Here is a 57342-nt window from a genome sequence, read left to right as displayed (position 1 = left end):
TTTGACGCGGCTGACCTTGCGAAAGCCAAATGAACCGGCTGATGGGCGCTGAACTTCAACAGAGGCAACCAGACCTGAGGGGCGTTCGCGGTCCCTGAGCACATCGTCTATGGGTCGTGCTGAACCACTTGATGCGCCTGCCATCGTCACTTGTGCGCCGAGCGCTAAAAGAGCGACGGCAAAATCGCCATAAGGGTGTGGAGCAAACAGATTGCCTCCAACGGTGCCCATGTTGCGGACTTGCGGGCCACCAATTAGGCGGGCAACAGGATGAAGGAAATCGAGGTCGCGGTGAGCCAAAATCTGCGCCATCGTAACACCTGCCCCGATAACCACGCGATCACCCAACGCCCGTATCTCGCCGAGCGCCGGATCGGTGGTGCGCACCAAGCGCGAGGGGGCAGTGCCTGCGTTGACATCGCGCATCAGAACGGTTCCACCGCCCAGATAGGCGCTGTCTGCACCCATTTGACGGGCGGCATCAGCAAGGGTTGCAACGGTTTGCACATCGCTCATGTGGCAAGTCCCATCTGTTCGCGGATCGCATCAAAGCCACCCTGGTAAACGCCTTCGGACACCAGTGTTTTCAGCTCGTCCTGCCGTCCTTTGGGTGTGTCGAACCGGCTTTCCCAGTTCCAAAATGTCCAATCACCATCCGTCACCGGGGTCAGCCGCACGTGAGCCACATAGTTCAGCAGCGGAATGGGCGTGTCCTCCAGGCAGTAACTAAACGCCATGTCGATGTCCGACAGCGTCAAAAGCCGCTCTCGCAGTTCCGAGCCATCAGTAAGACGGAACTTGCGCACGCATCCCACCATGTCTGATGGGTTGCCGCGCTCGATGCCGCTTTGCGCAATCGCTGGATGCCATTGGTCGTGACCGTTGAAGTCGCGCAGGATTGCCCACACGTCCTCAACCGGCGCTTCAATGATCGTGCTTTTGACAACCTTGACCATGACTGAACCCGCGCGCGCCTACGTCGCCAATTGCCGTTTGAGGGCTGAGAACCCGGCTTGGAAAACATTGTCGCCAATGCCGCTCACCAATCCCTCTTCCTCGGACTCATCGCACTCAAACTCAGCGCTCCATTCCGCAAAACAACGGTCACCATCGGTGATCGGCGTTAGCCTTAGGGTGGCGACATAGTCGGTCAGCGGCATTGGGCTTTCCAAGATCGAGTAGGTGCAGAACATATCGTAGTCCGACAGGCCAAGCAGCTGCTCGCGAATGCGATCGCCATTTTGCAGGTAGAAGTCTCGGATACAGCCGACCTTGTCTGCAGGCTCGCCATTTTCGATACGGCTATCGCGAATGCTTGGGTGCCAGCGCGGCAGTCCGTTGAAGTCGCGCACCCGTTCCCAAACCTGTGTGGCAGGCACGTCGATTACCGATGAAATGTAAACGCGGGCCATCTACTTTTTGCTCCCATCTTTGGGTGCAGCCTTGCCGTCTGACTTCGGCGCCTTGGCGACTTCATTGGCCACCCGCTGCATGTCGGATGCTTCGCGGATGAGGCCACCTTGTTTGGAAAGGTTGGCTCCATCAATGCCAATGTCCGACAACAGTCCGTCAATCAACGGCGCCTGCACCCGGTAGCGAAGTGCGGAGTTGATCACCTCATCTGTCGGCGAACCTTCGCTGGCTCCACCGCCGCCACCAACGCCGCCATCGAGCTGCATGATGCGAATGTCTTGTATCTTCTCAAGCGGCTTGACGCTGGCTGAGACGATACCCTCCACATGCTCCAGCATCTTGCGGCGGAACAGCGAGGCACGGGCCGGATCGGTAAGCACATTTTCGGCTTCGTTGATGAGCCGTTGAGCTTCTGCTTCCACAACAGCCCGCATTTTTTCCGCCTCTGCAATGTGCTTGGCTTCGGCAGCAGCCTTTTCGGCCATCAACACATCGACAGACTTCTTGCGGTTGGCCGCCTCCGTTTCGCGAACGGTTTGCACCTTCTCTTCAGCCTCGGCTGCACGGGCGCGCGCGGCATCAGCTTCGGCACGGGCGGCACTTTCTTCCAGAGACTTCTGGTAGAGCACGATGGCTTTTTCCATCTGCACAGTCTCAACTTCGCGCTCTCGTTCGACCTCAAGGCGGCGACGTTCAGTCTCGTGACCGATGCGGATTTCATCCAGCCCACGCTCAGAGGCAACGCGGGCGCGTTCCACCTCTTCCTGGCTGGCGATCTCGGCCTCGCGCAGCATCTGGACGCGCGCGATCTCCAACTGTTCCAGTGTGCGTCGGCGTTCGACCTGAGCGGCTTCCACTTCCTTCTCGCGGTCAATCTCAGCCGTTTCAACGGCTTGGTTGGCCTCGATTTCGGCTTTCTTTACACTCGCTTTGGCAGCCGCGCGCTCAGCATCCACCGTTTTGGATTGCGCAATGCGTGCTTGCTCAATCGCCTCGTCAGCGGCGATACGCGCGGCATCAATGGCTTTGTTGCGTTCGATTTGCAGGCTTTGTGTTTCTTCATCCGCTGCAATACGCGTCGCAGCGATTTGTTTTTCCCGGGCGATGCGGGCAGCTTCAACCGCCTCGGAGGCAGCAATTTCAGCGGCCTCAACAGCCTTCTGCCGGTCGATCTCCAGCTCTCGCACCCGCTGGTCTTCGGCAATGCGTGCCTGCGACACCTCAGCGGCCTGAAGAATGCGCAGCCGCTCCGTGGTTTCACGAGATGTGATCTCTGCTTCATCCAGCGCTTGTTGACGGGCGATCTCGCGTTGCTTGATGTCTTCCTCGCCTTTGATGCGCGTTTGAGCCAGCAGAAGATCCTGCGCCATACGGCGCTTTTCGTTGGCCTCGTTGGCTTCGATCTCTGCCTGACGGACAGCTTTCTGACGCTGGATCTCCAGCTCCTGGGTTTCGCGATCCTTGGCGATACGTGCTTCAGCGACGGCCTTCTCTTGCGCGATCCGTGCGCGCTCTGTCTCTTCGCGAGCGCTGATCTCTTCGCTCTCAATTTCTTTTTGACGGGCGATTTCTAGCGCTTGGGTTTCTTTCTCATTGGCGATGCGCGCCTCGGTGATAGCGCGCTCCTGAAGAATGCGGGCCGTCTCGGTGGTCTCGCGCGCTGCAATCTCTTCGGAATCGATTTCTTTCTGACGGGCGATCTCCCGCGCCTTGATTTCACGTTCTGAAGCGATGCGAGCCTCGGCTATGCCGCGCTCATTAGCGATGCGGGCTTTTTCGATGGCTTCGCGTGCAGAGATTTCCGCGCTTTCAGCTTCGGTTTCACGTTCGGCACGCTCTCTGGCCAATTCAGCGCGTTGCTGAGCACGGTGGAACTCCACCTCACGCTCTTGTGCAAGGCGAGCTGATTCACTTTCGCGCTCAATTTCCAGGGCCTGCTTTTCGGCCTCTAGGTTGCGGGCGCGGATTTTGATCATCGAGTCCTGCTCGATGTCGTTGCGCAGCTTGCGACGCTCTTCAATATCTTGGATCAGGGAGGTGAGACCCTCGGCATCAAAGCGGTTGGATGGATTGAAGTACTCCAGTGCGGTTTGATCGATGTCGATGATGGCCACCGACTCCAGTTCCAGCCCGTTCTTTTCCAAATCGTCCTGAGCCAGCGCGCGCACACGTTCCACATAGGTGTGGCGGTTCTCGTGCATGCTGGCCATGTCCATTTCAGCAGCGACAGCACGCATGGCACTTTCAAATTTGCCGGAAAGAAGCCCGTGCAGGTTTTCTGCTTCCAAGGTGCGACGGCCAAGAGTCGCGGCGGCCATGGCGACCGATTGCTTGTCCTGACGAACACGGATGTAGAACTCTGCCTCAACATCAACGCGCATGCGGTCTTTGGTGATCAGCCCATTATCATTGGTACGGCTGACCGCCAGCGGCAGGGTGTTCATGTTGACCGGGGTGATGTCGTGGATGATTGGCCAGACAAAGGCACCACCATCTATGACGACCTTTTCGCCCAGAAAACCGGTGCGCACGAACGCCACTTCTTTGGTTGAGCGCTTATACAGCCATTGCATGACCCAGTAGATGATCGCGATGACGATAACCGCCACGATCAGCCACAAAATCAGCTCTCCGATAAGTTGTCCGGACATGAGATCCTCCCATTCCGCTGACGTGGTGTCAGCGACCCTTGATGCGCTTGAACGCGCTTGTTTGTTCCGTCAAAGCCACTTCGGTCGGCAGGCGTTCCATAGAGGATGCGCCATAAAAGCCGTGGCAGGTTTGCGAGTTCTTGAGCACGTAGTCGGCATCATCGGGCATGGCGACCGGGCCGCCATGCACCAGGATGATCGCATCCTTATTCACTTTGAGCGCGCCTTCGGCCCACTCATCAACAAGGCCGGGGCACTGCTCGAGCGTGACGGCTGTGTCAGCGCCAATGGCACCGCCGGTGGTGAGGCCCAGATGAACCACGATCACATCCGCGCCTGCCTTGGCCATGGCTTCAGCAGTTTCGGGACTGAACACATAGGGCGTCGTCAGCATGTCGCGTTCGGCTGCCAGCTTGACCATGTCGACCTCGTGGCCGAAGCCCATGCCAGTCTCTTCCAGGTTGACCCGGAAGGTGCCATCGATCAGTCCAACAGTTGGAAAGTTCTGGACGCCGGAGAAGCCAACGCGCTTCAACTCATCAAGAAAAACCGGCATCAAGCGAAAGGGATCGGTAGCACATACACCTGCAAGAACGGGCGTGTTCTTGACCACTGGTAGCACTTCACCAGCCATCTCCATAACAACCGCATTGGCATCGCCATAAGGCATGAGGCCTGCCAGGCTACCACGACCGGCCATGCGGTAGCGCCCGGAGTTGTAGATCACGATGAGGTCGATACCGCCTGCTTCTTCGCATTTGGCGGACAGACCAGTGCCTGCACCGCCACCAATGATAGGCTCGCCAGCGGCGATCATGGCGCGGAATCTCTCTAAAATTTGATGTCGGGGGATCATCGGCTTGCTTGCTTTCCTCGTACGGGCCGACCGCCATGCAGCGCCCGATAGGCGCTAACAAGTGTGTCGGCGAAGGCTGGGTCATTGATGTGGTGAGGCACGGTAATTAGCTGACGATTGTTGGTAGCGCGCACCGTGCTTTTGAGGGCGTTGAACAACGCCGCTGTAGCGGCAGGATTATGGAAAGGTTGGCCTGGAGCATCGAGTGCCGAAACGCCGCCTTCGGTCAGGAAGAAGCGCACCGGCCCCTCCATCTCGTTGAGGCGACCGCCGATCCATTGGCCGATCTGCGTGCACTCTTCCGGCGTTGTGCGCATGAGCGTCACCTGCGGATTGTGCTCGTAAAAAGTCCGTCCTTTGAACTGATCTGGCACAGTGTCAGGCGCGCCGAAGTTGACCATATCGGTTGCACCAACTGAACCAATGTAAGGCAAGCGTGTGCGGATAACGGCGCCGAAGCGATCTTCCGTCGCCGGGAAGACGCCACCAACTAACATGTCGCAAATCTCGGTGGTCGTGGTGTCGATCACGCCAGTGATCTTGGCGGAATCGATGAGTTTCTCCATCGACCGACCGCCAATGCCCGTGGCGTGAAAAACCAGGCAATCCACGTCATCGCCCATACGCGCCACCACTTGCTGCACGCATGGCGTTGTGACGCCGAACATGGTGAGGCCAACCGCGGGTTTTGCAACAGCTTTCTGTATTCGGTTTGCTGCAGCTTGGCGGCGGGCCTTCACCATGCCAACCATGGCGTTGGCAGCGTTGCCGAGCACTTCCTCGGTGAGAACGTTGAGTCCCTGAACATCAGCCACCGCATGCATCATGGTGATGTCCGACGGACCAATGTATTGAGACACCTGCCCTGACGCGACCGTCGACACGATCAGCTTGGGCACGCCCACCGGTAGCGCTCGCATGGCCGGAGACACCATAGCTGTGCCGCCAGACCCGCCTGCAGACAGGATACCTGCAATGCCTGACTGACGCTCAATCCAGCGCTCAAAGGCCTGCACCATGCCTGCCACTGACGTACCGCGATCACCGGTGAACACTCCAGAAGCACCACGTGGATGGAAGGCTGCAATCTGATGGGCTGGAACCTCGGCGCCCGAATGCCCACCGGATGTCGACAGGTCGGCCATGCGCACCGGTACACCAGCAGCGCGGATGATATCGCGCATGTAGCGCAGTTCATCGCCTTTTGTGTCCAGAGTGCCAGCCACTAGCACTACGCTTTCACCTGGCGATGTGAGCGGTCTGATCTCAACTTGCGCAACGCTTGTACTGGTTGGCGTCGAGGCTGTGACAACGCGGGCTAAACGCTCCAGTTGATCAACGGGAACGGGTTTTGACCAGCGGTTGGGAATGGTCGGATTGGAATTGTAAATCTTGGTCGCATGCGGCGCAGGTGCATGTCCGGTATCGCTTGCCGACGCACCACTCACGGGGGCATCAGGCTCAGGCGTGTCATCATGCGCGTGACGGCCAACTCCCAGCAATCTCTGCTGCAGATCACGGTCGGCGGCCAACGCTGCGGCAGGCGCCATGCGTGCCACGCGGCCATTGACCATGATGGCCACTTCGTCGGCCACTGCGCAGGCGACGCCGATGTTTTGCTCAATTACGAGCACTTCCATGTCGCCTTCTTCGCCGAGACGCAGAAGCATCTCCTCAACCTGATCGACGATAACCGGTGCCAGCCCCTCGGTTGGCTCATCCATCACCAGAAGCTGGGGGTTCAGCAGAAGTGCGCGTGAGATCGCGAGCATCTGTTGCTCGCCACCGGACAGCTGACCACCGCCATTGCTTTTGCGTTCGGCAAGGCGAGGGAAGGTGGCGTAAACCCGCTCCACGGTCCAATTCCCGCCTTTTGTGGCAACCATTTTTAGGTGCTCATCCACCGAAAGGGTGGGCCACAGGCGACGGCCCTGCGGCACATAACCAATACCCATGCGAGAGATGTCGGTTGGGTCTTTGCCAACAAGTGATTGACCACCAAAACTGATGGAGCCGCTGGCGACCGGCACCAGGCCCATGATCGCCTTGCACAACGTCGTTTTGCCCATGCCGTTGCGGCCAACGACTGAGAGCACACCAGAGTCCAGTTTCAGGTCCACGCCCTGCAGCGCGTGCGAGGCGCCGTAGTAGACATTGAGCCCCTTAATTTCGAGGGCTGCTGGGCCGCGGCGGTTATCCATCGCCATCACGCGTGACCCCCATCTTCCCCATGCCCAAGATAGAGAGCCTGAACCTCAGGATCGTTTTCGATTTCCTCCGGCGTTCCTTCCTTGAAGACCCTGCCATTGTGCATCATGGTGACGCTTTCAGCCACGCGCAGCGCAACGTCCATGTCATGCTCAATGATCACATAGCCAATGTGGCTGGGCAGGGATGTGAGGATGTTGATGAGTTCGGCGCGCTCTGTCGGTGAAAGGCCAGCGGCAGGTTCATCAAACAGAATAAGGCGCGGCGCACCGGCAAGTGCCAGCGCGATCTCTAGTTGGCGCTGCTGACCATAACTCAACTCTGATACAAGCGCATCGCTGACCTCGGTGAGGTTCACCGCCTCAATCAGTTCAGCGACGCGAACCCGCAGCGCATCATTGTGACGGGTGCGTACCAAAGAGAAGCGACCACGCGATGCGCCACGACAGGCGAGATAAACATTGTCGTTGACGCTTAGACCGCCGAACAGGAGGCTGATCTGATAGGTGCGGCGCAAACCGCGACGGATCCGCTCATAGGCGGGGAAGTTGGAAACATCCTCGCCAAACAGGCGAATTGTGCCGCTGGTTGGAAAGAAGTCACCGGTAACGCAGTTGAAAAGCGTTGTTTTCCCTGCACCGTTCGACCCGAGAACAGCACGGCGTTCGCCTGATCCAACGGTCAAGGTGATATCGGAAATGGCTGCGAGCGCGCCAAACATCTTCGTAACGCCACGCAACTCCAATGCATTGCCCGAACTGACCGAGCTCATGCGTTCGGCACTATCTGGAACCGCAAGCACGTTCATGACTCATCGCTCCCGGTGAGCGGATCACGGCGCTTGCGGCGACGTTCTTGCCAGCGGTCCCAAAGGCCGAGAACACCGTCCGGCGAAAAGAACACAATAGCAAGGAAGCCAAGGCCGATAAGCAGATTAAACCGCTCAGCTGATAGCCCGACAGAGAATAAGAAGTCTGGCGCAAAGGTGCTGAGCACCACGTAGATGATCGCCCCAATAAAGGCCCCGATAGGGCGGCCAATGCCACCGATCACGGCAATGACAAGAATGTCGATGACAGCGGGAATGCCTGCCGTTCCTGGCGCGACCTGCGCGTTCTGCCAAACCAGCAAGATACCACCCACAGCGGCAATAATGCTGGCAAAGGTGTACGCCGCAATGCGGTGGGCAACGACATTGTATCCCAGCGCCGCCATGCGCCGAGGGTTGTCGCGGATGCCCTGCAGTACCAGCCCAAAAGGCGCGCGTGCCACATACACAACGGCCAAGTAGGCCAGAAATGCGCAGCCCAATGTGAGATAGTAGAAGGGCATCGGCTCACGCCAATCCACACCAAAAAGCTGCGGGGGCACCACCAGATTGAACCCGGTATAACCATTGAAAATAGTGTAGTTCTGGCGCGTGAAGTAGAAAAACGCTGACGCAATCGCCAACGTGATCATGATGGTGTAGATGCCCTCGGTGCGAACGGCGAGCGCGCCGACAAGGGTGCCAAAAACAGTCGCGATCAGTATCGCCAGCGGGATGTTGATCCACCAAGGCATACCCAGCGACAGATCGGCAATGCCAGAGACGCCAAAAATGGCCACCATGTAGCCAGCCATTGCTGCGACTGACATCTGGATGAGGCTCACCATGCCGCCATAGCCAGCAAGGAACATGAGCGACAACGCGATCATGCCGAGAATGAACGTCCAACCAAACACCTGAAAGAGCACAAAGTCGTTGGCGATAACCGGCATGAAGAGGAGCACCAAAGCAACGACCCAAGCCGATGCTGGTACACGCTCCCACGAACTCTGTGCGCCGGTCGAGCGCTCACGGTTTGAAGTCCTGTCTGTGTTGCCGGTCACCGCCATAGCCTAGCGCGAGCTCCCCAGCAGACCCTGTGGACGGAAGGCAAGCACGACGGCCATGATCAAGAAGGTGAAGACCACCGAATAGGTGGGTGCATAAATCAGCCCCAACTGTTCCGACAGACCGATAATCAACGCGCCGATGGCCGCGCCTGGAATGGATCCCATCCCCCCGACGATGACCACGACAAGCGAGGCAAGTAGGAAGCGCGTATCCTCACCGGGACTGAGCGATTGGAAGGTGCCACCAACAATGCCAGCAACACCGGCAAGGCCGGCTCCGAAAGCAAACACGCCCAGAAAGATGTATTGAATACGCACCCCTGAGGCGGCCAGCATTTCGCGGTCATCGACCCCAGCGCGCACGAACATTCCAAGGCGTGTTTTGTTGAGCAGAAGCCACATGCCTACGCCGATAACGATGGCGGCAAATAGGATCGCAATACGCACAGCTGGGTAGCGCAGGTAAACAATCTCACCTGTATCGCGAATGGATGAGATGACTGGAATGGTGGCTGGGCCGGAGAGCCAGTCTGGCGCGAAGATCGTGTAGCTCTGGCCACCCCAATACCAAAGCATGAGATCAGCAAGAACGACCGAGATTCCGATCGTCACCATGGTCTGCCGCAGGTCTTCCCCGTCCATGCGGCGAAACACTTGATGCTGCAAGACGATGCCGAGCAAAGCGACGATCACAAAGACGACCGGAAAGGCCAGCAACCAAGAACCGGTGAACTCGGAGATTTCAAATCCGAGGTACCCGCCCAACAGATACAAAGAGCCGTGCGCCAAGTTGACGTTGCGCATAAGCCCGAAAATCAGGGTGAAACCAGAGGCAACAAGGAAGTAGAGCGCGCCAAGCGTTATGCCGCCAAAAATGGCATTGAGAAAGATGCGCTTGCGGCCAAGCACCTCTTCCAGCCCTGGAGGCCAGGGCGCAAAAATCAGCCACAACACCACCGCTGCTGCAAGCAGAATGATCAGGGACCAGATAGGACGTCGGGATGCAAAAGCGATCATCGGCGCGGCGTTCTCCTTTGGGGCGAAGCTAGCGCGGTGGTTGGACAGGGGGCATACCCGACAGTCTGTTGATTGCGCTTTTGGTCGGCAAAAGATCGCTCCACCAGGCTTGCTTCACGCATTGCCATGTTGGAGATGGTTTCAATTGTGCGCCGCACCCAGGAAAAGGTGGTAAGCCCGTGAATTTGCGCGTTTTGTCAGCGGCTGGGTTAAGCCGTGTGCAAATGATCAGAAGGTGGCAGCAGCATCAATCGACTGCACGGAACGGCGATAATTGGATGGTGGAACCACGCCGTTAGAGATGAAAAAGCGTGAGAAGCTGGCCTGGCTTGAGAAGCCTAGATCGAGGCCGATGTCAGACACCGGAGCTTGTGTGGCGCTCAGCTGTTCAATCGCTCGCTCCATCCGCAAAGCGTTGAGGTAAAGGTTCGGTGTGAGTCCAATCTGGTTGCGAAACAGCTTGTAGAAATGTGGGCGAGACAGACCGACTTCGCGTGCGATGAAGTTCAACTCGAACTCACCACCCAGGTTGCGCTGTATAAGACGCACGGCATTGCGAATACGAAAATCAGGAGCCGCACCGGTCGGCCCTGTGAAGGACGAGCCTTTTTCAGTCCACTGCCAAGATTGATCATAAGCTGCCTGGGTCAGCGTACACAAACGATCTTCAAGCAGAGGATCATCCATATCGTGATCCAGCATAACCCGAGCCGTTTCAGCGACGAGGCGAGCCAGATGATCGGTCACCTCGATACCTGGGCGCCCGAACCGCATGGAAGCGGACACTTGGCGTGCAACCTCCAAGAACCAGCCAGGTCGGATGTAAAGCACAAGCGCCAATGTGGGCGCGCTGTAGTCCAAAGGCTCGTAGTAATGCGCTTGCCAGGGGCTCACCGCCACGGCCTGGCCTGGAGAAATCGGCGAGGAACGATCTTCGGTCACCATTTGACCAGCAGGACCTGCGACATGGAAAATAAGGTGGCCTTCACGGTGTCCGTGTGGCGCCATCTTCTTATCCATCGAGTACAGGCAGACGCGTCCGAATGCGCCATGAAAGACAGCAATGGCTGTGCTCATTGTTTCCACCCTTTCAGCATTCTTATGATGCTTTAACTTTTTTAAGTAGGTTCCCTTAGCGCGTGGGGAAGGTCAAGGTTGTTTCTCTCGAATGCGCGTTTAGAGCGCTTGATCTAGCAGTGTGCGATAGTCCGCCTGCGTTGCGTGACGGGGGTTGGTTAGGTTGGCCGGATCTGCCGCAGCGCGCTCTGCAACATAATCGAGCCGCGCGGAATCGATCTTCAGACTGGTGAGTGTCTCCGGCAATCCCAGGCGACTGCTCATGGCGGACAGTGCGTCCACCACGTGCTTCTGGCCGGGCAGGGCCATGGCTTCCACGATCCGCTCATACTGGTTGCCGACGGCCGGCGCATTGAAGGCAAGAACGGGGCGCATCACCGCTGGGTGCAGTCGCCCGTGGGCCAAGCTGATATCGCAAGCCGTTTGTGTCGCCCGCGCCAGAGCTTCCACGCCGCCCAGACCTTTCTGCGAAGCAAGGCCTGCATTAAGCGCCACGGCCAACAGTTCACGATGAGCATCCAGATTGCCGTGCTCGGCAACCGCTTGTTCCAAAAACAACGCAGAGCGACGAATGCCCTCCAAAGCTATGCCATCAGCCGGCGGGTTGTATGCGGTGGCCAAAAAGGCCTCAACGCAGTTGGTCAAAGCACTGAACCCGTTGGCAGCCAGCGTCTGCTTGTCCGCATCCAATGTCATGGTTGCATCACACAGAATGGCAGCCGGCAGAGCGGCCGTCCTGGGTTTGGTGATGCCGGGCATGTGAACAGGTCCAAGGCCTACATTGGCCACGGTGGTGGGGATAGCGATCATGGGGTGGGAGCGGTGGCCAGTGTTTTTGGCGGCCAGAAGACGGCCAAAATCCATCGCTGTTTTGCCGCCTATACTGATGATGGAATCACACTCGCCAGCACTCAGCACTTGGGTGGCCGCGTTGAGTCGGTCGGCGGTCACACTGTGAGGCAATTTGGGGAAGGATGTCAGCACAACGCTGTGCGCCATTGCATCTTCGATGCGGGCCAGCGTTTGCTCGTGTCGGCCATCGGCATCGGTGAGCAGAAGCGGTCGTCGAGTCGCGAGCCTGCGCATGGCTTCGGGCAAAGCATCTTCCAGCACCCCGTCGGCGAAGTGGACGCGGGTAAGAAAGGTGATCAATGACATTCTCGGTCCCTCCCCAATGACTCAGATCTCTTGTCGGATCTGTTGAAGGCTTAGGTGGTAGGAGACAGGTCGTCGGTTGGCCTGCTTAGTGGTGCAGACGGCTCGCTTTGGGCAGTTTGGTGAAGGCGCGTAGCCATCGCGTGGTGTGTGGACAAAAGCAACAAGGCCGAGCACATGCCCGGCCTTGTCTTCAGCTTCTTAAGGTTAGCCAGCGCCACCAAGTGCAGCGCAGTCTGGTGTGTCACGTGATGGGAGTCCCATCGCCCGGAACTCTTCAGGTGTCATACCCAGTGTTTGGTTCACACCTTCCTGCGTGGCCATCAGCTGGTTGGTCAAACCACCTTCACCATCTTCAACAACCTCGTTGATGAACACAGTGCCCGTTGCTTGACGGTTCTCATTCAGCTCGACAACACCAAGCGGTGTTTCCAGCGAAAGTGCTCCCAGCGCTGCTTGGAAAGCTGCCTGATCACCGCTCAGATCGCCATCCACTTCGTTGATTGCTTCGATGGCGGCAAGAGCGGCCACATAGTAGCCGACACCGAACAGTGATGGAGCAGGAAAGCGCTCATCTTCGGGGAAGGCATCTTGATAGCGCTGAACATAGCTGGTCCAGGCTTCATCGGTGTTATCGACCGCAAGTGGTCCAGAGGTTGGTGTGCCAATCAACGCATCTTTGGCGCGCCCTCGCGATGTGAGAACCGTTTGGTCGGCCATAATGGTACCGCCAATCAGGTTCGTGTCGCTACCAGCCTGCTGATACTGGTTGAGGAAGTTGATGGCATCTGTGCCACCCACGCCCAAGTAAATCGCATCAACATCATCTGGCAGAGCCGCGATCACGCCGCCAAAGTCTGAGGAGCCAAGCGGCACCCAGAAACGTTCGGCAATCTCACCGCCAGCGCGGCAGAAATCGACGGCAAAACCGAGGAAGTTGGTATAACCGAACGAGTAGTCAGCAGCGACGGTAGCGACGCGAGTCCAACCTTTTTCTTCAACAACGTAGGTGCCCAGGCCGGCACCCCATTGGGCACCATCCAGATTGAAGCGGAAGAAGTTGTCAGCTGGATCAACCCAGGTCGTTTCCAAAGCACCGGAAATGCCGTTGATGATCGTGATATCAGGCACCGTTTTTGCGTAGTCGCGCAGTGCAATGCCTTCAGAGCCTGACAGTGGGCCAAGAATGATGTCCACGTCATCCTGTTCGACCAGTTTACGAGCTTGACGCACGGCGGTGTCAGGCGTCGTGTCGGATGGAGCAACAACATACTCGATGGTGCGCCCGCCAGCTTCAAAGCCAACTTCTTGCAACGCCATTTCAACATTGCGCACGCCATCGGCGCCGCCTTCGGCAAAGGCGCCTTCCAGGGCAACCAAAATGCCAATGCGAATGGGCTCATCCTGAGAGACAGCAACGGCTGGAATGGAAACTGACGCGGCCAAAACGGCTGCAAAGAGTGCCTTTTTCATGGGTATCCTCCCTATGCACAGAGCAGGCTGATCTTATTGTGGTCGCCGAATTTGCCGCCTGCTGCCAAGCATCCAGCAACTGACCAAACAGTAAGCGAGCTCATACGCTGCAGCGATGACCTGAGGTTTTCCGCAATACCCTACGGTCTCTTTAATGGCTGTGTCTTAGCGGCTAATTGGCCCGTCACGGCTTACAGGTTGAGGCGTGCTTCACCCGTTCTTGGCGACACTGGCCGTGTAACCAATCAAACGGGACGGGGAACCTGTTACCTAGGCCTTTGTCAGCTGGTACCATCCACCTCGACATCGCTTTGTCGATGTTGCGCGGATTGGCCTGGCCTCACTGGGATTTCGTCGTAAAGGCCCGCATGCTTTCAAGCGTGTCTTCAAACGATACGATACCAGCATCCGAACCAAGACCGCTGGCGACCAAGGCAGCAGAGGCTTGGGCGAACGCAAGTGCTTCCTCTGGCGACATTTTGTGGTGCAATGCGCAGATGAACCCCGCATCAAAGGCGTCGCCGCAGCCGGTAGTGTCAACGACATCAATCTCGTAGGCTGGCTTGTGTAGACGGGTGCCATCAGTATGAGCGTAGTAGGCGCCATCACCGCCGAGTGTGAAGACGCAGCATGTCGCTCCCTTGCTGAGATAATGGTCGGCACAGGCCTGCGGTGTGCCGCAGCCTGACATGTCCATCGCCTCCTCGATCGAAGGCATGAAATAGTCGATGAATGGCAGCATCGGATCGACGATTGCTGCCGTTTCCGCTGTCGCGGCGATCAGATCAAACGTTGTTGTGCAGCCGCGTTTTTTGGCCTCTTCGAGAAGAATGCGGCTCGGCTCTCCGTCGAGCTTGCGCAACAGGCCTGTGCCGCCCAAATGGACAATCGGCGCTTCAAACACCTTCTCATACATCGCTGGCGGCAGGTCGAAATGGTCGGATGCGCCGCGCATATGCAGGGCAGGGCGCTCGCCGTTTGGTCGGACATTCAAAATGGTGGCAGAGGTCGGTACGCCCTCCAAGCGCTGCATGGTCGACGTATCAATGCCAAACCCGTCGAGCGTGGAAATCACCCAATCAGCTTTTTCATCATTGCCAACGGCACCGACTGCTAGGCTCTTAAGTCCCAGCTTGGCCGTATCAACAACTGTCCCTCCTGCGGTGCCAGCGACAGTCAGACGGATTTCATCGATAAACTCGACATTGCCTCCGTCGGGGATTTTGGTCACAGGGCAACCAAGCACATCGAGAATGTAGAGCCCGACCACCGAAACATCATGCGCCATAGTCATTATCTCCTTAAGTGACGCGAACGCCATCTTCGAACACGAGCAGGTCCTCCGGTGGGAACCCGATGTGAATGGTGTCTTGCGCGCGTAGATTTGGCAGCGCGCCCGTTTTGAGCTTTACCGTTTCGCTGGCCACACTGAGCCGTGCCAGAAGCTGACCCGCAATACCGACAATGCAGTCTTCTACCTTGGCTTCGACCGAACCCTTAAAGGGCTCGGTGCGGGCCAGAAGTTGCTCTGGGCGAATGCCCAAGCGAACCTTTCCCGCACCAAGTTTGGCCGGTGCATCAAGCGGTTCAGGCAGCAGCGGAGAGACGAGCCCCGCTTCTGTCCGTTGCGCGGGAATGAAGTTCATGCCTGGATTGCCGAGGAACCAACCGCCAAACTCACTGGCTGGTTTCTGGTACAGCGCAGTGGGGCCATCATATTGGATGATGCTACCGTCCTTCATGAGAGCGATCTTGTCAGCAAGCGTCATCGCCTCGGTCTGATCGTGTGTCACGTAGACTGCCGTCTGCTTCAGTCTGCGGCTAATCTCTTTGAAGGTTCGGATCAGAGTGAGCTTGGCATTGACCTCAACATTGGTGGTCGGCTCATCGAACAAAACCACTTTCGTTTGACGTGCCACCGAGCGTCCCACGGCAACTTTCTGGCGGGAGCCGGCGTCTAACTCATCAATGTAGGCGTCGGCACGGTGTGCAAGATCAATCACATCGAGCACCTCATCTACCCGCTTTTTACGTTCAGCAGCTGAGAGGCTGCGGTCACGTTTCAAAGGCAAAGCGATGTTCTCGCGAACAGACAGCGTCTGATACATAACAGGGTACTGGAACACCATGCCGATGTTGCGCCGCCGTGGACGTAGGTTCGTCACATCACGCCCATCAATGATGATCCTGCCTTCGGTTGGCGTTTCGAGCCCTGCAATCATCCGCATCAAGGTTGTCTTGCCGCAACCTGAAGGGCCGAGCAAACAGGCCGTTTCGCCATCGGCGAAGGTGAGTGTCAGGTTGTCGACAGCGGTGAAACTACCAAAGCGTTTGGTGACCCCGTCGATGACAATGCCAGCTTCGCTCATTGCGCGGCCTCCCCAAGCGCGGCATCGGTGTTGAGACGCTTTCCGTTTGCGCTATCGAAGAAGACGAACGCGTGCGGGTCAACGCTGACTGTAACACTGTCGCCTTCCTTGGCCGCTCGCGAACCGTCAGTGGCGATGGCCATTGTCAGGTCGTGGCCTTCAGCTTGAAGATAAATGACCTCTTCTCCCCCCAGCTCTTCAATAAGCTGGACGGTCGCTGTCGCGTTCAAAAAGCCAGCTTCTTGGCCGAACGAAAGGGCTTCTGGACGAAGACCCACAAACGATGCCTCCTCCGGAGCACCGTGAAGCTCAAACGGTCCAACGTGGACTTTGCCGTTCTCCCGCGAGACTGGAAGCATGTTGGCTTTGGGAAAGCCGACCAGTTCCATCGATCGGCGGTGGGTCGGTGCATTGTAAACGTCGAACACATCGCCTTTTTGCACCACCGCACCCTGATCAAGCACGACAAGTTTCTCTGCCATCGTCAGCGCTTCCAGGCTGTCGGACGTGGTGTAAAGAAAGGTGGCTTTGAGGTCTTGCTGAATGGCTTTGAGCTCATCCATCAGGCGCTCGCGCAGCTTGTAGTCGAGGCCAACGAGCGGATCGTCTAGAAGGAAGATGTCCGTCTCCTTGAGCAAGCCACGCGCAACCGCGGTGCGCTGCTTCTCGCCACCAGAAAGTTGATCGGGTGTTTTATCGAGCAAGTGTGTGATCGCCAGTACGCCAGCTGCCCAATCGACCCGTTTGGCGATCTCTGACGAAGGGCGTTTGGCAAGTTGCAGTGGATAGCCGATGTTCGCGCGCACGGTCAGATGAGGGTAGAGCGCGAAACTCTGTGGAACATAGCCAACCGCGCGTTCGGCGGCTCGTGTGCTGGTGATGTCGATACCATTGAGCGTCATTGTGCCGGCATCGGCGGTCTCCAACCCAACCAGCAGCCGCAAAAGGACCGATTTTCCGCAGCCTGTCGGCCCGCACATGACGGTAAAGCTGCCTTCCTCGACCGTGAGATCAAGGTCGTTGAGAACTTCATTGGTGCCGTAGCTTTTGCTGAGTCCCGTAACTGAAATCGACATCAGCGCCCCAACTGGCTGAGCACGGGAACCAGAGCGATACCGATGCCAAAAACGACAGCCACAATGGACAAGATGATCGCTATCCGCACCAAGCCCTGCCGCCAGGGGATGTCGCGCGGAATGTTACCGACTGCGATCTGCAAAAATGTGCACGTCACCAGCACCACCAACCCTAATTGAATGAACTCGAAAAACTGAATTGGTGTGAAAGCAATCAACGCGATACCGAGCACCATCCCGATGATGAGAAGGCTTTCGGCACGCTCCTGAAAGGTCTTTTGCATCCGTGCCATCAAACTTCTCCTCGCACTGTGCCGAAGGTCATGCCGGCCAAGAGGTACTTCTGGAAGAGGTAGATGAAGGCAACTGGTGGTAGAATGTAGATTGAGGTGAGGGCAGCGATAAACGTCCAGTTGAGGCCGCCATCGGAATAGGTGCCGACAGCCAGGGCGTAGGGGATGTTTTGCGTTTGGACACCGCCGATCACGAAGTTGAACAGGAACTCGTTCCAAACGAAGATCAGATTGAAGATGAAGGCCGCGATCAGGCCAGGCTTAACTTGCGGGAGCACAACCTTAAAGATGACGTGAAACCAAGAGCCGCCATTGGCCAGACCGGTTTCATCGAAGCGCACCGATACGCCGTCCAGAAAGCCCTTCAAAATCCAAACGGAAAAAGGGATGGAGAACATCGCGTAAAAAAGCACCAGCGGAATGTGCTGATCCTTCCAGCCGAAATTGGCGAACATCAAGAACACCGGCAAGATAACCGCAGGGCCGGGCAGCATGCGGATCGAAAGGAGGATGAACATCAAGAAGTTCGTCCCCTTCGGTTTGAACCGTGAGAAGCAGAAAGCTGCTAGGAATGAGACCAACACGGCAATCACCACAGCGCTCAGCGACATGACGATGGAATTGCCAAGCTGTTGCAGGAAGTTTTGGTTCTCTGTGAACAGCTCGATGTAATTGTCCAAAGTCGGCGTGAAGATCAGCGTCGGTGGTGTGGCCAGAATTTCCTCGCGCGTTTTGAACGAGGACATGATGATCCAGGCGACTGGCGTGAAGAACATAAGGGAAACGCACCACAGCAAGGTGTAGTAGGCGCCGCGTCGAAAACGATCTGACATTATGAACGCTCCTTTCGACGACGCAGATTCAGCACGTGGATGAACACTGATGTCATGGCGATGGAAATCAGAAGAAGCAGCACCGCATACGCCGACGACCAGCCCATATTGAAACTTTGAAATGCTTGTTTGTTGAGCTCGACAGCCACCAGGCGCGTTTGCTGTCCCGGCCCGCCGTTCGTCATGGGGATAATGAGATCGAGCGTTTTGAAGCTGTCGATGGTCCGCAAGAGCATGCCAAGCATCAAGATGAACTTGCCGTGATGCCAAACAATCAGGCGCAGCTGTTCAAACCAGGTCAGTCGATCGACCTCGGCTGCTTCCAATTCCGCCTTGGGCACTGAGCCAAGTGCGGCAAGCGTCATCAACGTCATGAACGGCGTCCACATCCAGCAATCCACCGCCAGGACCGCCCAGTAGGCGAAGGTCGGGTCGCCTAGGAAGTTGATTGGTTCGGTCACGCCAAACAGACCCATCAGTGCATTGAGTGCGCCAAAGGTGGGATCATAGATGAACCGCCAAAAGGTTCCGGTGGCGACCGGAGTTAGCACCATAGGTGTGAACAGCAAGGTGAGCGCGATGCGCCGACCAGGCATGTTCTTTGAGCCCCAGAACAGAAAGCCCAACAGAACGCCAAGCAGTGTTTGCAGCGACACCGCAAAAGCGACGAAGATGAAGGTGCGGGACAAATCTCCCCAGATACCGTTGCGGTTGAAGAAGATGTTGACGAAGTTGGTGAAACCGACAAACTCCGGCGGCATTCCTGACGTCAGTGAGTAGTTGTAAAATGACAACCCCAGCAGCCAGAGTGTCGGGATCGTGTTGAACACGATGAAAAAAGCAAGCACCGGTGCCAGCAGCAGAAACACCAAGGTGCGCCGGTCGTTGAGGAATTGAGACGGCTGCGCCATGTGCGACCAAGAATCCTAAACTTGTGTAAGCGCTAGTAGCGCATCAGCGGGATATGTGCGGGTTCGACACTTGATCCCGTTGGGGAAGGGGGGTGTGGCTCCGCACGTTGGTTTGGAGCCACGCAATGTCCGGTACCTTCAGTCGAGGAACGCACATCGCTGGGAGGAAGGCGGGGAAGATACGTTAGCGTTTCTCTTGTGTCACCAAGTTGCCTCTGTGAGCGTTTTAAGGAAGAGGCCATCAAAGGCCTCTTCCTCTTGGTGATTGCTTTGGCCGCGCTTAGAGCGATGCCGTAATGCAAGAGCGGCTAGGAGACTGCGCCGCAGAACCAGCATCATAAAGAATTTGCTGCTGGTTACACGCCGCATAGTTGAGCGCTTGCATCGGGTCAGCCGTCTGACCGGTCATGTAGGAGGTGAAAGCCTCCTGCTGAACGGCCAGCATCTCGGCATATTTTGGGTGATGCCAGAAATCACGCGAACGGCCTGGTTCAAGCATGTACTTGTAGGCACGGTTCCATGGGTTGATGTCATCGAACCCGTCGGCCGTCAGTGTCGGACGATCTGCTGGGTTACCGCCACGGCGAGCGAACTCGAGAGCTGTCTCAGGCAGGTACCACCAGTTCATGAAGTCGATGGCAACGCGCATCTTTTCTTCATCGTTGAAGGCGTTGATCACCCAAGGCTGACCACCCATCGTGTAGATCCGGTCAGCAGCATCACCGGTACCGTGCTTAGGCGGTGCAACGACCATAACCTGGTCATTGGCTTTCATTTCTTCGGTGATCATTGCCAGGCCAACCGCTGCCCACTGGAAGCAGGAGAACACCTTGCCGGTTGTGAACACATCAATCTGCTCAGCGATGCCAAAGTTGGTGGCGCCTGGTGGCTGATATTGCAGCCAGTCTTTCATCTGCGTCATCGCCATGGCGTTGATGTCAGAGTTCAAGATCCCTTCAACCTGACCGGTCGAGGCATCCCAAATGTCGCCGCCTTGGCTGAACATGAACGGATAGAGATAGCAGGTCACGAAATCGTAGACCCGGCTATACTGCATTGCCGTGCCCCACATTTCTTCATCAGGGCGGTTGAAGTGATCAGCGACTTTTTCAAAGTCGGTCATCGTGAGGTCTTCAAAGTCCTCAAAGGTCTGCGGGAGCGGCATTCCGTACTTCTCTTGGAACGCGGCTTTTTCTGCCTCGTCGTGCAGCATATCCTTGCGGATGAACAGCGCAATCGTGTCGCCTTCCTGCGGCAAACCCCAGATATTCTCGGTGCCGTCTGGATAGGCCATGTAGGTGTCGATGACAGTCTGCGAGTACCAGTCGATATCGAGACCAGGATTGGCGGCGATCACGTCATTGAGCTGCAAAATCCAGCCCGGCTCGGCCAAAGCACCAATCCATTGGCTGTCAGAAATGATGATGTTGAACTCTTGGCTTCGTGTCGCCAGCGACGTGGCCGCCCGCTGGAAGAGATCGGAGAAGGGAGCTTCGGCAAAGGCAAACTCAACTTCATAGCCAAAACGCTCACGCACATAGTCATTGAACAGCGGTGTCATCGCCACGGACAAGGATGAAGGCAGCCAGCCTGCGATACCCAAGATGTTCATATCGATTTTCTGGCCCGTCAGCGGGTGCGCTTCAGTGGCAAAGGCGCGGCTCGTTATTGGCATCGACATGGCAGCGGCAGCTGTCGCTGCCCCGATGCCTTTCAGCACGTCACGGCGCGGCATCATGAGCCCGCTAGGGCGTTTGGTGTAGTTTGTCATCAAGAGTCCTCCCTGGGTGTTGTCGTTGTCACCACCCACGCGTTGCGCGGCTGGCGTTTCTTGGACTGAACTTGGATGTCATCGCGCAGGTGTTTGGGTGCGCGGTGCAATCATCATACGAAAGATTGGCGGACTTCGAAGCCTCCCGGGGCGCTTTGAAAGTAGCGCTTTTCGGCATCGTCCACTACGTTGCAAAACCTCCAACGCTGGCCATTCACTCTAACATGTGACACAATTCTACTCATGCTGACAAATGTCAACCGAAAAGCCTCACCTCGCGCTGACCGCCTCCAATCGAGTGGTCAATCGCCGACTCGTTCGGTGTTGCCAGTCCCAGCACGTTTCCGTGGAGACCCGGCCATCTGGGCTGCTTGGTTGTATTATCGCGAGAACATGACGCAGGCTGACATCGGCAAAGCTATGGGTGTCTCGCGCGCGACAGTGAACGCCTACATTGCCGATGCGCGCGAGCGCGGTGTGGTCAGTGTTCGCATCGAACCTGGCTGGCTAAGCTCTATCGAGCTATCGGGACAACTGGCTGATGCCTTTGGTTTGGAGGGCGCCACAGTTGTTCCAACACCTCAGCCATCAGCCACCAAAGCTGCGATCTCCGAACGCATTGGTCGTGCGGGTGCCGAGCTGCTCAGTTCAAAACTGTCTGCTGGAGATGTCGTCGCCGTGGCTTGGGGGCGGACCGTTCTCGCCCTGGCTGAGGAGATGGGTGACCCTGGATTGGAAGACTTGACCGTCGCACAGCTGACGGGCGGTACGACATCTACCTTTGACTTTTCGCCTGAGTTTTGTGCCTCTGTGCTCGCCGAAAGACTGAGCGCGCGTTGTTTGTTGGTGACAGCACCGGCTGTCGTGAGTTCGCCTGAGGTGCGGACCATTTTGATGAATGAACCAATCCTTGCGCAGCAGTTTCATACGCTCAAGCACACCAATGTGGCCGTGTTCGGGATCTGCACCACCCATGATGACAGTCTCATCTTTAGCGCCGGAATTCTAAAACCAGGAACCTTGCCGCGCGGCCCTGGCGGCGATGCCGTTGCAGTCGTGGCCGGTCGATGCATCGACCCAGATGGCGAGGCCATCATTGACGCTCAAGATGCTCGCATTGTCGGCTTGCCTCTCGACGAGCTTCGGCGCGTGTCTTGTCGTATCGCTGTCGCAGGCGGACCGGACAAGCCGGAAGCGATCAAAGCTGTTTTGCGTGGTGGCTATGCGACCCACCTCGTCACCGATGAGAAAACAGCAAGGGCGCTTCTGGAACACGAGTGACCCAGTGTCGAGCAGTCCGGCAAGAAACCCAACAAAATCAACACTGGGAGGATAACCTTTGAATCTGGCAACCCAAGACAAGACCCCCAAGGTCAAAAAGCTGCTCAACGATGCCGACCAGGCTGTCGACGAAATGTTGGAGGGCATTGTGCTCGCCCATCCGGAGCACCTGACGGTCTCGTCGGAAAACAATCGGGCAATCATTGCCAAAGACGGTCCAAGACCAGGCAAGGTTGGTCTGGTGATCGGCGGCGGGTCGGGCCACGAACCGACTTTTCTTGGGTTTGTTGGACGCGGCCTCGCAGATGCGGCGGCGATCGGAAATGTTTTCGCTTCACCTCCACCTGACCCAATAATCGCATGCGCGAATGCCGCATCCGGTGGTGAAGGGGTGCTGTTCATGTATGGCAACTACGCCGGTGATGTCATGAACTTCGATATGGCTGCTGAGATGCTAGCGATGGATGACATTGAGGCGCGCACTGTTCTCACCACCGATGACATCGCGGTCGAAGACCTTGAGCGACGCCGCGGTGTTGCCGGGAACTTCTTCATCTTCAAGGCCGCTGGAGCGGCGTGCGACACGATGATGTCCTTTGATGAGTGCGAGCGCATTGCCCGCAAAGCGAATGCACAGACCTACACCATGGGTGTTGGTTTGACGGCTTGCTCTCTACCGCAGACACGGGTTCCCGGTTTTGATCTGGGGGCTGAGGAAATGGAAATCGGTCTTGGGATTCATGGCGAGCCGGGCGTAAGGCGTGGACCACTTGCGAGCGCTGATGCGGTCACTGATGAGATTGTCGACAAAATTCTTGCTGAGATGGACCCGGAACCAGGCGAGAAGGTTGCAGTCCTGGTGAACTCGCTGGGCGCAACGCCGCTTATGGAGCTGTACATCGTCAACCGGCGCTTGTCGCAGCGCTTGAAAGACCGGCAGATCGATGTTCACGCCACTTGGGTCGGACCCTATTGCACATCCATGGATATGGCGGGCATGTCGATCACACTGCACCGGCTCGATGGCGAATTGCAGGCCATGCTCGATCATCCGTGTGACTGCGCCATGTTCCGCGCTGGTTGACCGCAGTCCAAAACCTCCCTTTGCACCTCATTGAATCGAACACATAGGAGGCCGCGCGTGGCCACTCTCAACGGCGGCGATATTGCCGATCTCTTCCACACGCTTGCAGCGATGATTGAGCGCGAGAAAGACCATCTCAGTGCGCTGGATGGTGTCATTGGTGATGGCGACCATGGGGTTACCATGTCGATAGGCTTCCAAGCTGTCGATAAAGCGCTCGCCTCGAACGAGAGCGCGGCAGCACCATCGGATGTTTTCATGCTTGCCGCGAGAACCTTTCTCAACGCTGTTGGAGCATCAGCTGGTCCGCTTTACGCAACCGGCTTCATGCGCGCAGCCGCCTCGACAAAAGGCAAGGATGCGTTGACTGCCGACGATGTGGCCGATGTTATCGGCGCAATTGCCGAGGGCATCGTCCACCGAGGCAAGGCAGAAGTCGGTCAGAAAACGATGGTCGATGCTTGGCAACCAGCCGCCGAGGCAGCTCTCGCAGCCAAGGGCTCTGCGTCACTGGCCAGTGTTGGCCAAGCTGCAGCAAAGGCTGCCAAAGATGGTGCAGAAGCAACGGCAGCTATGACGGCGGGAAAAGGGCGATCGGCCAATCTGGGAGAGCGTGCAGTAGGGCATGTTGATCCCGGTGCCGCGTCGGCCGCCTTGTTGCTTGAGACCTTGGCCCAATGGGCTGGCGACAAAGACCAGTAGTGGCCGGCGCTGATTGCTAGACCTTGGCGTCTTGCACCCCATACCCTTTCAAGCTGCGTCGCGTATCGTCGATCTGTTCCTCGGAAAGGATATGTGGTTCGCCGATGAGCGAAGCCAAATGATACTGACGCGCGATGGTCTCAAGTTCACTGGCGCGCCACATGGCTTGTTCAAGACCCATACCCGTCGCCACCATGCCGTGATTGGCCATAAGACAAGCACTGCGTCCCTCGAGCGCGGCCATCACATGGTCTGCAAGTTCGCGCGAACCGAAGGTCGCATAGCCTGAGACGGGAACATCCATGCCGCCAAAAGCGGCAATCATGTAGTGGCAAGCAGGTATCGGTTTGCGCAGGATCGCAAGTGCCGTCGCATAAGGGGGGTGAGCATGCACCACCGCCGTAACATCCTCGCGGTTCTTCAAGGCGAGCCAGTGAAAGCGCCATTCGCTTGAGGGCTTGAGCGGCCCGTCCCATGTTTCGGGCATGCCGCCCGACAGGTCGATGGCTGCAATCATATCCGGGGTCATGGCTGCGTACTGGGTTGCCGATGGCGAAATCAGCATCCGGTCTTCGTACTGAACCGAGACGTTGCCCGATGTGCCTTGGTTCAAGCCGATGGCGTTCATCTCCAGGCAAGCCTCGATGATATCTTGTCGGACGTTGCTTTCTGTAGCCATTCGGCGATCTCCTCTTTGATCTCACTGTTTCATAGCAAAAATACAATTGCAAATTAGAAGTAGACATTTGCAAAGTAGCGAACTATCTGACGTTGCGTGGCTGACATAGGTCTCATCAACAGCATCGTCGTCGGTCTGGTGTAGCGAGGCATTGCGCGTGAGCAAGCAGGAACAGTTCGACCTTTTCATCATCGGCGGTGGAATTAATGGGTGCGGTATTGCTCGCGATGCAGCAGGACGTGGCCTGTCGGTGTGTTTGGCTGAGATGAACGACATAGGTGGCGCGACATCGTCAGCGTCCACCAAACTGTTCCATGGCGGATTGAGATACTTGGAGTATTTCGAGTTCTCTCTTGTTCGCCACGCGTTGAAAGAGCGTGAGACGCTGCTCAAAGCGATGCCGCACATCTCATGGCCGATGCGGTTTGTTCTGCCCTACCACCCAGACATGCGCTTCGAAAACACCACGCCGACATCGCGGCTTTTGAACATGGTTATGCCGTGGTTGAAGCATCGGCGACCGTCATGGCTTATTCGGTTCGGCCTTTTCCTTTACGATCATCTTGGTGGGCGCAAAGTCTTGCCTGGTACCCGATCACTCACGCTTGAAGGTAGACCGGAGGGCGTGCCGCTCGATGCCAAGTTCAAGCACGCATTTGAGTATTCTGATTGTTGGGTGGAGGACAATCGCCTTGTCGTGCTCAACGCCCGTGATGCCCAAATCCTAGGGGCGCAAGTCTTACCGCGCACCCAGGTGACGCGTGCTGCGCGCGTGGGTGGCGGTTGGGAGGTGACACTGCGTGATCAGCATGATCGATCAGAAACAGTGCGCGCCAAGACCCTGATTAACGCTGCGGGTCCGTGGGCGGGTGACATCATTCAAAACGTGGTGGGTCTAAACTCGTCAGAGAACGTACGTCTCGTTCGCGGCAGCCACATCGTCACCAAGAAGCTCTACGACCACGACAAGTGCTACTTCTTCCAGGGCGAGGATGGTCGGATCATCTTCGCGATCCCTTATGAAGGAGACTTCACCCTGATCGGCACCACAGACGCTGATCATAGCGACCCTAGTGTCCAGCCGGTATGCACAGACGAAGAGCGCGATTATCTGATCGCCTTCATCAACACGTTCTTGAAAGCACCAATCACGACCGATGATGTCGTTTGGTCCTATTCAGGCGTGCGTCCGCTCTATGATGACGGCGCGGCGTCAGCGTCTGCTGCCACACGAGACTACGTCTTGACCGTGGATTCAAACGGTCCGCCAGTGCTGAATGTTTTTGGCGGCAAAATCACCACCTACCGCTGCTTGGCAGAAGATGTGTTGGAGAAATTGGGCGATCATCTCGATGTCTCCGCCCCATGGACCGCAGGCGTTCCATTACCAGGTGGTGATTTCCCGATCGATGGCGTGAGCGCACAAATTGACAGCCTCACCCGCCGATACGGTTTCCTAACGGAGAGTTGGGCACGTCGATTGGTCCGAGCCTATGGAACGGAGGCGAGTGAAGTGTTGGGCGGTGCCAATACAGCAAGTGATCTCGGTCGCTCCTTTGGGGCAACGCTAACTGAAGCTGAAGTGCGTTGGCTGATGGAGCATGAATTTGCCAGTTCCGTCGATGATGTGGTTTGGCGGCGCAGCAAGCTAGGCTTGCGGATGACCCAAACAGAAATCGATGCTCTCGCTAGATGGATGGCCAACGCCGAGATCAATATAGCGGCTGAGTAAAGATGACCGATCGGGCGCTCAAGAGCGTTCCGCTTCCAAGCGTCCCACCAAGCATACGATCAGCTTTAGGACGCAATCTGGCCAGCGAACCATGCGTGCCGGAGTGGGTCTAGATCAGTGACAAAAACAAGATCTGCCGCAAGTGAGCTTCACTCTAATGGCCGCCACGCGCGATGGCCGCTTTCGTTTCAGCGTCAAACAGGTGAACGAAGTCGATCATCGGTTCCAATTGAATGGCGCCTTCGGGCTCCCATCCCAGCCGTTCGCGCGAGATCGTACAGATCTCTTGGCCGGCAAGATCAGCATAGATGTGGGTTTCAGGGCCGGTAGGTTCGACCACGTTGATCTTGGCCTCAATACCCGTGCCATTGCTGGAGTGACTTAGGTGTTCGGGACGAACGCCGTAAAGCACCTTCTGCCCCTCTCGCACATCCATATCGCTGGGAATCGGCAAAGCTAGCCCTCTGGTCCCAACAACCGGAGCACCATCTTTCTTATCCACCACACCTTCAATGATGTTCATTCCAGGCGCCCCAATAAACTGCGCAACAAACAGGTTGGCGGGGCTGTCATAGACTTCAAGCGGTGTTCCCACCTGCTCAATGTTTCCATCGCGCATGATCACAACGGTATCCGCCATCGTCATCGCTTCGATCTGGTCGTGCGTAACGTAAACCGTTGTTGTCTTCAGTTTCTGGTGCAGCTCTTTGATTTCAGTGCGCATTTGAACACGCAACTTGGCGTCTAGATTGGACAGAGGCTCGTCGAACAGAAAAACATCGGGATTGCGAACGATGGCCCGACCCATGGCAACACGCTGGCGTTGCCCGCCCGACAGTGCCTTCGGGCGCCGTTCAAGATAGTCCTCAAGTGAGAGGATTTTGGCGGCCCAGTTCACGCGTTCATCGATAACGGCTTTGTCCATCTTTTTCAGTGTCATCGAAAACGCCATGTTTTCGCGCACAGACATATGCGCGTAGAGCGCATAGTTCTGGAAAACCATTGCAATGTTGCGATCTTTGGGGTGGACGCCGTTCATCAGACGGCCGCCGATCGAAACCTCGCCCCCAGTGATCTCTTCAAGCCCTGCGAGCATCCGCAGAAGCGTGGACTTACCGCAGCCCGATGGGCCCAGAAGAACAACAAACTTGCCGTCTTCAATGTCGAGATTGATCCCGTGCAGCACTTCAAGCCCGCTGTAGGATTTCACGATGTTTTCGAATGTCACTGATGCCACAGACTTGATCCTTCCAGGTGGGCCTTAGCTCGCGCCCTGCTGTGCGCTTAAAATGCGGTTGCCGATTTCTACGAAACCAGCCCCTCCGCGAGAGGGGGTAATATATTTGGGCAGAGCATCCATCTTGCCGAGGAAATCAGACACATTGGCCACCCCGCAGGCGTAGGGAAAATATCCAAACATCGGCGCGTCATTGGGGCTGTCGCCGCAATAGATGAAGCGGTCGCGCGCAGCCTCAAGGTCGATGTTAAACTCTTCGGCCAGGAAGCGTTTGGTCATGGTGAGCTTATCCCAATCCCCGAACCAGCCGTTCACATGGATGGATGATACTTTCGCGATGGCACCAGCCGCTTTGAAGTGCGCCACGATGCGGTCGATCTGATCTTCTGGAAGCGGTGGAACATCCTCACAAAAATCAATCGCCAGATCAGCCTCTCGATATTGCTGATCGGAGGCAAGCGCAGCCCCTGGAACGTCGGCCAAGATTTGCTCCGCCAGTGCGGTCAGTTTTGCCCGGTTTTCTACCCTCGTTGCGCCGTCCATATTCAAAACACGATGCATTTTTCGAGCCTTGCGATCGTAACGCATGGCCAGCGCACCATTCTCTCCAACGATGCCTGCAACCGGCCAGAACCGAGCAATCATATCGCACCAGCCAGCAGGGCGCCCGGTGATCGGGATCACCAAGAGTCCAGCGGCTGTCAACCGTTCAAGCATCGCATAGGCATCGGCAGGAAGCTGGCCGTCGGTGGTGATGGTGTCATCGATATCCGTCAGAACACCAAGGAGCCCACCAGCAACCGAGCTGGGAAGATCGCTGATAGCCGCCATGTCTTTGAAGGGGACCTCTAGGACCGTCATTCGTTCGCAAAGCTCCACATACGGGTGTTCCAGTCAGACAGCGTTGGCCAGAGATCATCGTAAACGGCCCGCAGCTTCTGATACCGTGCAACACTCTCAGCGATCGGCTTGGTTTCCGTCAGCTCAGTTTGTGTCATAGCCTGCGCTGCATCACTCACGGTCGCAAACCAACCGGTACCTTTGGCTGCGCAAATCGCAGCGCCAAGGGCCGATGCTTCAGCGACGTCGGCTCGGCTAACGGGGATATCTGTCGCATCAGCAACGATTTGCAGGAGAAGGGGTGATGCTGCGCCTCCTCCAATGGCGATGATCTGATCAATCTGCGCGCCGTTCACCTTGACCGCCATCTCCAGCGCAAAGGCCTGGTCGAGCGCCAGCCCTTCCAACAGAGCGCGGTAAACGTCACCGCGCTTGGATGAGCCCGACAGACCTGCGATCACGCCCCGCGCTTTGGCGTCCCAATGGGGGGTCATGGAACCCTGCCAGAACGGCAGAACCGCCACCCCACCAGCACCGATCGTAGAGGCGCTCGCTTCTGCTTCAAGCTCCGCCAAGCTAGCGCCGCCGGCCAATTCCCGCTGGAACCAATCGATCAGAAACGTGCCGGACTTAAGCACCGTCTCAAAAATGTAGCCATCATCAGCAACGGCTGTTTCGGTTCGAAATGCTTGGTCGTGGCCGTAGCTTGGCGAATAAACCCCTGCCACCACTGCAGTGCCCAGGTTCATGTACGCAATGCCCGGTTGGGTCGCACCAGCGCCCGTGGCAGCGCATTGGCCGTCGCCACCACCGCTGATCAGAACCGTGCCCGCTAAAAGCCCTGTGGTGTCGGCTGCCTCGGCGGTGATCTGCCCAATCGGTGTGCCTGGCCGAGCGAGACGCGGCATGATCGCGTGCGGCACGCCAGCCGCGGCAAGCAGCGTCTCGGACCAGTCCAGCGCCTGGGCGTCTAACATGCCTGAAGGGTCTGCTGACGCGGTGGAGGTGACCCATTCGCCGGTCAGTTTTTTCGATAGGAAGCCGTGGACATCGGAGTAACGCTCGGTGCTCGCGAAGATGTCTGGCTGATGTTTCGATAGCCAGATCAAGCGCACAATCGGCAAGAGCACGTCGATCGGTTTGCCGCATATCCTGCGTAGCGTCTCCGGTCCGACATGTTCAGCCAGCTGCTCTGCTTCTTCATGGCCGCGTTCGTCGAGCCAGACGATAGCCGGCCGCACAGGTGTTCCATCGTCTCGAAAGACACCAAAGGTTTCCCTTTGGTTTGAGATCGACACCGCCGCCACGCGCGCCGGGTCTACTTCGGCCAAAAGCTGTCGCAAGGCACTGACGGTTGATGCCCACCAATCGCCTGGCTCTTGCTCAAAGGCGCCCGGTGTTGGATTGGCAATGGGGATCGCCTCCCGCCCTTCTGCGACCAACACACCGGACTTGGTCCAGGCCGTTGCTTTCGTCGCAGTGGTCGATGAGTTGATGCCAATGACCAGATCTTTGTGCATACGTGTCAGGTCCTGAAGGTGGCATCGCCCAGCTTGCCGGGCGATGCCTTAGAGGAATTAGCGCAGACCTGCGTCCGCCGTTGCCGTGTCAACCAGTCTTGCGATCTGGTCAGCACAGGCTTGGGCATTGCCGTCATACTCCTGGCCGGTCAGCAGCTTGCCAAGCTCGGTTGGGATCTCGTTCGACGAGAGGCCCGCCCAGAGTGGCATGTCTGGCTCCGACGCGATGTAATTCTCGATTGTTTCAAGAACAATCGGGAGGTGCCGCGTGGTACCCGAGCCCACAACCGCCTTCTCCAGAACGCGTGGATCGGCAAAGGACGAGTTGCGCATTGGCGCAAACCCGCCACCAAGTGTCAGCTGAACCATCATCTCTTTCGAGCAGACCCATTGCATGAACAGCCAAGCTGCATCAGGGTTGCGCGAATAGCGAGACAGCGCAATCGACGAACCACCTTGGTGTGCCCAATCGGGGATCTCACCATAGCCAGCTTCAGCCCGCGGACGCAGCGTGTGCGGCCCAATCAGCGGCAGAGTCATTTCCCAAAGACCCTTCACCGGGCTGTCGTCCGCATCCAAGCCTGGGAAGAATTCATCCCAAGACTGGACCATGGCGACCTGGCCGGCGTGCATCATTTGGAACTGACCATCCCAGGTGCTCTCAAGCGATGAGGCAGGCGCGTTGCGCAGCAACTCCTGATACCACTGGAGACCAGCGACACCTTCGGCATCATTGCCCGAGAACGTGCCGTCGGCACGGAAGATCGAGCCGCCATGACCCCAGACAGCCTGGCTCCAGTCGCACTCAAGCGAGTAGTGGCCAGAACGTGCCTGCAAGCCGGTGCCATAGATGCCATTCTCACGCTCAGCTTCGGTGATGAACTGCACCGCAGCGGTGAACTCTTCATAGGTGCGTGGCACCTCGATCCCGTGTTTTTCCAGGATGTCGCGGCGGTACATGAAGTTGAAGATCGGGATATCAAACGGGATACCGACCCATTTGTCGCCGATCTTCGAGATCCCTTCGACCAGAGGCTGAGAGAAGTCATCAAAGTCGAAGTCCGGCATCGCAAGGTCCGGCTTCTCATTGTAGTACTCAACCGGATCAATGGTGTCGCGAGCGAATGTCGCATGCCAAGCCTGATCAAGATAGTAGAGGTCGTAGGTACCCAGCTCGCCTTGCACGTCCTGCGTCGCTTTGGCCAAAACCTGCTCAAGCGGCACAATTTCGATTTCGACTTCGATACCGGTCAGTTCTGTGAATTCGCCTTTGAGTTCATTGGCCACCACGGTTGGTGGCGTCGCCTCAGACGTGTAGCGAATTGTCGTACCGGCAAAAGGGCGGCCCGCTTCACGCAGGAAGTCTCTCATGGCCTCGGGCGTGGTGGCATGGGCCGGACTCAGGCCGAGCAGCCCATTGCGGCGACCGCCGCCGAGCATCGATGCGCCGAAGGCGGAGAAACCGATGCCGGCCATCCCCATCTTCCGCAAAAAATCGCGCTTTGTGATCTGGCGATTGGTGAACGCATTGGCAGTGTCGATGATGAACTGCTGCTTTTTGTGGTTTTTAAAACTCATTGTTTGTTTCCTCCTAGATGGATTGGAATCCCTACTCTCTTTCTTGCTTTTGTCCTTTCTCAGTCCTTGATTGCTCCCATGGTGAGACCGCGCACAAGATGCCGCTGCACCAACAGAATGAAGATGAAGCTGGGCAGCATCGCGGACGTACCAAGAGCCGAAATGAAGCCCCATTCCGACCCGGTAGACGTGACGAATGTTGTGATTTTGACCGGCAGTGTCCGGATTTCGCTGGTCAGGAAGAGCGACAAGAGGAACTCTGTCCATGAAAAGACGAAACACAGAACCGCTGTAGCCGCCACACCGCCTTTGACCATCGGCAGAACCACCAAACGAAAGCTCTGCCAGCGTGTTGCGCCGTCAATCATTGCCGCTTGATCGACGTCCTTCGGTACGTCATCGAGGAAAGACTTAAGCAGCAAGACCGCGATCGGCAGGTTGATCAAGGTATGGACCAAGATCAGCCCAAAGTGCGTGTCACGCAGCCCAAGATCACGGAACATGAAAACCAACGGCACGATGATAGCAATCGGCGGCAAGAACCGGTGTGAGAGAATCCAGTTCAGGTACAGCTGGTTCCCTCGAAACGCCAAGCGAGACAGCGCATAGGCTGCGCCCAAGCCAACGAAGATGGTTAGGATGGTTGAGCCGACCGCAATGACGATGCTGTCGAAGATGGTCTTGCGCCCATCAAAGCTGTTCTCCCCCCCAGTACCCATGGTCGTGCCCGAGCCAGTGGTACCCCCTGAGAGGGCGGACGGGCTGTGTCCAAGAACCGTGACGCGGTAATTGTCGAGCGTTGGCTCGAAATCAAACACAACAACCTCTTCGCGATTGAAGATCGCGCTTGTTGGCTTAATCGACGTCAAGCCCCACCAGAAAATCGGGAACATGAAGACGGCCGTGATAAAGATCGCGGCGGCGTAGCGCAGGATCACAAGGTACAGTGGGGTACGCATCAGAACCTCACCTTGAAGACTTTGATGAAGACATTGGCCGTGATGATCACCAACACCAGAGTCAGGATCGCGACCGCTGAAGCGTATGGAAAGTTGGCCGATCCAAAGTAAATCTTGCCGGCGTAGGCGGTCAGGGTCTCGGTTGCTGTCCCAGGGCCGCCATCGGTCATGACCTTGACGTAGTCGTACACTCGGAACAGATCGATGCCGCGGATCAGCACCGCAATGGCGATGATCTTGGAAAGCATCGGCAAGGTGAGGCGCGTGAACGCCTGCCAAGCATTCGCGCCATCAATGGCAGCCGCTTCGAAGGGGTCTTTAGGAAGTGCACGCAATCCTGCCAGCATGATCAACACCATGAAAGGCGTCCATTGCCACGTGTCGGCGACCATGATGGCCCAAAGCGCTGTCGATCCGGTCGCCAGCAGCGGTGAATCCGACGACAAGAGGCCAATGTCCTGCAAGGTTCGGCTGATGACGCCAAAGCTGTTATTGTACATCAATAGGAACATCATACCGGTGACCGCAGGTGGCACCACGAGCGGCAATGTCATGAGCGCTCGCATTAGCCCAAAGCCGCGCCGTTCACTGTCCAGCAAAAGGGCGATGGCCAATCCCAAAGCAAGCTGGATGATGATCGCGACGCTGGTGTACATGTACGTGACAGCAATCGCGTCCCAAACCCGCTCATCGGCAAACACACGACTCCAGTTCCATTCCGGGTTGAACTGGTTCTCCCGTGTGACTGGGTGGCGCCTATGGAGCGATAGCCAAACCGCATAGAGGATGGGGTAGAGACCGAAGACGATAAGTGTTGCCGTCGTCGGAAAAACCCATGGGAAAGGGTGCTCTGACGTCAGCCAGCGCGGCATCGTCCACAGTTTGCGGCTTTCGTGTCGGTCGGTGCTGGAAACCGTCGCCTCAGTCATACACGCAGCCGCCTAATATGTCTGCCGCGTGGGCGTTATGCAGATCTCTTGGATCAATGCGTTCTGTGGCATTTGATAGGCGTGGAGCATGATTTCAGACACATGCTCAGGCCCAATGCCGCCGCCCATTTTGACTTTGTTGTCTTTGTAGGCAGCCAGCGTGCTTTCATCGAGCACGCCTGAAAGAATCTCGGTTTCGATGACCCCTGGTGAGAGAACAATCACGCGCACATCATAGTTGGCCAGGTACTCGCGAATGCTCTCTGAAACGGCGTGGACAAAGTATTTTGTGCCGCAATAGACCGTGTGATCGGGATAAACCTTCCGCCCTGCGATTGATGACATCATGAAGATGGTGCCGGTGCGGCGTTCCATCATGTCATTCATGACCGCATGGATCGTGTTCATCGCGCCCTTGGTGTTGATATCAATCATCTCGTCCCACTCTTCAGGTGGCTGACGACCAATATCGGCCAGGCGCGCAATGCCGGCATTCACGAACATCATGTCGGTTGGGCCATAGACGGCTTCGGCGTCTTGGACTGCGGCTTTGATGGCGGCCCGATCCCGCACATCCACCTCACGGCAGATCACATTAGGCAGACCCATCGCCTCCATCTTGTCGATGCGACGCGCCATCATAAGAACCGGGTGGCCCGCGGCCGAAAAAGTGCGGGCGACGGCTTCGCCGATGCCGGAGCTTGCTCCGGTCACCGCTACAAGCGGTTTATCCGTCATGTTTCCTCCCATGCGCCCTTTCTTTGCGAGCGCGATAGCTATTGGTTATTCGGCGGTTGCCTTAGGTTTCCTCCTCGGCAAATGCCTCAAGCATGCCCGACCCTGTCGCGATGTCCATGAACGAAAATCGGTTGCGCATCTCATGATTGTGGCGGACGGCCTCACGATAGAAATCGGTAGCCAGTCCCAGTTCTTCGGCTGTTGTTGGCGCGCCGGCGGCTTTCAGCATGGCGCGCATATCCTCGACCGGAATGGTGAAGGCTCGCAGCTCAGATCGAAGTGTGGGCCAAATCTGTTCCATTTTTTCATTAAATGAGGCAGCGGTCTCGGACGTAAAGGCCTTCTTGCGCCATTCGGCTGCACATTCTTTAGAAATGGCATCGCCCATGCGTCGTGCCATGTCGGCCTCATCAATATGTGTGGCCGCGACACGTGGCGGTGTTTCGCTGGCAAGAAAACCTTGCTGAAGACGAGCCATGGTCAGCGAAGCCACACCCACCTGTTGGCCGTGCAGTGTACCGGGATGCCGATCTCCGGCGAAGCAATCAATGTAGTGCGAAATCTGGTGCTCACCCATCGACCCGTGGTTTGAGACACCGGTGAAGGAAATGCCGAGGCCACAAAGCGTCAGCACGCGATAAAGGCTGGCTATCGCTTCAATGTCGCCCTTAGGCAAAAGCCCGGCGCGGCTGTTCAAAATGCGCTCATCCTCTTCCTGGATGAGATAAGGCGATGACCAGTAGTCGCTGCCCAGCATCCGGTGCGACATCCACCAGTCAACCTGCGCAACGGACCGAGCCATGCAGTCAGCGAACCCTGCAGCGGCTAGAAAGGGGGGAGCTGCCGCGGAGACTTCTAGATCAACAAAGAAGCCCTTTGGTGCTTGCGCGGGGAGCGAAACTTTCAGGCCAGATGGTGTGTTCATCGAGGCCGTCGACGATGTGTAGCCATTCATCGACGCCGCCGTTCCAAAGACACAATAGCCGCGCCCCTGTTCCTTGGTGGCGTATTTGCACAAATCATTGATGGTGCCAGAGCCAACAGCGATCACCGCCTCGTACGGCGCGATCTGATCTTTGAGCGTTGCCACGGTCGCTAGGTCTGCGTGTGGGTGGTCAAGCACGATTGTATCAACCGGCCCAAGCGAACGGATGTTTTTGGCCACCCGGCCACCAAGCGCATCATGGGTCGACGCATCGCAGACGACGGCAAACGTCTTCCCAAGATTGAGAGAGTTGACGAGATCGGCCTCCATCCCGTCGAGCGACCGTTCAAAGACGATGCGTTCGTAGTCGACCGGCACGACCTTCCCAAGCTCCGGGTTGAACCATTTGTCAGCGACGATCTCGTCGATCAGCGACGTCCATTTCCCGGTGATGCCGGGGGTATCAGAAATATGTACGTCAGCAGCCGACATAGCTATGCTCCAAACCCTGCTTTCAAATGTAATTATAAGCTTTGCAAATGTAAATCAAGCGAATATCCTACAGGCAAGCCCGACGACGCGATGTGTTGACGTTTGGCGGTATCATGCAAATAAACGGCGCGATGACTGATCAGCACTCTGAGACCGGAGTAGAACCGAGCAAACCCGCTGTCCCGTCTGAGTTTTCAGACCTCATGGTGTGGGCGGCTTGGCTCTATTTTGTCGACGCAATGACGCAAAGCGATGTGGCCAAGACCATCGGCGTGAGCCGCGTCACCGTCATCAAACTGCTGAACGAGGCCAAAGACAGAGGCCTTGTGAACATCAAGATCAATCCCACGGTGGCTTCACGTGTGGAGACATCGCGCGCGCTTGCCAAAGCTTTTGAGCTGAACTCCGCTTTTGTCATTCCAGACAATCCCAATCGCGCGCTTGTCGAGCGACTTGGTGATGCGGGGGCCTATCTTTTGCAGAACGGCCTCCAAGCTGGCGATGTCATCGGGGTTGCCTGGGGGCGAACCGTGTTGGCCGCCATCCGCAATCTCAATCTCGAACAACCGATCGACAACCTCACCGTGGTTCAGGTTGCGGCCAGTCCCAATGGATTGTCGGCGGATTTTTCTCCCGAGCTTTGTGTATCGCTTTGCGCAAACAATCTTGGGGCGCGAAGCGTCAGCCTGATGGCGCCAGCGATGCTCTCGACCCCAGAGCTCAAAGCGATGCTGCTCAATGAACCATCGATCCGCAAGCAGATGAGCGTGATCCGCTCAGCCAACAAAGTGTTATTCGGGGTTGGGGAGCTGACCAATGAGGGCACTGTCTACACCAGCGAATTGCACAGCACAGAGACACTCGATGGCATGGTTCAATCAGGCGCTGTTGGCGTTGTTTCAGGACGTTTCCTGGCAACCGACGGAAGTGAGATGCCTGGCCCAAAGCATGACCGGATGCTCGGGCTTTCGATCGAAGAACTGCTTGGTATCCCGCAACGTATCTGTGTTGCAGGTGGGCTCGGCAAAAGGGACGCAATTCTGGCGGCCCTTCGCGGCGGGTTGGTCACCGATCTGGTCATTGATTTAACAACAGCACAGGCGCTCTTGGCGGAAATGCCGGCACAACGGTGAGCGCCTAGTTTGCTCAGCTTGCCGCAATCTCGCAACCGCATGAAGGACTCATCCTCTGCGGGCGAGAGCGGTCCTATTGGCTGTACTTCGCATCCACTTCGTTGATAGCCCGCACATTGCCCGCTGATCGACCCTCTGGGTCAAAGGATGCTGCCAAAAAAGCCTCTGCAATGTCTTTGGCCAGTTCCGCACCGATGACCCGTGCGCCCATGGTGATGATCTGAGCGTTGTTGGATGTCGCAGCTTTGCCCGCCGAATAGGTGTCGTGGCACTGCGCAGCGCGAATACCAGGTATTTTGTTCGCCGCGATCTGGACGCCGATGCCGGTACCACACACCAAGATCGCCCGGTCATACGTGCCCGCCATGACGGCGGAGGCCACACGGTCTGACAGGTTGGCATAAAACGGGTCGGGTCCATCAGACGTACGTGAAATCTCGTCTACAGTGAAGGATGCGCTCAGATGGTCGGCGAGCGTTTTGGCGAGCGCTTCGCCTGCGCTGTCACCGGCGATGGCAATTTTCATGAAATGTCCTTTCCAGAATTAGAGAACGGCTGAGCACCGTTTGAGAATGTCGAGATAACCCTCCACGGCCCAGGCCGAGCGACCAATGAACAGGCCGTCTATGTTGGGTTGCTGGATGAGTGAAGCGCAATTGTCTGGGTTGACCGAACCGCCATAAAGGCAAGGCAGACGCACACCAGCAACCGAGCGTGCAATCTGTGCAATCTCGCCTTGGCGTGCATCGGCGTAGTCTGGTGAGGCGGGCATACCGCCATCACCAATGGCCCAAACCGGCTCGTAGGCAAACAAGATAGGCGCACAAAGTTGATCCGGTGGGAGAGGGTCAAGAGCAGCACGCACTTGCGTTTCGAGCACCTCGCTTGCGCGGCCGGCCTCGCGATCGTCCAACGTCTCACCAATGCAGATGAGGGGGATCAAACCATGGCGCACCGCCGCCTCCACTTTGAGACCAACGGTTTCATTGGTTTCGCCAAAATGTGCCCGACGCTCCGAGTGTCCAAGTTCAACAACATCCAACCCGCAGTCGCTCAGCATCACAGGCGAGATCTCGCCTGTCCAAGCGCCAGCATCAGCCCAATGCATGTTTTGTGCGCCGACTTTGACCGACGTATCGGCCAGCATGGTTTTGACCTCACGCACCGATGTGAAGGGTGGGATGATGAACCTTTGAATGCGTGAATCAGCGCCGTCATCGGCATCTGCAAGCGCGGAAGCAAACATCTGCGCTTCGGCAAGCGTCTTGTTCATTTTCCAGCTCGTTCCGATCCACACGGTGTTGTTGGTCATGGTTGGTCTGTCTCCGTGTCAGCAGTTGTAAGCGTGATCCCAGCGTCAGTAAGCAACGCGCATTGATCCGCTTTGGGTGCAGTGTCGGTGATGATGGCATCGAACTGCGAGAGGTCACTGAGCTTGTAAAGTGCGGTGTGCCCAAAGCGAGCGCTGTTCACGATGAGCATTCGGGCGGCTGCCGCGCGCATCATGGCCTGCTTGGTGCGTACGACATCATCATCCATATGGAACACCGAAAGCTCCGCCACAGCTGGCGATGACAGGAAAGCAAGGTCGGCGCGAAGCCCAGTCAACGCATCCTCAGTCGCTTTGCCAAGGTAAGCGTTGAACTTGGAGGAGTAGATACCGCCCAACGCGATGAGCGTGATGCCCGCTTCACCCCGCAGCGTATCAAGGATCGCAACATTGTTGGTGATGATCGTGAGAGGCCGCTTATCAACAGCCTGACGACCTAGGACGGCAGCGGTTGAACCATCATCGATCATGATCGTCATGCCCGGCTCGATCAACGCCGAAGCTGCACGCGCAATGGCGGCCTTCGCTTCACCGCCTTGACGCTCGCGCAATTGGAAATGGCTTTCAAACCGGGTGCCAGCTTCGATAGTCGCACCACCGCGGATTTTCCGCAGCAAACCCGCCTCTTCCAACTGATCGAGGTCGCGGTGGATCGTCATCTTCGACACCGCGAAGCTTTCCGCAAGGTCGGTCAGATCCACGGCGCCATCGGCAACGACCTGGTCGATAATCATACGTTGGCGGTCGTGCGGCTTCATTTGGTTCCCGGTAGTCTTGGAAATATCACATAAAAAATAACAAATTTTGTGTCAATTAGTGTTGTTTTGTGATTTTCAACGGAGCGCGAGGACAGCAACCGATCTGGAAAAATCTGCCATGGAAACAGTGCAACTACCCGGTGATGAGGAAAATCCGTCTTCTATCAAAATAGAAAGTATGGGGACCTTTCTTGCCCGCTGGGCAAACAAGGATGCTGGTCGCCAAGCCTTAGCCTCGCTGGTCGAAGCCATTGCGTATGCTGCTGTTCCTCTGGCTGGGCGTTTGGCGCTTGGTCGCTTGCCTGGCGATCCGGCCGCGCACGTTGGCTCCAACCTCTCTGGTGATCATCAGAAAGCCATTGATGTTGGGGCACACGACCACTACGCAACGCTGCTCAGAGCTGCGAATGTTGCGCGCTTGCTGTCCGAGGAGGCCGATGCTGTCGAGACGCTAGACCCAAATGGTGCCTTCGATGTCGCCATGGACCCAATCGATGGGTCAGCGGGCATCAGTATTAGCGCACCTTTGGGTGTTCTGTTCTGCATTTTCCCCTCGCAGGGTGACTTCACCAGCCGATCAGGGCGCGAGATTGTCGCCGCCGGTTACGTTCTTCTTGGGCACACAATCGATGCTGGCTTTAGCGTCGGTGATGGCGTCGCAATCGCCACTTGGAATCGACATACCGGCGATTTTCATATGGACGCCGAGTGGGTGACGGTGCCGACTGATACGGCCACAGTTGCTTTTAATGCCGCCAAAGCGTGGCGTTGGTCGAAGGGGCTTCAAGACTACGTCGCCGATACCATGGCAGGCCCAGATGGGCCACGCGGGCGTGAGTTCAACATGCGTTGGGTCGCCTCAGCGGTCGCCGATGTCCATCGCATCCTGCGGGGTGGTGGTGTTTTTCTTTATCCAGCTGATAGCCGACCGGGCTTTGAAAACGGCTTTTTGAGGCTTGCCTATGAAGCTTTTCCCATAGCTTACTTGATGGAGCAGGCAGGAGCGGCAGCAACGAACGGCAAAAAAGACATTCTCGATCTCATCCCTGCTGATCCTCATGCACGCACGCCTCTTGCGTTCGGCAGCCGCGACGAGATCAAAGCCCTTCAGCGCTATCTATGAGGCCAGTACAACAAGGCGTCGCAGATTATACGCCGCAACACTAAACCCGCAGCGCTTCTGCCCCGCTGTCGATATGAGGCGCCCAAAACGCAACGCTTTGCGCGATGTCCGGGACCACTTGCCGGTCAGCCGGTTCGCGTTCTTTGAAAGACAGTTCCAAACAGATCTCATTGTCCACCGCGCCGCCGCGTTGAAGCGCCTCCAGCAGAGGTTTGGGCTGTACGCGACCCTTGGCATTGTATTCTGTTGTGAAAGGCCTGTGGCCGGACTTATCCATCAGTGATTGCTTGATGTGGATGATCGGACTGACCTTTGGAAACTGTTCGGCCCAGGCATAGGGGTCGGTGTCGTCTGGGTCAGCTGAGGTGACGTCCCCATGGTCAATATCTGCCATCATCCAGAGTGGCACGGCCAAGTCGGCGCCATCAATGCGTCCTTGGAGCGCTTTACAGGCTGCGATGGTCTCACCGAACTCCCGGCCTACGCTCATCGGTTCCCAAAACAGATAGTCTAAGCCCGCCGCCTTGGCATGCTCGGCGACCTCGGCCCAGCAGTCGAGCGCGATATCGATCAGCGTCTCGCGCCGGGCAAGATCATCAAAGTCACGGAAGGTAAAAATCGCGAACTGCGTCCCGACGGACGTCGCACCAAGATCGCCAACAATGTCCGCAAAAGTCTTGAACCAGTCCACATAGTAGCGGCGCACGTCTCGGTCAGGGTGGCCAAAATGGTTGAGGCGGCCATAGGGGCCCGTCATGCCGCTTGTGACGCGCGCACCTGTGCGCTCTAGGGCGCGATCCATCTGACGCGTCAACCGACGAATGACCGGCGCTGGCCAGCTTGGGTTGATGAACTCATGGGTTAGCTGAATATCGCGAATTCTGATATCGCGCGCGATCGTCTCTATGAGGTCATCGGGTTCGGCAAAGCGATTGACCAGCGGATTGGTGTTAAGCGACAGGCGGAGCGCCATCACGTAGTCTCCGGGGATAGGTTTGGCCAGCGTTGCACGCTGCTGCCGATGGTAGGGAGATATTCAGTCACGGTTGTGCTCCATCGGTCCAAAGCGCTTGCTAGGAAATGATTGACGCTGAAAAGAGCGGCGCACACGATAGCGGCGACCGTTCTGGCTAACGTAACCCGAGCCGCGTATCAGAGAGCATATCGCTCATCGATCAGCTGGTTGGGCTTGTTCGCCTCAAGTGGAACTGCAACATACACACCTGGATTTGTCTGGAAACCCCACTGCTGGCGGTCCTCGGCCGATGAGCGGCTTGCGCTATCATTGCCACGCGATCCAGGGGTGCGCATATCCAGGATATTGCTCCGATGGTGGATTGGATAGATATTTCAATTATATCAATGACATAGATGCAGGCGTGTGCACTTGGTGTGCAAAGCGAAACCAAGTTCTGGCGCACCCCATCACGTCTTGGACAGTTGCCCTCACTCAGGCAAGTCGTGAAGATTTCCCCCTGCGATGGTCGTGATCCCGGCGGTCGCGAAAGCGAGCCAAAACCCAGTATGCTCTGAGTTGCACTTTCAAGGCGCCGCTAAGGTGCCTCCTGCTGCTCGGGCGAAGTCACATAACCTCTGCCTGCCGCTTCAAGCAGCGGTGAGCGGATCGCGCCGCGCACCCGTTCGCTCTGCTCTATCACGCTGCGCCACCGCGTGCCTTGCTCCATCGCCACGGAGATTCCCAACGGTGTGATTTCGATCTTTTTCAGAAGCGCTAGAACGGCTGCAAGCGATGATCCGGTGCTCACCACATCGTCCACCACCAGTACCTTGCGGCCCTGCAGCAAGGGAACCATGCGTGGATCAAGGTAGATGGTCTTGCCACTGTCCGGCGATGTAACAGACCGCATCGGATGCGACAGCGCGTCGGTGTACCAGAACTTACGCGATGTTCCCAAAGGTACCAGCCGCTGGTGGCCAAGTCTCCGGGCGACCGCATTGGCCAGCGGCAAGCCAAGTGTTGGCACACCGACGACGACATCGGGGGCTTCTGCACACCACTGCTGCGCCATGATATCGGCTAGCGCGTCTTCAACCTCAAAGGAGGCCTGATTGATGATCAGTGACGCCAGCGCGCCACCACCAGAACCAGGAAGTTTTCGCAAAGGCAGCAGCAGTTGCCTTCCATCTGGTAGGCTCGCCGGATAGGCATCGTGATAGAGCGTGTCGGGCGCAGATGGATATGTGCCCGGTTCATCAAGCCGTTGCCAAAACGCATGCGGTGCCAGGCGGGGGGGCATGCTCATCGACAACCTCCTTGTCTTGTTTCTGGCGATGGGCCAAACCGATTTGGTACAGGACACCAAGGATTGGCAAGCCATGTCTGACCCTCTTTCCATTGACGCTGCTGAGCTGAAGATGCTGGTCGCTCTGCGCCATGATCTGCACGCGCATCCTGAGTTGGGGTTTGAGGAAGAGCGGACCGCCGGCATTGTCGCGCAAAAGCTGTCCGAGGCCGGCATCGCTGTGGATCGTGGCCTTGGCAAAACCGGTGTGGTCGGCACCTTGGAGGTAGGCGAGGGCACCGACCACATAGCCTTGCGCGCTGATATGGATGCACTTGCCATGCCGGAGACGGCGCAGCGCCCTTACACATCAACGCAGCCGGGCAAGATGCACGCCTGTGGCCATGATGGCCATACAACCATGCTGCTGGGGGCTGCGCGCCACCTTGCCAGAACGCGCAATTTCAATGGCACAGTGCATTTCATCTTTCAGCCTGCCGAGGAAGGGCGTGGCGGTGCCAAAGCCATGATGGATGACGGCTTTCTGTCAAAGTTTCGCGTTGATCGCGTTTATGGCCTGCACAACATGCCCGGTCTTGATCCCGACCAAATGGCCGTGGTCGCAGGTCCTCAATTGGCCTCCTCCGATAGCTGGGAGGTCACGTTCACCGGCATTGGTACGCATGGTGCCAAACCGCATCTGGGCCGTGACCCGATAACGGCGGCCGGGCAGTTCCTTTCGTTGTTGCACACCATTGTCGCACGCATCGTTGACCCTCTAGAGCCAGCAGTGGTGAGTGCTTGCGCCGTGGAAGCGGGTGACTTCAAGGCGCTCAACGTTATCCCAAACACCACGCGAATTGCAGGGACAGCAAGGGCCTACAGCGCGAAGGTTCGCGATCAGCTGGAGCAAGAAATTGGGTCCATCGCTCATGGCATTGCACAGGCCTTGGGAGTTGAGGTGAGCTATCACTTCACCCGGCGGATACCACCGGTGGTGAATGACCCTGACACGACGGCGCGCGCGCTAGCTGCCGCGCAAGCTGCTCTTGGTCCGGCGCGCATCCGCACAGCGTTTCCGCCGTCCACTGCTGGGGATGACTTCGCGTTTTTCTCGCAAAGTGTTCCGGGTTGTTATGTGTGGCTTGGGAACGGCCCGGCCGTTGATGGCGCGCTGCATCACAACACTGGCTATGATTTCAACGACGAGGCCATCCTGTCCGGCATTGCTTTCTGGACGCGACTTGTGGAGATGGATCTAGCAGCTTAGGCCACGCCAGAGCGCATCAAGGGCAGCCTCTGGATCAATGCTCACGGCCACGTCAACCAACGCGCCTTCGTGCGCCTTCTCTAGTCTGCCAGGATGTGTCTCGCAGTCTATCGTGAGGCGAAAGGTCTGGGTTTCAAACAGCCCCGGCGACAGCGCCATCAGCATGACACAGGGGTCATGCAACGGCCGCGACTGGCGATCACTATGGCTGGCAAAATAGGTGCGTATCAGATCCGCAGCGAGCAAGGCAGCTTTGGTGCCCGATCTAGCCAGCCGGTCCAGATCAGCAGACGATGCGCGAAGCTTCCGTGTCACATCGAGCGGGATAAGCGTAACCGGCACCGGGGCTGCAAACACCAGCCGTGCGGCCATCGGATCGCAGGCCATGTTGAACTCGGCGTATGGTCCGGCGTTGCCCAACTCATCGATAGTGCCGCCCATGGCGATGATCTTTCCAATGCGCGCATAAGCGGCTGGTTCATCGCGCGCCAGTTGCGCCAGATTGGTGAGCGGGCCAAGAGCAAGAACTGTCAGCGCACCTGACGGGGCAGCGCGCAGCGTGTCTGCGAGAAACTGTGTTGCATCTTGCGCCTCTGGTGGCCTTTGCGGCGCAGGCAACACCACGCCGCCTAAGCCATCAGAGCTATGAATTGCTGCTTCATCACGTCCAGCCCCGTACAATGGCCTTGCCGCACCGGCTGCATACGCGATGTCATCGCGTCCCATCACAGCCAACAAGCGTCCGATATTTTAAGTCGTGGTGGTGATGCCGATGTTGCCCGCCACTGATGTCATGCTGTCGACAGCAAAGCCCTGGCAGGCCAGCGCGTAGAGAATAGCAACCGCATCATCAAGACCGGGGTCAGTGTCGATCAGCACCCGCACAGGGCTCTTACTCACCCTCAAGCTCTGAAAGCGCCGCCAGCACCCGGATGAAAGACCGGATACCGCCTGTGAAGCTGGATAGGTCGTATTTCTCGTTCGGACTATGAATGCGGTTGTCGAAGCGGGCAAAGCCTACCAGCAGCGTGTCCATACCCAACTGCCGCTTGAACTCACCAACGATTGGGATCGATCCCCCTGTTCCAGCAAGCGCGGCCTCTGTGTTCCACTCCTCGCTCAGTGCGTCGCGGGTGGCGGCCAGATAGGGGCTGTCGAGCGGCAGGGATAGTGCAGGGCTCGCTCCATGCGGGGTAAACTCCACAGAGCAGTCATCAGGCACATGCGCGCGAACATGCGCTCGAAAAACATCACGAATGGCTATCGGGTCTTGGCCTTTAACAAGCCGGAATGAAACCTTCGCAGTTGCCTTGGCTGGTATCACCGTTTTGAAGCCGGGCTCGGTGTAGCCTCCGATGATCCCGTGGATCTCAAAGCTTGGGCGTGCCCAAACCTGCTCCATGATGGAGTAGCCCGTTTCACCGGCCGGTATGTTTAAGCCCACATCGGACAAAAAGCCTTTCTGATCAAAGGGTAGGGTTTGCCACTGCGAACGGATCTCAGGCGCTAGCTCCTTAACCCCCTCGTAAAAGCCGGCAAGCGCTACGCTGCCATCCGCATTGCGTAGGGTCGACAGCACGTCGGCGGTGACCTGAAGCGCATTGCGCGCAGCATTGCCGAACATGCCCGAATGCAAGTCCCGGTCGGCGCAGGTAACAGTGAACTCCTCGCCCACCAAACCACGCAGCATGGTGGTGATTGCGGGGGTTTCCCGGTCCCACATGTCCGTGTCGCATACCATCATCACATCGGCGCGCAGCTCATCCGCGGTGGCCTCCAGAAAGGGGCCGAGGCTCTGGGAGCCAAACTCCTCCTCCCCCTCAAACAGCATGGAAACCTTGATGGGCAGACTTCCAGTCACACTTTTCCAAGCGCGGCAGGCCTCAATGAAGGTCAGCAATTGACCCTTATCGTCGGACGCGCCTCGCCCGGTGATATGAGTATCACCGTCCGGTGCGGGCTTGAGCGTTGGCTCGAACGGATCGGTGTCCCACAGCTCTAAAGGGTCCACGGGCTGTACATCGTAATGGCCGTAGAACAGCACATGGGGGCCAGGGCCTTGCGTGTTGTGGCCGACCACCATGGCATGGCCCTGCGTCGGGCGCACGGATGCATCAAAATCCAAATCGCTCAGCTGGTCGGCCAGCCACTGCGCTGCCTGGCGGCAGTCATCAGCATGGGCTTGGACAGTGGAGACGGATGGAATGCGGATGAACGCAAACAGCCGGGCCAAACTTTCATCCATATGAGCATCGGCATAGTCGAGCACTTGGTCGATCAAGGCTTGCTGGTCGCTCATGCTGTTAGCCTTTCTGGGCACCGTTTTGGGTCATGCCCGCATCAATCACTGCAATCTCGGCGCGAAATTGATTGGCCACCTGGTTGGCATCGGCCAGCACTTTGTCAGGCTCCACGGATTGCACCTGACGGTTGCGCATCAGCCATTGGCCACCCACCATCACATCGCGCACATCGTCGGGTTTGGTGGCAAAGACGAGGACCGAATAGGGATCGTAGATCGGCTGCATCCGGGGCGCTGACAGATCAATGCGGATAAGGTCGGCTTGCTTGCCGATTTCCAGCGATCCGGTCTCGGCATCAAGACCCAAGACCTTCGCCCCTTCGATCGTTGCCATGCGGACGAGCTCACGCGTTGGGAGGGCTTTACGAGAACCGCGCAAAACCTTGGCAAAAATGGACACCACGCCAAACTGTGAGAACAGATCAAGCGTGTTGCCACTCATCGGTCCATCTGTGGCAATGCCCACCGGAATGCCCGCCGCGCGCATGTCTTCCACCCGTGCCATGCCGCGCCCGGCCTTGCCGTTTGAGCGCGCATTGTGGGCAACACGTGTGTCGGTGCGGGCAATGGTTTCAATATCCGCATCGTTGATCAGCAGACAGTGTGCAGCGATCGTTCCAGGCTTCAACAGCCCAGCAGCGTCACACACAGCCGTGGTGGACATGCCGTGTTTGTCAGCCGCCCAGGTCACTTCATCCTGCGTTTCAGCCAAGTGGATCTGGATACGCGTGTCGGGGTGGTCGTCATGCCAGTGGGCAACGCGCCCCAGGATGTCCATTCCCGTGGAGTAGGGGGCGTGTGGCGCGATGGATGCGGTCACTCGCGACTGACCAGCACATGCATCCACAAGCGCATCGCACAGCGCAAAGCCCTCGTCAAAGCTCGCATGATCAGGCGGATCGAAGTCGGCAAGCGTTTGCCCCACCACGCCACGCATGCCGCTGCGCACGATGACGTCGGCCACTTCGGTTTCATGGTAGTACATATCAGCGACGGTTGTGACGCCACCCATAATCATCTCAAGGGTGGAAAGGTTGGAGCCTGCGCGCACCATGCTCGGCGAGACGAATTTTCGCTCCAATGGCAGCATGTAGCGGAACAGGCGATCATCAACATCCTCGCCCAAGCCACGAAACAGCGACATAGCCATGTGACAGTGTGTGTTGACCATGCCGGGCATCACGATATCGCCGCCCATATCGTGCACCACTGCGCTGGTGTCTTCGGGCGGTGGGCCATCGCCAAGGCCAGTTATCTTGCTGTCCTCAATCAGCATCCACCCACGCGGATAGTCCCGCATGTTTGCATCAATGGTCAGCACCCAGGCGTTTGTCAGCAGTATTTTCATTGTGGCTTCAGGATCGCGCATTGATCCGGGTTTGGCTGCAGCATGACATGTGCACCAGGCTCAAACGGTGTGGCCAGCGAGCTGTTGGCAAGCAGGTGGCCTGATCCTGTTCCAGCACCAGTTTCGCACTGATACTGGTAGGCGCGGCCCAAATAAGTGCGCAAACCAAGTGTTGCTGGCAGCCCTTGGGCATCAGGCGCGTCGGTCACGATGAGCCCGTCGGGGCGGGTTGCCAGAATGAACGCATCTGGAATTTTGCCCAAACGATCCTGCGACAAGGTGAGGCTGGCGCCGTCCTGTGTTTGCGCGTGCACGTTTGCACCATCTCGGCCGGTCACCTTCAAATCGATGAGATTTTCAAACCCGACAAAGCGGGCAACAAATGTGTTGGCGGGGCGCTGGTATAGTGTCTCTGGCGTATCCAGTTGCATGATACGACCCTGATCCATGATCGCCACACGATCAGAAATTGAAAACGCCTCTTCCTGATCATGGGTCACGTAAAGCGCGGTGGTGCCATTGGCGCGCTGTAGTTGTCGGATCTCCACACGCATATCCACGCGCAGTTTGGCATCCAGGTTCGAAAGCGGTTCATCAAACATCAAAAGCGGCGGCTCGATGACCAAGGCACGGGCCAGGGCAACACGTTGCTTCTGGCCGCCGGACAGCTCGCCGGGCAGACGATCGGCCAAATGAGCAAGGCCCACGCGCTCCAGCATGGTCATCGAGCGCTGATCTTGTTCGCTGACGGCCAGCTTGCGTTGCTTGAGGCCGAAGGCGACATTCTGTTTCACGGTGAGATGGGGAAACAGAGCGTAGCTTTGGAACACCAGACCGATATCACGCCCGTGCGCGGGCAGCTGGGTCAGGTCTTTGTCGCCCAGCCGGATCGTGCCCGATGTTGGCTGCATGAACCCGGCCACCAGCCGTAAGGTGGTGGTCTTGCCGCAACCCGACGCGCCCAGCAGCGACACCAACTCGCCATCAGCCACATCAAGCGACAGGTCTTCGAGCACCTTGGTTTTCCCGTAGTGGGCTGTGATGGCGTCGATGGAAAGAGGAGCAGGCTTGGGAAGGGTCATTGGAAACCTTGTTATTTCGCCACGATCGTCAAGCCAAGCGTGCGCTCGACAATGATCATAACGACAATGGTCAGCACCATGAGAAGAACCGAAACCGACGCAATGGTCGGGTCAAAGAACTGCTCCACATGGGCCAAAATCTGAATGGGCAGCGTGGAAATGCCAGGGCCGGTTAGGAAGAGGGAGACCGATACATCGTTGATCGAGGTGATGAACGCCAGAATAAATGCGGCGATCACACCGGAGCGCACGTTGGGCAAAACGATGGTGAAAAACGTCTTTATAGGGTGACTGCCAAGTGAAATGGCAGCTTCTTCAATAGAAAAATCAAATGAGGCAAGCGAAGCTGCGATGACCCGGATCACATAGGGCAGCACCAGCAACGTATGTCCGATAAGCAGCGTGAAAAAGACCGGCACACCCAGCTCGACATTGACCGAGCGCAGAAGCGAAAAGCCGATCACGATTTCAGGGATCAGGATGGGCATGATAAACAGGATCGACAGCCAGCCGGGCAGATGGATGCGGTGGCGGTTGAGCGCATAGGCAGCGGGAATGCCGATCACCAGCGCAATGAAAGTGCCCAGCAACGCCACCTGCAGCGAGGTCACAATGGTGCGACGGAAAGCGCTGATTTCCCAAATGTTTTCAAACCAGTGCAGGGTAAGCCCCTGCGGTGGGAAGGCCAGAAAAGTGGTGTCTGAGACCGACGCGCCAAAGATGATAACCAATGGGCCGATCAAGAAAAAATAGACCAGAGCGGTCATCAGGATCAGCAGGGGGTGGATACGGTTGGTCATCTCAGAGGGTCATTTCAGCAGGTTGCAGTCGGACATCGTTTTCTAAGGTCACGCTAAGGCGTTTCTTTACGAGGTCATGGGGTTCAGGCGCTTGGCAATGCGCGTCATCACAAGCACGGTTGCAACAATCACCACCACCATGATGGCGGCAACGGTGGACGCACTGACCCAGTCAAAAGACACCATCGCGCGTTGATGCAGGAAGGTGCCCATCATCATCTGCCGGGTACCACCCAGCAAGTGAGGCGTGGCGTAAGAGGTGAAGCTTGCGGTGAACACAAGCACTGCGCCCACGATCAGCCCCGGTGTTGCCAGTGGTAGGATGACTTGCACGAAACTTGCTGTTGGCGAAGCGCCAAGTGAGGAGGAAGCCTGAAGCAAATCGTCAGGGATGTTTTCCAATACGCCAACCAGCACCAAAACCATCAGCGGCACGAAAATATAGATCATCGCCACCACAACTGAGGTTTGGGTGTAGAGCAGCGCTATAGGACGTTCGATCAGGCCTAGCCATTCCAGCGTGTTGTTGAGGACGCCATTGCGCCCCAAAAGAATGAGCCACGCAAAGGATCGCACAACGACCCCGGTGAGCAGCGGGAAGACCGCCAGCACGATCAAGATCGATTTCATCGAGGGCGGGCACCGCGATACGACATACGCGGTAAGCAGGCCAAAAACCAACGAGACCAGTGTGGTTATGGCCGCCACCTCAAAGGTGCGCCACAGAACAACCCGCTGAAACCCAGACTCAAAGAAGTCCACATAGGGTGCGAAGGTACCACCGGGCGCAGTAAAAGTAACGCCGATGGTGGCGGCGACTGGAATGATCAAAAACAACGACACGGCTAGTGTCGCTGGAGACGACAGCATCCAGCCAGCGAAACGTCTCATAGGGGCTCCAGATTTATGGGCTTAGGAAACCTGCGGGCGTGGTGACCTAGCCCGCAGGCGCAAAGACAATCGAACGGTTTACCGGACCATCAGCTTACATGCCGAAGGTTTCGTTCCAACGATTGATCCAGTCATCAAGTGCCGCGTTCATTGGCACATAGTCGACTTGGTTGAGGCTGGACAGCAGCTCATCGCCGTACGTCCAGCCCGCAGCTTCCTCCGCAGTCAGCGTAACGCCCTCGTTCACCGGTGCATCCACACCGCGCACAGCCAACTCCTGTTGGATTTCTGTCGACAGCACGAAGTTGAGGAACATGTGCGCCAGCTCAACGTTCTGCGAGCCGGTGGGAATGTTGATGGTGTTAAGGGTGGCGATATCGCCATCGTCCAGATCCGCCCACACAATCGAGGGTACGGCAGCCTTCAAGCGACCCAGCGCGAAATCCTGCGCCATGGAGACATTGATCTCGCCGGTGGAGAACAGATTGATCATCTCCGAGCCGGTGTTGTAATTCGTCAAAACGTTGGGAACCAACCCTTCCACCTGTTCAAACGCTGCATCAGCGTCTTCGTAGGCGTTCACACCTGCGCGTTCACCAGCGCGCAACACGACCATGGGGCCGGCGGTGGTGGTGATGCCTGGCAGTGAAACCTGAGAGCTTAGATCCTCGCGCCACAGATCATCCCATGAGGTGATCGGTGTTTCCAGCTCATCACTGTTGTAGACAATACCAACGCGCCCAATGGTGTAGGCGGGGCCGAACTCGCCTTGTGGCTCCTGCGCCAGCGGATAAATCTGCTCAATGTTCGGCACCATCGCACGGTCAACAGGCTGGAACAGGCCCAGCTCAATCCCAAGCTGAGAGAAACGGTCGGTGAGGTAGATGACGTCAACGCCTTCACCGCTACGCAGCTGTAGGCGGCTCAGCCGGTCGGCATTGTTGCCGGTTTCAAAGACGACTTCGCAATCACACATTTCCTGGAATGGGTCGATGATGATCTCTTGCAGCGCGTCGCCATTAAAGCCCCACCAAGAAACGGTGAACGTCCGGTCTTGCGCCATCGCGGGCGCAGCGGCCAGCATGGCAGCAACGGACGCCGCAGCGACGCTTAATGTGGATAAATTTTTCATGGTGGTCCTCGATGAGATGATCGCTCGGATACAAACCCGGGCTGGTATGAACGCAATGGCGTTTGTTAAGTTAACCGGCGAAACGGCCCCAACGTCAAGCCGAGCCCACGGGCACCTTGATCACCGTTTGATGAAATTGTGGGCAGTCACCAAACGATGGGGTGCGTCTCCCCAGTGGCCACGTTCACAAAACCTTCCGGTGCACGCTCGCTCGGTGCCACGAGCACCCAGCGCCATGGGGCGCAAGTGAGCGTGGCAAAGGCCAGTCGCTCCGGAAAACCCGGAAACCAGCGTGGGCTAAAGGTGGGCTCGTACATCCAGTCTATCGTTTCGCCCTGCGCGTAGAGGTGCTGCATCTCGCTATCGAGTTCTTCTGGTGGGCGGCATGTCATCAGCCCACCCACCTCATAGCGCACTGTTGCGACCAGGGTGCCCTCGCGCACCAGCGCCCAGCCTCCCTGAGTGTCGCGCAGGGTATTGACAGCCTGTGCCATAGCGGCATCGGACGATCCCACCACCCATATGTTGTGCTTGTCGTGGCCCATGGAGCAGGCCAGCGCCGTATCTGGCGTGCGCGGTCCTGTTCCAAGCCAAAACATGGCCGAGGTCTTCCCGTCGCCGGAGAAGCGATCAACGATGGCGAACTTGGTGACGTTGCGATCACTGTCGCGTTGCACCTGTCCGTCCGCTACGGGCAGTTCCATGGTGATGAAATCATCATCCCAATGGAAAGGGCGCAACAGCGCCGCTTTCATGGTTTCACGCCCCGGGTCTGCCGCAATGGCAAAGTCGGCTGCCGCGATCGGGCGCGTGATATTGACACTTTGTGTCGCCCAGTCGGGCCAATCGATCGTCGGCACAGCCTTTAGGTAAGTACCCTCGGCCGCCACCAGCTCACCGTCGGCCCAGACCTTGGCTATCGACAAGCTGCTGAGGTCATCCAGCAGCACGATATCGGCGAACCGCCCCGGTGAAAGCGACCCGACCCATGGCGTGAGCCGCATGTGACGGGCGGGATTGATGGTAACCATCTGGATTGCGATTTCCGGGGCAAGCCCGGCCTTGATGGCAAGGCGCACATTGTGATCGGTCGCTCCCAGTTTCAAAGTATCGGAACAAGAACGATCATCGGTTGTCAGAGCAAACTGACTCCAGTCGTTCAATCCCGCTTCCAGAAGCCCCTCAACCATTTCAGGCAGGGAATGAGGGCGCAGTTCCATGAACAAGCCGCGCCGTACTTTGTCGAGCACCTCTTCGGCCGTCCAAGCCTCATGATCTGAGGCCAAACCAGCCGCAGCAAACGCGTTGATGGTGGGTATGTCTCGGATCCCAGCGGCATGGCCTTCCACCACGCCGCGCTTCTCAAACGTCGCCTCGATCATCCCCCATAGCCGGTCATAAGATGGGTTCTTCGGGTCCCAGACCGCGGGCCAGTCCATAACCTCATCGAGCCCTGCCACCATAAGATGATCGGCCATGAAGCCGCGCTGTTCGTCATAACCAAAGTGGCCGCCGCCCCATTCATAGGCCGTCGGCGGCACGGCCGAACCCGGCAGCGGAAAAATCTTTTGCGGGCTGCCAGCCAATCGCGCCTTGAACCAGAACTCCAGATTGCGTGGTCCATTGATGTTGGAAAACTCATGGCTTGCTTCACACGTCCACGTGTTACCGTGCGGCAGCACCAGGGCGGCCTCCCACTCCGGGGTCACGTGAGAGGATTCGATATGCTTGTGTACTTCGCCAAAGCCGGGCACGGCCAAGAGATCAGGCTCGTGAATTTCGCGGTTTACTTTGCCGGGATAAGTACCAGCCGGACCGACATAGGCAATGCGCCGACCCACCATGATGATCTCTTGGTCGGCCAGCCACATGCGCGTGTGAACATCCAACAGTTTGCCAACGCGAAGTTTGGTATCGGCAGGTTCATGGCCAAGTGCAACGCGGATCAGACGCTGGCGAATTTTCACCTCGTCTGCAGCGCTGATCAGCATGTCATCGGGGTGTGTTGAGGCACTCATGGCACGGCCGTTTGAGGAGTGTCGTAGGCGATCGAGGCCTGATAGAGGGCGATCACCCGATCAAGATCCGCGTTTTCTACGAGGCTTACATTTGGGGTGCCGAGCCGACCTGTGGGGTCAATCACCGTCATTGCGCGGGTCACGCCAGGCGACAAGGCAACCTCCACGCACGCCTGCTGTGACTTGGTCACGATGGTGCGGTTAATCACGACGGCAGCAGCCAGCGGGTCGACGAAGCGCATGTGATCGCCACCGCCAAAACCTTTGATAACCGACCGGGCGTGGTGTGCCAGCGCGTGCGAGAAGACTTGATAGGGACCGTCGGGCAATGCAGCAAAGAATTGATCAACCTCTGGACCCTCTATCTTTTGGGTCATGCAGGTTTCCCAAGGCACCATAATGATCTCAATATCGGCTCCAAACACGACGGCAGCCGCTTCGGGGTCGCTGAAAATGTTGAATTCTGCGGCCGGTGTGATGTTGCCGCGCCCGTGTATCGTTCCACCCATCATGGTGAGTTGGCCGACACCTTCGACGCATTGAGGGGCTTGACGTATGGCAAGGGCCAGATTGGTCAGTGGCCCAATCATGAGGAGGTCAACCTTCTCACCTTTTTCCGTAGCCTCTTGCAGCGTGGCAATAAGGACACGAACCCCATCACGGCCTACCGGATTAGGGATTGTTGCTGGTCGCGGTGCGCCACCCAGCCCATCAGCGCCATGAATGTTGGTTGCATCAATGGCAGGTTGAGCGAGCGGTCGGTCCGCCCCCATCTGAACAGGAACCTCTGGCTTGCCTGCCACAGCCAGCACCGACAGGATGTTGCGGGTTGCAGCCGTCAGGTCGACATTGCCGAAAACCGTAGTGATCAGATCGGGCGTTCGGCCAGCTGCGATCAGCATCAACAGAGCTTGGGCATCATCCACACCACCATCGGTATCCAGTATGAGCTTTCGCTCCATGTAATCGCGGTCCGCTTGGTGTGTGTTGGGCCGGGTCAAAAAGCAGACCCAAGGTTGACGAATCCAGACCCTATCACACCGGCGACAGGTGGCCAGATGGTGACACAGTCAGGTTTGGCCTCCATTCTTACACGCCGTGAACCGCAATGAACGCATCATTCGCTAGTGGTTCAAGCTGGAAGGTTCGGTCCTTTTTCCATCGATCAGCGACGCGCCCACCTGTCTGGCAATCGTTTAGAGCCCGCACTCGCTACTCTGCGCATCCTCGGCCCAGATAAACGCCTTCAAGTATGCTCAAACGCACTTCAGCGTCGCGTTTGGGCTGGTTGGCGTTGGGCTATTGTGAGACTGACGATATCGCCGTTTCGGCTGACAATAGCGCCAAGGAAACCTGCGCCAATCAGATGATAGTGCTGAGGGCGGCTCGCGCAAGCAAAGCAAGGCTCGCCAGCACGCAAAGACCAAGCACTACGGGGCGCACCCAAGGCGTGGTGCGCGGGTCAGCAATGATAAAGCGCGCCGCGTAGAAGCCCAGAACAACCGCTGGGATGAGGGCCAGCCCACGCAGCACTTCCGGCCAGCCGAAGCTTCCAAACGCTGCCAGCGAGGCAAGCGAGACGCAGGCGCCCAAAAGGAGGACAGCGTTCATCGTCGCGCGTAGCTGCTGTGCTGGCATGTTCTGCATGGCAATGGCAAAGGGCGGTGCGCCGACCGAGGTCAGCGTTCCCATAAAGCCTGACGCCACACCAGCGGCAGCCACACTAGGCACGCTTGGTCGGATGGCAGGGCCGAAAAGCGACAGGGCAACGGCCATCACAACAAGGCAAGCAAAGAGGATCTGAAAGACTGTTGGCGAAAAACTCGCGAGCAGGGATGCGGCAAAGACTGCCGCCGGTATACGGCCAGCGAGTCCGGCAACTACATACGAGCTCTTGATGTGCTTTATGTCCCGAATGGCCGATAAAAAGCTGACCATGATTCCGAGGAGGATCACTGTGCCTGGCACGAATTTCGGATCGATCAACAGAAGAACCGGCGCCGCGATCAGACCAGATCCAATGCCCGTTGAGGACTGAACAATCGCCGCACAGACAACGGCGAAAAAAACCGCCGCGAATACCGGAGACAACAGGCCGTTAGCGCCTAGGACCTCCATAACGTTCAGCTGACCGGTGTATCAGCGGCCGCTTGCGCTGGTTTCGACCATGACCGGAGACGGTGTTTGTCATCGATCTCTGGCACCGCATCCAGCAAGGCGCGTGTGTAGGGCTGGGCGGGGTTGGTGTAGACTTCGTCAGCCGGTCCGATCTCGATAATCTTACCGCCTTTCATGATGGCGACGCGATCGGCGATGTGGCGAACAACAGCTAGATCATGGGCGACAAACAGGTAGGTGAGCCCGAGTCGGGCTTGCAGGTCTTGCATCAGGTTCACCACTTGGGCGCGGATGGAAACATCCAGCGCCGAGACTGGTTCATCGGCAATGATGAAGCGTGGTTCCAGTGTCAAAGCCCGAGCGATACCGACCCTCTGGCGCTGGCCGCCGGAAAAAGCGTGTGGGTGGCGGATGGCGGCATCGGCCGGCAGCCCGACCAGCTCCAGCAAATGAGCCACACGGTCCCGCAGGCGGCTTGGATCGGTTTCGATGCCGTGTACGAGCAGTGGTTCAGCGACAATATCCTGGACCGTCATGCGGGGATTGAGGCTGGAATAGGGGTCCTGAAAGATGATCTGCATGTCGCGGCGCAGGCGCCGAAGCGGCTCACGGGCAAGGGTCGTGATCTCTTGCCTATCGAACGTGATGGATCCCGAAGTAACTGGGACAGCACGTAGGACGGCGCGTCCGGTCGTTGTCTTGCCAGAGCCGCTCTCGCCAACCAGGCCCAGCGTTTCACCGGGCCAGATGTCGAAGCTGACATTGTCGACGGCTTTCAGGATGTCTCGACGGCCAAAAAAACCTTGCCGGCCAATAGGATAATGAACAGAGAGATTACGAACGCTGAGCAAGGGTTCGGCTGTGTAGCCGTTCTGTTTTGACTCGTCATTCGTGCTGGCAACACTCGCTGGTGTGCGTTGCTTGACCGGGTTGTGGCAGGCGAGACGCCCCTGGTTGGTACTGAGTGGCGTAAGGTCTGGGGCAATAGCGCAGGCATCAATGGCGTTCACGCAGCGCGGACGGAAGCTGCATTGGGTCCGTGGCAAGCGTAGGTCCGGCGGCTGACCGTCGATGGTCTCCAGCCGATGGCGGGTCTTGGCCAGTGTTGGTGTCGCCGACAGGAGACCGGCAGTGTAAGGGTGTGACGGATGGTGCAGCATGCGCTCGGCAGGGCCGTCCTCGATGATCTCACCAGCATACATGACGGCCACGTCGTGGCAGAGCTTGGCCACCACGCCCAGATCATGGGTGATCATCAGCACAGCCAGCGAAAGGTTACGTTGCAGTTCGGCTAAGAGGTCGAGTAGGCTAGCTTGAACAGTGACATCAAGCGCGGTTGTCGGTTCGTCGGCGACCAGCAACTCCGGCTCGCTGGCGAGCGCCATGGCGATCAAGACACGCTGCCGCATGCCGCCCGAGAACTCATGGGGGAATTGGGCAACCCTTTTTTGCGGTTCGCGGATGTGGACCATGTCGAGCAGTTCCACCGCGCGCTTGTGAGCGGCCACGCGCGTCATGCCGCGATGCCGCATCAACACTTCAACGATTTGGTCGCCAACGGAAAACAGCGGGTCTAGGCTCGTCATCGGGTCCTGGAAGACCATGGCGATGTCGCGGCCGCAAACCTCGCGGCGATAGTCGGCTGAGTCTGGGTCAATGAGGCTTTTGCCCTTCCAGCGCACGTCACCACCAATGATGCGGCCGGGCAGTTGGACCAGGCCCATGATGGCCTGTGACGTCACGGATTTCCCGCAACCGGATTCGCCGACAAGGCCAAGCGCCTGGCCTGGACGTAGATCGAAAGAAACCCCGCGCACGGCATGCACGCGGCCGCGTCGGGTCAAAAACTCAACATGGAGTCCCTCAACCGTCAGAAGGGGTTCGCTCATCCGGCAGCCCCAAAACGGCGCGCAAAACGCTTTTCCCGCTCCACCGGGTCGGTTGTCACGCGCAGCCACGAGGCAATCAGGTTTATGGCAAGCACGGTGAAGGCAATCGCAAGGCCCGGGATAGTGACCAGCCACCAGGCACGGAACATGTAATCCTTGCCCTGCGCCACATCGAGGCCCCAGGAGGTTGCCGGCGGCTGTACACCAAGCCCAAGAAAGGACAATGCG

At 57.4% G+C, this 57342-nt stretch carries 53 protein-coding genes (2 of these 53 only partly in view); 7 read left to right on the top strand and 46 right to left on the bottom strand.

The genetic code is table 11. The features are described 5' to 3' along the window. The 19 genes from ABWH92_RS17310 to ABWH92_RS17220 form a co-directional block, all read right to left on the bottom strand. Positions 1-516: the 5' portion of an FAD binding domain-containing protein gene (locus tag ABWH92_RS17310; protein ID WP_375570512.1), read on the bottom strand. The gene continues 291 nt to the left of window position 1, outside the view; only the first 516 of its 807 coding nucleotides appear in the window; it begins with the start codon at positions 514-516; the stop codon falls past the left edge of the window. Next, positions 513-956 (bottom strand): SRPBCC family protein, encoded by a 444-nt coding sequence (locus ABWH92_RS17305; protein WP_375570510.1) that lies wholly within the window; start codon positions 954-956, stop codon positions 513-515. Before ABWH92_RS17305 ends, ABWH92_RS17310 begins: the two co-directional genes overlap by 4 nt. Positions 957-974: 18 nt before the next feature. Further along, positions 975-1412, bottom strand: coding sequence for an SRPBCC family protein (locus tag ABWH92_RS17300; RefSeq protein WP_375570508.1), 438 nt, complete (start codon positions 1410-1412; stop codon positions 975-977). Then, positions 1413-4064, bottom strand: coding sequence for a flotillin domain-containing protein (locus ABWH92_RS17295; protein WP_375570506.1), 2652 nt, complete (start codon positions 4062-4064; stop codon positions 1413-1415). Between the two features lie 28 nt (positions 4065-4092). Beyond that, positions 4093-4920 carry a phosphoenolpyruvate hydrolase family protein gene (locus ABWH92_RS17290; RefSeq protein WP_375570504.1) on the bottom strand — a complete coding sequence of 276 codons (828 nt, stop codon included), beginning with the start codon at positions 4918-4920 and terminating at the stop codon, positions 4093-4095. After that, on the bottom strand, positions 4917-7121 hold the full coding sequence (locus ABWH92_RS17285; RefSeq protein WP_375574280.1) for an ABC transporter permease: 2205 nt from the start codon (positions 7119-7121) through the stop codon (positions 4917-4919). The genes ABWH92_RS17290 and ABWH92_RS17285 overlap by 4 nt, the downstream gene beginning before the upstream one ends. 5 nt (positions 7122-7126) lie before the next feature. Then, positions 7127-7936: an ABC transporter ATP-binding protein gene (locus ABWH92_RS17280; RefSeq protein WP_375570503.1), complete on the bottom strand. Its 810-nt coding sequence runs from the start codon at positions 7934-7936 to the stop codon at positions 7127-7129. Then, the gene (locus ABWH92_RS17275; protein WP_375570501.1) at positions 7933-9000 is read right to left on the bottom strand and encodes a branched-chain amino acid ABC transporter permease; all 1068 of its coding nucleotides are present in this window, start codon (positions 8998-9000) and stop codon (positions 7933-7935) included. Before ABWH92_RS17275 ends, ABWH92_RS17280 begins: the two co-directional genes overlap by 4 nt. Positions 9001-9009: 9 nt before the next feature. Then, positions 9010-10023 carry a branched-chain amino acid ABC transporter permease gene (locus ABWH92_RS17270; protein WP_375570499.1) on the bottom strand — a complete coding sequence of 338 codons (1014 nt, stop codon included), beginning with the start codon at positions 10021-10023 and terminating at the stop codon, positions 9010-9012. A 228-nt stretch (positions 10024-10251) separates the two neighbouring features. Next, entirely contained in the window at positions 10252-11100 is an 849-nt protein-coding gene (locus tag ABWH92_RS17265; protein ID WP_375570497.1) for an AraC family transcriptional regulator, read from the bottom strand. A gap of 99 nt (positions 11101-11199) precedes the next feature. Further along, the gene (locus ABWH92_RS17260; protein WP_375570495.1) at positions 11200-12258 is read right to left on the bottom strand and encodes an iron-containing alcohol dehydrogenase; all 1059 of its coding nucleotides are present in this window, start codon (positions 12256-12258) and stop codon (positions 11200-11202) included. A gap of 204 nt (positions 12259-12462) precedes the next feature. Beyond that, entirely contained in the window at positions 12463-13728 is a 1266-nt protein-coding gene (locus ABWH92_RS17255) for an ABC transporter substrate-binding protein (RefSeq protein WP_375570493.1), read from the bottom strand. Between the two features lie 340 nt (positions 13729-14068). Beyond that, on the bottom strand, positions 14069-15016 hold the full coding sequence (locus ABWH92_RS17250; RefSeq protein ID WP_375570491.1) for a carbohydrate kinase family protein: 948 nt from the start codon (positions 15014-15016) through the stop codon (positions 14069-14071). 13 nt (positions 15017-15029) lie between these two features. Continuing rightward, positions 15030-16097, bottom strand: coding sequence for an ABC transporter ATP-binding protein (locus tag ABWH92_RS17245; protein WP_375570489.1), 1068 nt, complete (start codon positions 16095-16097; stop codon positions 15030-15032). Beyond that, positions 16094-17173, bottom strand: coding sequence for an ABC transporter ATP-binding protein (locus tag ABWH92_RS17240; RefSeq protein ID WP_375570487.1), 1080 nt, complete (start codon positions 17171-17173; stop codon positions 16094-16096). Before ABWH92_RS17240 ends, ABWH92_RS17245 begins: the two co-directional genes overlap by 4 nt. After that, the gene (locus tag ABWH92_RS17235; protein WP_375570485.1) at positions 17173-17466 is read right to left on the bottom strand and encodes a hypothetical protein; all 294 of its coding nucleotides are present in this window, start codon (positions 17464-17466) and stop codon (positions 17173-17175) included. The genes ABWH92_RS17240 and ABWH92_RS17235 overlap by 1 nt, the downstream gene beginning before the upstream one ends. Then, on the bottom strand, positions 17466-18299 hold the full coding sequence (locus tag ABWH92_RS17230) for a carbohydrate ABC transporter permease (protein WP_375570483.1): 834 nt from the start codon (positions 18297-18299) through the stop codon (positions 17466-17468). Before ABWH92_RS17230 ends, ABWH92_RS17235 begins: the two co-directional genes overlap by 1 nt. Next, positions 18299-19210: a carbohydrate ABC transporter permease gene (locus ABWH92_RS17225; protein WP_375570481.1), complete on the bottom strand. Its 912-nt coding sequence runs from the start codon at positions 19208-19210 to the stop codon at positions 18299-18301. The genes ABWH92_RS17230 and ABWH92_RS17225 overlap by 1 nt, the downstream gene beginning before the upstream one ends. A 280-nt stretch (positions 19211-19490) precedes the next feature. Continuing rightward, positions 19491-20981: an ABC transporter substrate-binding protein gene (locus ABWH92_RS17220; RefSeq protein ID WP_375570479.1), complete on the bottom strand. Its 1491-nt coding sequence runs from the start codon at positions 20979-20981 to the stop codon at positions 19491-19493. A 393-nt stretch (positions 20982-21374) separates the two neighbouring features. Here ABWH92_RS17220 and ABWH92_RS17215 point away from each other — a divergent pair, with 393 nt between their 5' ends. The 3 genes from ABWH92_RS17215 (at position 21375) to dhaL (ending at position 24048) form a co-directional block, all read left to right on the top strand. Continuing rightward, complete coding sequence (locus ABWH92_RS17215) at positions 21375-22262, top strand: sugar-binding transcriptional regulator (protein WP_375570477.1); 888 nt, start codon at positions 21375-21377, stop codon at positions 22260-22262. A 133-nt stretch (positions 22263-22395) separates the two neighbouring features. Then, complete coding sequence (locus ABWH92_RS17210; RefSeq protein WP_375574279.1) at positions 22396-23346, top strand: dihydroxyacetone kinase subunit DhaK; 951 nt, start codon at positions 22396-22398, stop codon at positions 23344-23346. A 57-nt stretch (positions 23347-23403) separates the two neighbouring features. After that, positions 23404-24048: a dihydroxyacetone kinase subunit DhaL gene (dhaL, locus tag ABWH92_RS17205; protein WP_375570475.1), complete on the top strand. Its 645-nt coding sequence runs from the start codon at positions 23404-23406 to the stop codon at positions 24046-24048. Between the two features lie 16 nt (positions 24049-24064). Here the strand turns inward: dhaL and ABWH92_RS17200 are convergent, their stop codons facing one another. Continuing rightward, the gene (locus tag ABWH92_RS17200) at positions 24065-24727 is read right to left on the bottom strand and encodes a class II aldolase/adducin family protein (protein WP_375570473.1); all 663 of its coding nucleotides are present in this window, start codon (positions 24725-24727) and stop codon (positions 24065-24067) included. Positions 24728-24884: 157 nt separating this feature from the next. Here ABWH92_RS17200 and glpD point away from each other — a divergent pair, with 157 nt between their 5' ends. Continuing rightward, positions 24885-26459 carry a glycerol-3-phosphate dehydrogenase gene (glpD, locus tag ABWH92_RS17195; RefSeq protein WP_375570471.1) on the top strand — a complete coding sequence of 525 codons (1575 nt, stop codon included), beginning with the start codon at positions 24885-24887 and terminating at the stop codon, positions 26457-26459. Between the two features lie 154 nt (positions 26460-26613). Here glpD and ABWH92_RS17190 read toward each other — a convergent pair whose 3' ends face one another. The 8 genes from ABWH92_RS17190 to ABWH92_RS17155 all read right to left on the bottom strand — a co-directional run bounded on the left by ABWH92_RS17190 (position 26614) and on the right by ABWH92_RS17155 (position 35677). Further along, positions 26614-27696: an ABC transporter ATP-binding protein gene (locus ABWH92_RS17190; RefSeq protein ID WP_375570469.1), complete on the bottom strand. Its 1083-nt coding sequence runs from the start codon at positions 27694-27696 to the stop codon at positions 26614-26616. Between the two features lie 24 nt (positions 27697-27720). Next, positions 27721-28557 (bottom strand): HAD-IIB family hydrolase, encoded by an 837-nt coding sequence (locus tag ABWH92_RS17185; RefSeq protein WP_375570467.1) that lies wholly within the window; start codon positions 28555-28557, stop codon positions 27721-27723. Beyond that, on the bottom strand, positions 28554-30056 hold the full coding sequence (locus tag ABWH92_RS17180; protein WP_375570465.1) for an FGGY-family carbohydrate kinase: 1503 nt from the start codon (positions 30054-30056) through the stop codon (positions 28554-28556). Before ABWH92_RS17180 ends, ABWH92_RS17185 begins: the two co-directional genes overlap by 4 nt. A 57-nt stretch (positions 30057-30113) precedes the next feature. Further along, positions 30114-31634, bottom strand: coding sequence for an ABC transporter substrate-binding protein (locus ABWH92_RS17175; protein WP_375570463.1), 1521 nt, complete (start codon positions 31632-31634; stop codon positions 30114-30116). Positions 31635-31693: 59 nt separating this feature from the next. Further along, positions 31694-32593 carry a carbohydrate ABC transporter permease gene (locus ABWH92_RS17170; protein ID WP_375570461.1) on the bottom strand — a complete coding sequence of 300 codons (900 nt, stop codon included), beginning with the start codon at positions 32591-32593 and terminating at the stop codon, positions 31694-31696. Continuing rightward, positions 32593-33522 (bottom strand): carbohydrate ABC transporter permease, encoded by a 930-nt coding sequence (locus tag ABWH92_RS17165; protein ID WP_375570459.1) that lies wholly within the window; start codon positions 33520-33522, stop codon positions 32593-32595. The genes ABWH92_RS17170 and ABWH92_RS17165 overlap by 1 nt, the downstream gene beginning before the upstream one ends. Before the next feature lie 12 nt (positions 33523-33534). Continuing rightward, the gene (locus ABWH92_RS17160) at positions 33535-34260 is read right to left on the bottom strand and encodes an SDR family oxidoreductase (RefSeq protein WP_375570457.1); all 726 of its coding nucleotides are present in this window, start codon (positions 34258-34260) and stop codon (positions 33535-33537) included. 61 nt (positions 34261-34321) lie between these two features. Then, complete coding sequence (locus ABWH92_RS17155; protein WP_375570455.1) at positions 34322-35677, bottom strand: iron-containing alcohol dehydrogenase; 1356 nt, start codon at positions 35675-35677, stop codon at positions 34322-34324. A gap of 131 nt (positions 35678-35808) precedes the next feature. Here ABWH92_RS17155 and ABWH92_RS17150 point away from each other — a divergent pair, with 131 nt between their 5' ends. After that, positions 35809-36810 carry a sugar-binding transcriptional regulator gene (locus tag ABWH92_RS17150; protein WP_375570453.1) on the top strand — a complete coding sequence of 334 codons (1002 nt, stop codon included), beginning with the start codon at positions 35809-35811 and terminating at the stop codon, positions 36808-36810. A gap of 73 nt (positions 36811-36883) precedes the next feature. On the opposite strand, the gene ABWH92_RS17145 is transcribed toward ABWH92_RS17150, so the two are convergent. Genes ABWH92_RS17145 through ABWH92_RS17135 form a run of 3 tightly spaced genes read right to left on the bottom strand, consistent with a single transcriptional unit; the run spans position 36884 to position 38898 of the window. Next, positions 36884-37336 carry an RpiB/LacA/LacB family sugar-phosphate isomerase gene (locus tag ABWH92_RS17145; RefSeq protein WP_375570451.1) on the bottom strand — a complete coding sequence of 151 codons (453 nt, stop codon included), beginning with the start codon at positions 37334-37336 and terminating at the stop codon, positions 36884-36886. 18 nt (positions 37337-37354) lie between these two features. Continuing rightward, a complete protein-coding gene (locus tag ABWH92_RS17140; protein ID WP_375570449.1) occupies positions 37355-38122 on the bottom strand; it encodes a triose-phosphate isomerase in 768 nt (255 codons plus the stop codon). After that, complete coding sequence (locus tag ABWH92_RS17135; RefSeq protein WP_375570447.1) at positions 38119-38898, bottom strand: DeoR/GlpR family DNA-binding transcription regulator; 780 nt, start codon at positions 38896-38898, stop codon at positions 38119-38121. The genes ABWH92_RS17140 and ABWH92_RS17135 overlap by 4 nt, the downstream gene beginning before the upstream one ends. Positions 38899-39016: 118 nt before the next feature. Here ABWH92_RS17135 and ABWH92_RS17130 point away from each other — a divergent pair, with 118 nt between their 5' ends. Next, positions 39017-40021, top strand: coding sequence for a class 1 fructose-bisphosphatase (locus tag ABWH92_RS17130; RefSeq protein ID WP_375570445.1), 1005 nt, complete (start codon positions 39017-39019; stop codon positions 40019-40021). A gap of 40 nt (positions 40022-40061) precedes the next feature. Here the strand turns inward: ABWH92_RS17130 and ABWH92_RS17125 are convergent, their stop codons facing one another. Beyond that, a complete protein-coding gene (locus tag ABWH92_RS17125; protein WP_375570443.1) occupies positions 40062-40994 on the bottom strand; it encodes a sugar phosphate isomerase/epimerase family protein in 933 nt (310 codons plus the stop codon). Between the two features lie 580 nt (positions 40995-41574). Further along, complete coding sequence (locus ABWH92_RS17120; protein ID WP_375570441.1) at positions 41575-42285, bottom strand: phosphoribosyltransferase; 711 nt, start codon at positions 42283-42285, stop codon at positions 41575-41577. A 73-nt stretch (positions 42286-42358) separates the two neighbouring features. Between ABWH92_RS17120 and ABWH92_RS17115 the strand changes: the two genes are divergently transcribed. Next, entirely contained in the window at positions 42359-43534 is a 1176-nt protein-coding gene (locus tag ABWH92_RS17115; RefSeq protein ID WP_375574278.1) for a M20 aminoacylase family protein, read from the top strand. Here the strand turns inward: ABWH92_RS17115 and ABWH92_RS17110 are convergent. The 13 genes from ABWH92_RS17110 to ABWH92_RS17050 all read right to left on the bottom strand — a co-directional run. Next, a complete protein-coding gene (locus ABWH92_RS17110) occupies positions 43523-44272 on the bottom strand; it encodes a nucleoside hydrolase (RefSeq protein WP_375570439.1) in 750 nt (249 codons plus the stop codon). The genes ABWH92_RS17115 and ABWH92_RS17110 overlap by 12 nt on opposite strands. 12 nt (positions 44273-44284) lie before the next feature. Beyond that, positions 44285-44434, bottom strand: coding sequence for a nucleoside hydrolase (locus ABWH92_RS17105; protein WP_375570437.1), 150 nt, complete (start codon positions 44432-44434; stop codon positions 44285-44287). Next, positions 44427-45833: a dipeptidase gene (locus tag ABWH92_RS17100; RefSeq protein ID WP_375570435.1), complete on the bottom strand. Its 1407-nt coding sequence runs from the start codon at positions 45831-45833 to the stop codon at positions 44427-44429. Before ABWH92_RS17100 ends, ABWH92_RS17105 begins: the two co-directional genes overlap by 8 nt. Before the next feature lie 4 nt (positions 45834-45837). After that, the gene (locus tag ABWH92_RS17095) at positions 45838-47184 is read right to left on the bottom strand and encodes an amidohydrolase family protein (protein WP_375570433.1); all 1347 of its coding nucleotides are present in this window, start codon (positions 47182-47184) and stop codon (positions 45838-45840) included. Further along, entirely contained in the window at positions 47181-48266 is a 1086-nt protein-coding gene (locus ABWH92_RS17090) for an ABC transporter ATP-binding protein (RefSeq protein WP_375570431.1), read from the bottom strand. The genes ABWH92_RS17095 and ABWH92_RS17090 overlap by 4 nt, the downstream gene beginning before the upstream one ends. A gap of 11 nt (positions 48267-48277) precedes the next feature. Then, the gene (locus tag ABWH92_RS17085; RefSeq protein ID WP_375570429.1) at positions 48278-49066 is read right to left on the bottom strand and encodes an ABC transporter permease; all 789 of its coding nucleotides are present in this window, start codon (positions 49064-49066) and stop codon (positions 48278-48280) included. 66 nt (positions 49067-49132) lie between these two features. Continuing rightward, positions 49133-49957 (bottom strand): ABC transporter permease, encoded by an 825-nt coding sequence (locus ABWH92_RS17080; RefSeq protein ID WP_375570427.1) that lies wholly within the window; start codon positions 49955-49957, stop codon positions 49133-49135. Positions 49958-50051: 94 nt separating this feature from the next. Next, positions 50052-51089 carry a PotD/PotF family extracellular solute-binding protein gene (locus ABWH92_RS17075; RefSeq protein ID WP_375570425.1) on the bottom strand — a complete coding sequence of 346 codons (1038 nt, stop codon included), beginning with the start codon at positions 51087-51089 and terminating at the stop codon, positions 50052-50054. A 146-nt stretch (positions 51090-51235) separates the two neighbouring features. Continuing rightward, positions 51236-53107, bottom strand: coding sequence for an adenine deaminase (locus ABWH92_RS17070; RefSeq protein ID WP_375570424.1), 1872 nt, complete (start codon positions 53105-53107; stop codon positions 51236-51238). Further along, entirely contained in the window at positions 53104-54069 is a 966-nt protein-coding gene (locus ABWH92_RS17065) for a nucleoside hydrolase (protein ID WP_375570423.1), read from the bottom strand. Before ABWH92_RS17065 ends, ABWH92_RS17070 begins: the two co-directional genes overlap by 4 nt. Before the next feature lie 400 nt (positions 54070-54469). Next, on the bottom strand, positions 54470-55198 hold the full coding sequence (locus tag ABWH92_RS17060; protein ID WP_375570421.1) for a TSUP family transporter: 729 nt from the start codon (positions 55196-55198) through the stop codon (positions 54470-54472). A 32-nt stretch (positions 55199-55230) separates the two neighbouring features. Then, the gene (locus ABWH92_RS17055; RefSeq protein WP_375570419.1) at positions 55231-57114 is read right to left on the bottom strand and encodes an ABC transporter ATP-binding protein; all 1884 of its coding nucleotides are present in this window, start codon (positions 57112-57114) and stop codon (positions 55231-55233) included. Continuing rightward, a protein-coding gene (locus ABWH92_RS17050) for an ABC transporter permease (RefSeq protein ID WP_375570417.1) crosses the window boundary here: on the bottom strand, positions 57111-57342 show its 3' end. The gene runs 722 nt beyond the window's last position; the window shows 232 of its 954 coding nt (coding positions 723-954); its start codon lies beyond the right edge, outside the window; the stop codon is at positions 57111-57113. The genes ABWH92_RS17055 and ABWH92_RS17050 overlap by 4 nt, the downstream gene beginning before the upstream one ends.

This window comes from Ahrensia marina (assembly GCF_042140245.1).
Lineage (GTDB): Bacteria > Pseudomonadota > Alphaproteobacteria > Rhizobiales > MH13 > MH13.
The sequence above is the reverse complement of the archived record's forward strand: the minus strand, read 5'-3'. Positions and strand labels throughout refer to the sequence as shown.

Coding starts and splice junctions, on each gene's coding strand:
- ABWH92_RS17235 (WP_375570485.1), bottom strand. CDS start 17,466: ATGGCACGGATGCAAAAGACCTTTCAGGAGCGTGCCGAAAGCCTTCTC.
- ABWH92_RS17260 (WP_375570495.1), bottom strand. CDS start 12,258: ATGTCATTGATCACCTTTCTTACCCGCGTCCACTTCGCCGACGGGGTG.
- ABWH92_RS17160 (WP_375570457.1), bottom strand. CDS start 34,260: ATGACGGATAAACCGCTTGTAGCGGTGACCGGAGCAAGCTCCGGCATC.
- ABWH92_RS17165 (WP_375570459.1), bottom strand. CDS start 33,522: ATGACTGAGGCGACGGTTTCCAGCACCGACCGACACGAAAGCCGCAAA.
- ABWH92_RS17085 (WP_375570429.1), bottom strand. CDS start 49,066: ATGACCAACCGTATCCACCCCCTGCTGATCCTGATGACCGCTCTGGTC.
- ABWH92_RS17285 (WP_375574280.1), bottom strand. CDS start 7,121: ATGGATAACCGCCGCGGCCCAGCAGCCCTCGAAATTAAGGGGCTCAAT.
- ABWH92_RS17210 (WP_375574279.1), top strand. CDS start 22,396: ATGTTGGAGGGCATTGTGCTCGCCCATCCGGAGCACCTGACGGTCTCG.
- ABWH92_RS17230 (WP_375570483.1), bottom strand. CDS start 18,299: ATGTCAGATCGTTTTCGACGCGGCGCCTACTACACCTTGCTGTGGTGC.
- ABWH92_RS17130 (WP_375570445.1), top strand. CDS start 39,017: ATGGAAACAGTGCAACTACCCGGTGATGAGGAAAATCCGTCTTCTATC.
- ABWH92_RS17120 (WP_375570441.1), bottom strand. CDS start 42,285: ATGAGCATGCCCCCCCGCCTGGCACCGCATGCGTTTTGGCAACGGCTT.
- ABWH92_RS17240 (WP_375570487.1), bottom strand. CDS start 17,173: ATGTCGATTTCAGTTACGGGACTCAGCAAAAGCTACGGCACCAATGAA.
- ABWH92_RS17065 (WP_375570423.1), bottom strand. CDS start 54,069: ATGGAGCGAAAGCTCATACTGGATACCGATGGTGGTGTGGATGATGCC.
- ABWH92_RS17300 (WP_375570508.1), bottom strand. CDS start 1,412: ATGGCCCGCGTTTACATTTCATCGGTAATCGACGTGCCTGCCACACAG.
- ABWH92_RS17100 (WP_375570435.1), bottom strand. CDS start 45,833: ATGAGCGACCAGCAAGCCTTGATCGACCAAGTGCTCGACTATGCCGAT.
- ABWH92_RS17070 (WP_375570424.1), bottom strand. CDS start 53,107: ATGAGTGCCTCAACACACCCCGATGACATGCTGATCAGCGCTGCAGAC.
- ABWH92_RS17055 (WP_375570419.1), bottom strand. CDS start 57,114: ATGAGCGAACCCCTTCTGACGGTTGAGGGACTCCATGTTGAGTTTTTG.
- ABWH92_RS17185 (WP_375570467.1), bottom strand. CDS start 28,557: ATGACGGTCCTAGAGGTCCCCTTCAAAGACATGGCGGCTATCAGCGAT.
- ABWH92_RS17270 (WP_375570499.1), bottom strand. CDS start 10,023: ATGATCGCTTTTGCATCCCGACGTCCTATCTGGTCCCTGATCATTCTG.
- ABWH92_RS17150 (WP_375570453.1), top strand. CDS start 35,809: ATGACTGATCAGCACTCTGAGACCGGAGTAGAACCGAGCAAACCCGCT.
- ABWH92_RS17245 (WP_375570489.1), bottom strand. CDS start 16,097: ATGAGCGAAGCTGGCATTGTCATCGACGGGGTCACCAAACGCTTTGGT.
- ABWH92_RS17250 (WP_375570491.1), bottom strand. CDS start 15,016: ATGGCGCATGATGTTTCGGTGGTCGGGCTCTACATTCTCGATGTGCTT.
- ABWH92_RS17155 (WP_375570455.1), bottom strand. CDS start 35,677: ATGTCGGCTGCTGACGTACATATTTCTGATACCCCCGGCATCACCGGG.
- ABWH92_RS17225 (WP_375570481.1), bottom strand. CDS start 19,210: ATGGCGCAGCCGTCTCAATTCCTCAACGACCGGCGCACCTTGGTGTTT.
- ABWH92_RS17125 (WP_375570443.1), bottom strand. CDS start 40,994: ATGGCGCTCCGCCTGTCGCTTAACACCAATCCGCTGGTCAATCGCTTT.
- ABWH92_RS17170 (WP_375570461.1), bottom strand. CDS start 32,593: ATGCGTACCCCACTGTACCTTGTGATCCTGCGCTACGCCGCCGCGATC.
- ABWH92_RS17265 (WP_375570497.1), bottom strand. CDS start 11,100: ATGAGCACAGCCATTGCTGTCTTTCATGGCGCATTCGGACGCGTCTGC.
- ABWH92_RS17140 (WP_375570449.1), bottom strand. CDS start 38,122: ATGACCAACAACACCGTGTGGATCGGAACGAGCTGGAAAATGAACAAG.
- ABWH92_RS17305 (WP_375570510.1), bottom strand. CDS start 956: ATGGTCAAGGTTGTCAAAAGCACGATCATTGAAGCGCCGGTTGAGGAC.
- ABWH92_RS17090 (WP_375570431.1), bottom strand. CDS start 48,266: ATGACCCTTCCCAAGCCTGCTCCTCTTTCCATCGACGCCATCACAGCC.
- ABWH92_RS17075 (WP_375570425.1), bottom strand. CDS start 51,089: ATGAAAAATTTATCCACATTAAGCGTCGCTGCGGCGTCCGTTGCTGCC.
- ABWH92_RS17220 (WP_375570479.1), bottom strand. CDS start 20,981: ATGACAAACTACACCAAACGCCCTAGCGGGCTCATGATGCCGCGCCGT.
- ABWH92_RS17255 (WP_375570493.1), bottom strand. CDS start 13,728: ATGAAAAAGGCACTCTTTGCAGCCGTTTTGGCCGCGTCAGTTTCCATT.
- ABWH92_RS17175 (WP_375570463.1), bottom strand. CDS start 31,634: ATGAGTTTTAAAAACCACAAAAAGCAGCAGTTCATCATCGACACTGCC.
- ABWH92_RS17280 (WP_375570503.1), bottom strand. CDS start 7,936: ATGAACGTGCTTGCGGTTCCAGATAGTGCCGAACGCATGAGCTCGGTC.
- ABWH92_RS17180 (WP_375570465.1), bottom strand. CDS start 30,056: ATGCACAAAGATCTGGTCATTGGCATCAACTCATCGACCACTGCGACG.
- ABWH92_RS17115 (WP_375574278.1), top strand. CDS start 42,359: ATGTCTGACCCTCTTTCCATTGACGCTGCTGAGCTGAAGATGCTGGTC.
- ABWH92_RS17290 (WP_375570504.1), bottom strand. CDS start 4,920: ATGATCCCCCGACATCAAATTTTAGAGAGATTCCGCGCCATGATCGCC.
- ABWH92_RS17145 (WP_375570451.1), bottom strand. CDS start 37,336: ATGAAAATTGCCATCGCCGGTGACAGCGCAGGCGAAGCGCTCGCCAAA.
- ABWH92_RS17095 (WP_375570433.1), bottom strand. CDS start 47,184: ATGAAAATACTGCTGACAAACGCCTGGGTGCTGACCATTGATGCAAAC.
- ABWH92_RS17080 (WP_375570427.1), bottom strand. CDS start 49,957: ATGAGACGTTTCGCTGGCTGGATGCTGTCGTCTCCAGCGACACTAGCC.
- ABWH92_RS17135 (WP_375570447.1), bottom strand. CDS start 38,898: ATGAAGCCGCACGACCGCCAACGTATGATTATCGACCAGGTCGTTGCC.
- ABWH92_RS17200 (WP_375570473.1), bottom strand. CDS start 24,727: ATGGCTACAGAAAGCAACGTCCGACAAGATATCATCGAGGCTTGCCTG.
- ABWH92_RS17215 (WP_375570477.1), top strand. CDS start 21,375: ATGACGCAGGCTGACATCGGCAAAGCTATGGGTGTCTCGCGCGCGACA.
- ABWH92_RS17295 (WP_375570506.1), bottom strand. CDS start 4,064: ATGTCCGGACAACTTATCGGAGAGCTGATTTTGTGGCTGATCGTGGCG.